We start from the raw sequence: 56,558 nt of genomic DNA on the forward strand, positions 1-56,558 counted from the left end.
AACAGTCAGGATGGCGGCCCCCGCAATCGTGATCATCGCACCGGCACCGGGCAGCACGAACAGGAAAGGCGCGGCGATCAGGTGTACCAGCGCCCCAACGCCGGAATGGAATGTGGCCACCTCCACCGGGTCCGCCACTTGCGACTGTTTGCGGATAACTACGAAATTATAGGCGTATAGCATCGCTGAGACGAAGAGGGACGCAAGGCCCAGCAGAACGCCTTCCTCAGCCTCCACCTGGCCCAGCCTTGCGCTGATAATCACCAGCGTGCCCACCAGGCCGAGGACCGAGGCACCGATGGCGCGGCGGCGGATCTGCTCGCCCAGGAAGATATGCGCGAAATACAGCGCTACCAGCGGTGCGATGAAGCTGATGGCGATCGCTTCGGCCAGCGGCAGCTTGGTGAGCGCGTAGAAGAATGTGAGCGCCATCAGCGCGGAAATCACGCCCCGCTCCACGTGCAGCCGCATGACGGGGCGCTGCGGCCAGGCTTTCTTGCGCGCCAGCCACACTGGGCCGATCAGGCAGGCGGCCAGTGCGGAACGCAGCAGGGAGGCGGTGAATACGCCTGTTGCCAGCGATGCGCTTTTCATCTGCGCATCCATCAACGCCAGTATGCCAACGCCTACAAAGGCGGCGAAAAGCGGCAGCAGATAGTGGCGGGGCGGCTCCATTCCACGGTGCCTACTGCGCAGTTCAGGCCGCGTCACCAAATGTTCGCCCGCGCAGACTTATGCCCTTCATTCAGCGATGCGAAAGCGCCGATGCTTGATCCTTGCTACGCCAAGCGGCAGAATTGAAAAGGTTAACATGGTAATCGGGAAAACGAATCAGATGCGAATGGCGCAAATTTGCGGGCTTGGATTGGTTGCGGCGCTCTCTTCGGCGTCGGTTTCCGCGCCTGCTTCCGCTCAAGTGCTGTTCGCTCAGGATCCGCTGCAGGACGAGGATGCCGCAGAGGTAACCGCGCCGCCCGTTTTCGAATCGCAGGAAGTCGTCCAGGAAGATCCGCGAATTCCCGCAGTGCAAAGCTGGAGCCTGGCCAACGCCCGCGCCCTGGCCGCCGTTATTGCAGATATCGGCACGGAAGGGCTGGAGCCTGCCGATTACCGGCCGGACCTGTTGCTGGAAGAAATCGCCCGTGGCGAGAGTGAAGCGCTGAATCAGCGCGCCAGCGGGGCGTTCACCTGGCTGGTGGAAGATCTTCGCGATGGCCGCACGCCAATGGATTCGCGCCGTCAGTGGTTCGTGGTGGATCCCGATGCGGATTTAATCCCCACGGGCGATTTGATGACGCAGGTTCTGGCATCGGGCGATATCGCCAGCATCACGCAAACGCTTGCCCCAGTACATGCGGATTACGCCACCTTGCGCGATGCCCTGGCAGAGACGCCAGAGAGCGACGCAGAAAAGCGCAAGATGATCCGCGCCAATATGGACCGCTGGCGCTGGCTGCCGCGCGATCTGGGCGGGCAATATCTGCTTACCAATGTGCCGGAATATCAGCTGCGCCTGATGGTGAACGGCCAGATCATCCGCACCTATCGCACCATCGTGGGCAAGCCGGGCCGCACTGCCACGCCGCAATTGGCGGAGACGGTGGAAGGCGTTGTCTTCAACCCGACATGGACGGTGCCGCAAAGCATCGTGGTGGGCGAAGGGCTTGGCAATCGCGTGCTGAACAACCCCGGCTGGGCGCGCGCCAATGGCTATCGCGCCACGCGCGGTGCCAATGGCTTTATCACCGTGGTGCAGCAGCCCGGCGCCGGCAATTCGCTGGGCCAGATGAAGCTGGACATGCCCAATCCGCACGCGATCTTCCTGCATGATACGCCAGCGCGCAACCTGTTCGACAGCGATAACCGCGCGCGCAGCCATGGCTGCATCCGCGTGGAGCGGGCGCTGGAACTGGCGATGACCGTGGCGATCCTTGGCGGCGGTGCCTCGCGTGATGAGGCCGTGGCCGTATCGCAAAGCGGCGATTACACGCGCGTTCCCGTTGAACGCACGATGCCTGTCTACATCACCTACTTCACCTATGGCGTGGATGTTGACGGAAACCTGCGCGAATTTGAGGATCTCTACAGCCGGGATGCGCCCGTGCTGGCCGCACTGGATGCTCCGCGCGTGGGCAACCGCGCCAGCGTGAGTGCAGAGGAAGTGGTGCCGATTGAGGCGCCGGGCGCCTAATCCCGGCCTGCATTCGCCGCAGCGATAGCGCGAAAATCGACGGGGTTCTGCGGCGGCATTCTGACCGTGCCGCCATCGGCAGCTATGCCCAGCGTATCGGCATAGATCAGCCGTCCGCCCATCAGCCGCGTCAGCGCCTGCGGGAAGACTTCTGGTCCAAAGGCAAAGCAACCGTTCGATCGGCCCAGCCTTCCCCAGCGGGCCACGTGTTCCGGCGTTGAATAGGATGCGGCATGCATCACGATGGCGCGAGGGAAAGCGTTGGAATTGCTTTCATCAAGACCGCCCAGCCGCACGGAGGTGCCATAGCGTCCCTTGTACCATTCCCAGGTGATGTATGCGCCGCGACTGGTGGCCCAGCTGTTCTCCAGGTTGGAATAATCGTTCAGCCAGCCATCATGCTCCGGATCGGAGCCGCTGCCGTGGCTGACCAATGCGCTGTCCGCCGTGCCTGCCTCCAGATTGACGAAATGAAAGCGCGGCTGGCTGGAATGCAGCCCGAAATCGGCAATGCCGACAACATCCTGACGCCACAGCCTTGATCCCGCGCGCGAAACCTCCCGGCGGGCAACATCAAGCAGGCGGCGGGTGCGCAAATCGGGGGCTGCCTGCGCGAAAACGCGGGCCGGCGATGCTGCAAGCGCCGCACCGGCGGCCAGTGTGGTGGTCAGAAGTTCGCGCCTGTTCATTGCGCCCTTGTTGCAGGATGAAGGTGAACATTGTCCATACCGCGTGCTGCCAAGGCGCAAAATGCGATCAGTTTTCCAGCCGGTCGATCGCCTTCAGGCTCGCTTCGATATAAGCGTTGTTCTCGTGCCGATGGGTGCCCACGAAATGCACGAAGCGGGTATCCTCGCCCCACTCCTCGTTCCAGTAGTTCATGTACCGATCATAGGGCAGCACCACGGGTTCTGCCTCGTTGGAGAGGTGGAAGTTTGAGGTGACCTGCTCTGTTCCCCAGATGGTGACATCCTCCTCTCCGATCATCCGCTTCATTTCTGTCAGAAAGGCAGAGGCGAGAGGGCGGCCATTGCCTGTTGCGGCAAAGCCCGCAAAGCCGGAACAGCCGCGGGTATATTTCCATTCGCGCTCTGCCGGGATGGTGTCCAGACGGGATTCGATGCGTGATTGCACATGGCCTTCCGCCGGGCCATCGGGATAGAAATGGGCGCGGAATTCTGCCAGCGGCAGCGGCCCCATCGCGGCATCCTCTCCGCCCAGAAACAGGAAGCTGCGATTGCGGGCGATGGCTTCACCCAGTTCGGGCACGGGGCCCAGCGTCACCGTGTCGCTGTCCAGCTGGATCCAGTATTCGCCCGCGCGATTGTCCAGGATGGTCAGCAGGCGTTCCCATGTGCCGCCCGCCGGAAATTCACCCAGCTTTACGTCGGCAATGCGCATGATCTCCGGATCGCCGCAGTGATGGGCCAATATCGCGCGATCCTGCGCCGTCAGCGTGCCATCGTCCAGAATGGCGATGCGGCCACGGCGCAGTTCGTGCCACAGCGATTTCACCGCCACCAGATAGGGCAGCAGAACCTGCGTACCGATCATGGAAAACAGCACGACGCCATCCTGCTTCGGCTGAATCGGCGGAGTATCGAGGATGCCCGTGATCGACTCTGAATGCCGCGTGGCTTCCAGTTTCGAACGCCATCGGCGCGGCAGGAGGCTGCTCATGTTCATGGCGCCTAGTTCTCCAGCACCATGCGATCATCGGAGATGCGCACATTATCGATGGTTTCGAGGAAGGATTGGCCCAGCAAGGAAATGCCCAGCCCTTCGGGAATGATCACGGCGCGCACATTCTGCGCCTCAAAATCGCCCAGCCGCATGCGCGGAATGGTGGTGTTCACGCCGTGCACGGCGCCGCTGGCTCCTTGAGCCACGGCCGCTACGTCGGCGTCCTCCCAATAGAGGCCCATCGCCAACGCATCTTCTCCTGTCAAAGCGACCACGCTGGCCCCTGTATCCACCAGCATGCGGGAGGGCACGCCATCCACCGTCACATCGGCATAGAAATGCCCGTCACCTTCGCGTTGCAAAGCGATTTCATGGCCCCAGCCGGACCCTTGCAGATCCTGCACCGCGCCAAGGGTGACGGTGTCCTCCGCTTCTGCCGCCCCACCTTGCGATAGCTGCTTGTCCGCCTCCAGCACAGGCATGGCAAAACCGATCGCGCCGCCAACGATCAGAACACAGGCGAGGGGGAGTCGCATATCCATGGATTGGCATACTAACCGCCAAGCATTGCCACGGGGTAAAGGCGGTTTTCTTCGGCCATTGCCAGCATGGATGCCGCGTGACGGCGCGCCACGATGCGCTGATCCTCCCCATATCCGCCGCCCAGTGCGCTGGCGACAGGAAGTCCGCGACTGCGGGCCTGCGCCACGACAAAGCGATCCCGCCGCTGCAAACCATTGTCGGTCAGGGCGAGGCGGCCCAGCCTGTCATCACCGTGCGGATCGACGCCTGCCTGATACAGCACGATATCGGGCGCGAAATCCGCGATCAGCGGTGGCAGCGTCCTTTCCAGCACTTCCATATAGCCATCGTCATCCATGCCATCGGCAAGGCCGATATCCAGGCTGGAGCGCGCCTTGCGGGCGGGAAAGTTCTTCTCTGCATGGATGGAGAGGGTGAAGATATCGTCGCGCAGGGCGGTGAGGCTGGCGGTGCCGTCGCCCTGGTGCACATCCAGGTCCACGATCAGGATGCGGCGCGCATGGCCTTGCGCAATCAGGCGGTTTGAAACGACCGCAAGATCGTTGAACACGCAATATCCCGCGCCCGTTTCATGCAGCGCATGATGGCTGCCCGCGGCGGAATTGGCAGCATAGCCATGTTCCATCGCCAATTGCGCTGCCAGCCAGGTGCCACCGTTGGTATGGCGAACGCGGCTGGCAATGCGCTGGGTGACGGGAAAGCCGATGCGCCGCTCTTTCTCTCGCGGGACGCTGGCGGAGAACACCTGCTCCACGTAATCGGGGCAATGCATGGCCTCCAGCCATTCACGCGGCATGGGATCGGGCGCGTGTTCGGTGATCGGAGTGCCGCCAGTGTTCGCCTGCGCGCGCAATTCCTCCATCACGAGATAATATTTGTCGAATTTGAAAGTGCCGCGATCAGGGCGCGGGGCCATGTAATCGGCGTGGTGGACGACGTGGAGCAAACCTGTTCAGCCGTTCAAATTGTCCTTGGCGCGGATGGCCTTTTCCGCAAGTTGAGCCGCTTCTGTCTCGTCACCGGGATCGAGGATATTGACCTTGCGATCGATCAGCTCGTTATAGGTGCGGAAGAATACGCCCAGTTCCCACATCATCGTGTCGCGCAGCTGGTCCAGCTTCTCGATTGCGCCGAACGTCTGGCTGAGCGGCGGCACACCGACGAGCCGGTCGTTGCGGACCATTTCGCCGTCCTCCTCCTGCTCCATGCGCAGGATCGCCACGGGCCTAACGGCAACGAGCGTGCCCGATGGCAAGGCACCGCCGGTCAGCACCAGCACGTCCAGCGCGTCTCCATCCTCTGCCATGGTGGCGGGGATGAAGCCGAAATTGGCGGGGAAGGTCAGCCCTTCGGGAAGTTCGATAGCCCAGCGAAAGATGCCCAGCTTCTTGTCGAGGTCGATCTTGTGGGTGTTGCCCTTGGGGCATTCGATGAAGGCATGCAGAAGCCCGTCATCATCGCGCGCAGGCAGGCGGGCGAGATGTTCGGCGTCAATCACTTGGCAGACCAGCCTTGCAGCACTTCCAGCACATCGGCGGACGTTCGGCTGGCGGAATTGCGCCAGCTTACGGCGTTGTCCTGAGAGTTCAGCAATTCACCTTCGCTGTTGAGCAGCAGGACATTGGGCGTGCCTTCGGGCGAGACGCCGAAACGCTCCGCAATGTCCAGATTGTAGCCATCGCCAGTCTGCGGCAGGCCAACGTTCACGAAAACCGTCTCGAAATTCGCATCGAGTTCTGCGGCAAGCGCAGGCTCCATCAGGTAACTCGCCAACGCGCGGCTATCTTGGCACCAGTTGGCGCCCATCACCAGCAGCACGCGCTTATCGTCCGCCGCCGCCTGCGCCAGTGCGGCGTCCACGGCGGCAGAGGCATCGATGCTGGGATCGTAAATCGCGCCCTCGGCATGGGGCACAGCGTCAGGCGCGTGGCTCTGTGGGGCAGTGGTGGTGGCGCATGCTGACAGCATGGCCAGCCCGATGGCCGCGCCAAGCACCCGGCGCAGGGTCATTCAGCCGCCTCTGCGTGCGGATCGAAGGCGGTGGCGGTGCCAGCGTCGATCTCTGCAGCCTTTTTCTCCACCAGAGCGACGATATGATCGAGCATCGCATCGCTTTCCACATGGTGATCGGTCACGCCGGACAGATACACCATGTGCTTGCCCGCGCCGCCGCCGGTGATACCGATATCGGTTTCACGCGCTTCGCCGGGGCCGTTCACCACGCATCCCAGCACCGAAAGGCTCATCGGCGTCTTGATGTGTTCAAGCCGTGCTTCCAGCGCTTCCACCGTGCGGATTACGTCGAAACCCTGGCGAGAGCATGATGGGCAGGACACCACGCGAACGCCGCGCGTGCGCAGGCCCAGCGCCTTTAGCATCTCGAAGCCCACTTTCACTTCCTGCTCCGGCTCTGCCGAAAGCGAAACGCGGATCGTGTCACCAATGCCTGCCCAAAGCAGGCTGCCGATACCGATGGAGCTTTTCACCGTGCCGCCAATCAGGCCGCCGGCCTCCGTAATGCCAAGGTGCAGCGGGCAATCGACGGTTTCCGCCAGCCCGTGATAGGCGGCCACGGCCAGGAACACGTCGCTCGCCTTCACCGCCACCTTGTATTCGTGAAAGTCGTGATCTTGCAGCAACTTGATATGATCCAGCGCGCTTTCGATCAGGGCTTCGGGGCAGGGCTCTCCGTATTTTTCCAGCAGGTCTTTCTCAAGACTGCCCGCGTTTACGCCGATACGGATCGCGCAGCCATTGGCCTTGGCCGCGCGCACCACTTCTGCCACCCGCTCTGACGAGCCGATATTGCCGGGATTGATGCGCAGGCACGCCGCGCCCTTGTCCGCCGCTTCCAGCGCGCGTTTGTAGTGGAAGTGAATGTCCGCCACGATGGGGACATTGGCCGCTTTCGTGATCTGATCGAAATTCGCCGTCGATTCCGCCGTGGGGCAGGAGACGCGGATGATATCCGCGCCCACATCCTCGCACCGGCGGATCTGGTCTATGGTGGCGCCCACATCCTCTGTCGGTGTGTTGGTCATCGTCTGGACGGAGATGGGCGCATCGCCGCCGACAGGGACGTTGCCGACCATGATCTGGCGGGACTGACGGCGCTCTATATCGCGCCAGGGGCGTATCGAAGACATATTCACTCTATAGGCGTTAGCGATGACAGGTTAAAGGCATGGTTTTGCAGCGGCGGCATCACGCGGCATATTGCCGGATGGCCTGCAATGCTCTTTGGTTGCTTGCCAATGACTGAAACCGAATCCAAACCGACCGAGGAAATCGACGGGCCGATGCTTTTCGGCCGCGTGCTGGATGGCAATGGCGCCGGGCGCCCCATCGCGTGGGAGGAGGCAAAGGACTGGTCACCGCAGGCACCGGGAGAGGTGCTGTGGGTGCATGTCTGCCGCAATCGCCCCGGCGTGGAGGAGTGGCTGGAACAGCTCTCCATCCCCGAACCCACCAGAGAGCTGCTGGTCAGCGATCGCACGCGGCCTCGCGCCTTTCGTGAAAACAACACGCTGGTGGCAACCTTGCGCGGCATCAACTTCAATGCCGGGGCAGAGCCGGAGGACATGCTCTCCATGCAGCTGTGGTGCGATGGGGACAGGCTGATCACCCTGCGCCGCCTGCCGTTGCAAACGCCGCGGCGCGTGCTTGCCATGATCGACCGGCGCGAACGGGGGCCGAGCGATGCGGGCGCCCTGATCACCGAACTGACAGAGGCGATGATCACCCGGATGAACCGGTCCATCGTCGACATGAACGATCATATCGATGCGCTGGAAGATCGGGAGCCGGATGACGATGCGGAGGAGATGCTGGACAAGATCGCCTTGATCCGCCGCAATTGCCTTGCGCTGAAACGCCATATGGGCCCGATGCACGAGGCACTGGAGGCGATATCCCGCTATGCGCCGGACTGGTTTGAACAGCACGATCGTCGCGAGATTGCCGAGAGCATCGATCGGCTTCGCCGCTATCTGGAAGATCTGGATATCAGCAAGGAAAGCGCCGTGGTGCTGATGGACGATGTGCGCGGCCGCTCCATTGCGCGCAATGAACAGGCGACCTATCTGCTCACCATCGTGGCGGGCATCTTCCTGCCGCTGGGCTTTATCACCGGCCTTCTGGGCATAAATGTTGGCGGAATGCCCGGAGTGGAAGATGGCGATGCTTTCTGGATCGTGGTGGGCGCGTGCTTTGCGATCCTGACGGTGCAGCTTGCCCTGTTCTGGAAATGGAAGTGGCTCTAGCCCGATAATGCGGAAGGAATGCGGCTGATGGAAGGGCATGGCTCAGGCTTCATGCTGCGTGATGCGCTGATCATGCTTGGCTTCGCCATGGTGGCGGTGCTGGCGTTTCGCCGCGCCGGATTGGGCGCGACGCTGGGCTATCTGGTGGCAGGGGCACTGGTGGGGCCATCGGTCTTCGGTCTTGTCGGCCAGGCAGAGCAGATGGCGGAAGTCGCCGAATTGGGCATCGTGATGCTGCTGTTCGTCGTCGGGCTGGAACTGTCACCATCGCGCCTGTGGCGTATGAAGGGCGCGATCTTCGGGCTGGGGCTGGCGCAGGTGGCGGCCTGCGGCCTGGCCGTTGCCGCCACCGTGCTGGCGCTGATGGGATATCCGCTGGCCGCCGCGCTGGCCATTGGCCTGCCGCTGGGCCTGTCCTCCACCGCGCAAGTGCTGCCGATGTTGCAATCGGGCGGCAAGCTGCGCACACCATTTGGAGAGCGCGCCTTTGCCATCCTGCTGTTCCAGGATCTCTCCATCATCCCGCTCATCACCATCATCACGGCGATGGGCGCTGGCGGGGATGAGGGGCCATCGGGCTGGATGCTGGGCCTGCTGACGATTGCCGCCGTGTTCGGCCTGATCGCGGCGGGGCGGCTGCTGATCCGCCCACTGTTCAGCCTGATCGGCGGATTGGGAGAGCGCGAGCTGTTTATCGTCGCCGCCCTGTTCACCGTGCTGGCCAGCGCCGTGGTGATGGAAATGCTGGGCCTATCGGCGGCGCTGGGCGCATTCGTTGCCGGCGTGATGCTGGCCGATACGCCCTATCGGCATGAGCTGGAGGCCGATATCGAGCCGTTCCGCGCCATCCTGCTGGGCCTGTTCTTCGTGGCCGTGGGCATGATGCTGGATCTGGGCGTGATCGCCGATAATCCGCTGTTCGTGATCGGCTTTGCCGCACTGCTGATTGCGCTGAAGGCCGGCATCATCATGGCCCTGGGCCTGCTGGTGAAGATGACCTGGCGCAGCGCGCTGGCCCTTGGCCTGTTGCTGAGCCAGGGCGGCGAATTTGCCTTCGTCCTGTACACACAGGCGGTGCAGGGCGGATTGATCACGCTGGAACAATCCAGCATCTTTGGCGCGATCGTGACCCTGTCCATGGCGGCAACGCCGTTCCTGATGATTGCCACGCGCAAGATCCGGCAGGAACCCAAGGGACAGGACGAAGGGAGAGAGGAGCCGCGCGATGAAGGCGCCAGCGCGCTGGTGGTGGGCTTTGGGCGGTTCGGGCAAACCGTGGCGCAAACGCTGCTGGCGGGCGGGCTGTCCGTCACCCTGATCGACAGGAAAACCGCGCAGATCGACCTGGCAGAGGATTTCGGCAGCAAGGTCTACTATGGCGATGGCACGCGGCTGGACATGCTGCGTCAGGCCGGCGCGCCCGAAGCGCAGCTGATCATGTTCTGCATCGATGAAACGCCGGAAGCTGATTTCCTTGCATCGGTTGCCGATGCCTTCCCCAACGCCGCGATCTACGTACGCGGTTTTGATCGGACCAGCGTGATCCAGCTGGCCCAGGCCAAGGCTGAATACGTGGTGCGCGAAGTGTTCGAGAGCGCGATTTCTGTCGCCCGCATGGCGCTGGGCAATGTTGGCCTGAACGAGCGCGAGATTGACGAGGCCGAGGCTACCTATCGCGAGAATGACAGGAAGCGCATGCATGTGCAGATCGAAGGCGGCGATATCTATGCCGCCAGGGAGATGACGCGCGAACAGCAACGCGAGTTGCGTAGCAGTGACTAGCGCGACGCGCTATTCCATCACCACGCCCAGCAGGTGCTGCTGCGCGGCCACGACGGGCAGGGGGCGTGCGAAAAGATAGCCCTGGCCGTAATCCACGCCCAGATCCTGCATCACGTCGCGTTCTGCCTCTGTCTCAATCCCCTCGGCCACCAGCTTTGCGCCGATGTCCTGAGAGAATTGCACCATTGCGGCACTGATGGCGCGGCGCGCCGGATCCTTGTCGCATTCGCGGGTCAGCAGCATATCCATTTTCAGGATATCGGGCTGCAATTCGATCAGGTGGCGCAGTCCTGCATAGCCTGTGCCGACATCGTCGATCGCGATCCGGGCAAACGGTTTCAGCGCCGCGATTTCGCGCGCGAGGGCGGGGAAATCCTGAACCTGCTGATGCTCTGTAATCTCGATCACCAGATTGGCAGGCTCTGATTGCTCCAGCGTTTCTCTCAGCTTGCCGGAAATGATCGTGGCCGGTGATGCATTGATCGCGGCATAGATGCCATCGGGCACCTGGCCCACGGTTTCCAGCGCGCAGCGTACCGCCGTCATCTCCAGCTCATTGCCAAGCCCTGTCCGCTCTGCATCGTCAAACCATGCTTCGGGTCCGCGCTTGTTGAGATCGGGGAAACGGGCGAGGCATTCCACGCCCACCGGCTTCCCAGTCTTCAGATCGTGGATCGGCTGTTGAAACATGGTGACGGCATGGCCATCCAGCATGGCCAGCACCCGCTCCCGCGCGTGGCGCAGACCCACGTCTTTTTCCAGCGATGCCTCTATCCGTTCGCCCACAAGGCCGGCGAAGCTTTTCAGGATTTCTAGATCGCGCGGGTTCATCGTGCGATCGGGCTTGCGCCCCAGCGCGCAGAAACTGCCCCACACGGTGCCGTCTTTCAGACGCAATGGCGTGTTGACGTGGCAGCCCACGGGCAGGAAATCGGTGATCGCCATCGTCTTGGTGATCGGATAATCGGCGGGATCCTGGATCAGTTCCGGCAGGCGGCCCTGCAGGATCTGCCAGCAATAGGTCTCTTCCCGGTTCTCCCGGAAGCCGGGACCCATCGGCAGGTCCAGATCGGTGCTCACATGGGTCAGCTCGCGCTGATCGTGCTCGATATACCGGGACACAAAGGCGATCTCCACGCCCAGGTGCCCGCGCACGCTTTGCAGGATGCGGTCGATCCCCGGATCGCTGATCAGTTCATCGGCGAGGAGCGATGCGGGCGCCACATCGAAGGTGGCCATATGCGGTGCAAGATTTCCCATCGCCATCTCTCTGGCGCAAAAGCCCTAAAGTCATCTTAACCGAATTCTCTGGAAGGCCGGAATTTTTGCGAAATTTACGTAAATTGGCAGGCTTGCTGCGATCATAGCCATAGTTCGTAAAGATATTCATCGTCGCACTGCTGGCCCACCCAGAAACCGATATCGGCAATCTTTCCAAAGCCATAGCGCTGGTAAAACCGCTGCGCTCCGGGATTGTCGCTATAGACCGAAAGCTGGATGGCATCGCAGGCCTTGTCCTTCGCATGGGCAAGGCACCACTTCATCAGCGCCGCGCCGATGCCTTCCCCGGTGCGGTGGGGATCGGTGTAGAGCTGGCTGAGGCACAGCGGGCGGTTGGCATCCGAATATTCGGAGTAGGGGCTGGGCTGGCGGACCTTGATAAAACCTGTGAGGCTGCCGGCTGCATCATCCTGCGCCAGGCAATGCGTGATGGCAGGATCGGCAATCTCCGCGGCCACCGCGCGGGGCGAATACACCTCATCCAGAAAGGGTGCCAGGTCCTCCTGCCGGTAAAGATGCTCAAAGGCGTGGCAAAAGCTTTCACGGCCCAGGCGGGCAAGATTTTCGGCATCGGCCAAAGAAGCGGGGCGCAGGATCATGACCCTGCGCCCCGTAATATATCGGACACTGATGTAAAGTTTATGCGCCCGGCGGAAGATCGGCGGGATCATCCTTCATGCCGGGGTTGCTGGCGGTGGAGGAGTTCTTCTCCAGAAAGCGATCCGCCTGTTCCAGCTTGCGCCCGGCCCATTCGCGCCCGCCCAGGCCAAAGGCCAGGGCTGCGGCAACGGCGCCGCCGATAACTAGCGCGCTGAACGCCGTCTGCACGATATTCTCGCCAACGCCCATGAATTGCAGGCCCATGAAGGTGAACAGCACCATGGCCGCCCATTTCACGATGGTGCCTGCAATGCCGCCGATCAGGCGTGACAGCATGCCCGCGATCATGAAGCCTGCGGCAATCACAACCCCGCCAAACACCACGCGGCCGCCCAGTTCCAGCACCCGATCAAGGATCATGGTGAGTTCCGGAAAGCCCAGCAGCCGGGTGGCGGCAATGGCGAAGAACAGGATGATGGCGATCTGCGCCACGCGTGCCACGATGGACGAAACGCTGCTGCCGGCAGGCAGCAGGTCCGTTTCGGTAAAGGCCCGGTCCACGCCAAGGCCCGGCAGCACTTCGCGCGCCAGCTGCGCCACGAAGCGGGCCACCAGATAGCCAATGCCCATAAGCAGGGCCGCGCCGATGATGCGCGGAATGGCGTTGAGGATCAGGCTCAGCATGTTGCTGGCCGGTTCGGAAACGCTTTCAAGGCTAAGAGCCTCCAGCGCCATGATCGAAACGAAGATCACGATGATGGCATAAAGGATGGTGCCGATGGTCTTGGAAAGGTGGGTGTTGCCCGTCAGCGTATCCGCGCCGCCGCGGTTCACCCACTTGTCAAAATCCACGGTTTCCAGCGTGGTGACGGTGAGATCGCGCACGATCTTGGCCACCATCAGCCCGATGAAGAAGATCAGCGCTGCACCGATCATGTTGGGAATGAAGCCCATGATATCGTCCAGCAGGGTGGTAACCGGCCGCATCACGCCGCCAAGGTTGAACACCTGCAATATGGCAAGCAGGCCCAGCAGCCAGATCAGCAGCGCAACGATCTTGCCCAGTTGCAGGCCGATACTCTCCCCAGAAGACGTGCTGCGTTGCAGGAAACCCACATTGTCCACCAGCTTCGCAAAGGCCCATTTGGCCCCCTTGGCCAACAGCCAGGTGACGACAAGTATGACGACGGCAATTCCGACTTTTTCCAGAATCTCGATAAAAAGACCCTGATCGAAACGGTAGTTTCCGATGCTCATGGCTAATACACTCCCTGTTGTGTGCAGGCCGTAATAGCATGATTATTCAACGTGACCCAAATCGACCGTTTTGAGTGCTCTGAATTTTCAGGGAATTTCAGGAAAACTTGTCTCGCTTGCGCTTGCCGAAGCGCATGTTTCCTTCAAGGTGGCCGCGCAATGCTGCGTAGAATGCCTCCAGGAATTCGCGTTCGTCGCCGCGGCCCAATTGCCAGCCGATCTTGCCGGTGATGGCCTCTGCCACTTCGCGCAATGCGTCCTTCCGGTCCTGCCGCAGCACGCTTTCCAGCACCTGCAATTCATGCTCTCCGTAAACGGAAAGCTCGGCCTCTCCGAACCGGTATTGTTCCTTGCGGTCAGGCGCGACGGACATTGCTTCTTTCAGCTTGGCCCGCTTCGCCTCTACAACCCATGTGCCCGCCACGATGTCCCCTGCACGCAGGGCATCCTTGTTGAAGAAGGGAAACAAGACGAAGATCGCCAGCCACACGAAGGCAGCGATACCGAACACGCCTGCGTCCTGCCCGCCGCTCAGCAGGAAGAAGGCAGGCACGAACACTTCGATATCGCGCACCAGATTGCGGGCGATCACCATTTCTGCGGTCAGCCGTCCGCCATCGCGCGCTGCCACGCGCAGGCCCACGATGCGCTTGCCCGGTGTGGCCGCGCGGGGGCCAAGCTCGAACCACAGGAAATAGCCATAGCGCGAAAGGAAGAAAGTCAGGATCACCAGCACCAGGATGCCCTGCACCACGGGACTGGCATTTGGCGTGGACGTTATGTCCGGCATGCCCAGCCCCACGAAAAAGAACCCCAGTATGAGGGCGATGAAACTGGAAACCAGAATAACCAGGTCCAGCAGCAAGGCACCGGCGCGGGCCCCTCTGCTGCCAACCGTCAGTGGAAGGGAAAGCCCCTCCGGCGTCACCAGCATGCGCGCACGTTTGGAACGTTCTGCTTGCATGGCGGCATAGGCGTTGGTGCTGGTGCCGCTCATGTATCGCGCTCCCGCGGGGCGGGGACCAGCGCAAAATACAGCACCCAGATCAGCAGCATCGTGCCGCCGATGGCAAAGCGGGCAGGCGTGTCGCCCACCAATTGCCGAACGTAGCCTTCCAGCAGACCGGCCACGATCAGCATGATGGAGCATCCGGCCATCACCTGCGCCGCGCGCACACCCGCTGTGCGCATGGCTGCAAGGATGGAGCGATCACCCGGAAACGCCATGGTGCGCCCGACATGCAGACCGGCCGCGCCCGACAGCAGGATTGCGCCAAGCTCCGTCGTGCCATGCACGCTGAGCCACGCGGCAAAATCCACGCCAAGACCGGCTTCGGCAAACACCCAGTACATCGCGCCCAGCAGGGACAGGTTGTAAACCAGCAGCAACAGCGTGGGCACGCCAAAGGCAAAGCCCAGTGCAAATGCCATGATGCAAACGCCGGTGTTGTTGGAAAACAGATAGGCAGCAAAGATGCCCAGCCCATCGGCGCTTTCGGCTGTGCCGAGGCTTTCGCGAAGCATTTCGGGATCCGCGCCGGGCGTGCGGCCACCGGCCATGCCGCCGGACACCAGCGAATAATACCACCGCTCATCAGAATCGACCAGCAGCCAGCCAACCAGCGTGCCTGCCACCATCACAGCCAGCGCGATGCAGATATCCAGCCAGATCGCGCGCACCGATGCGCTCCACCCGCCGCCAAGGAACCGCCGCAGCCAGCCGAACAGGCCCATGCGCGGCCCGTAGATCTGGAACCACGCTCGGCGCACCAATGCCTCAAGATAATCCAGCGTTGCCGAATCCAGCGATGTTTCCCGCGCCACGGCAAGGCTGGACGCGGTCTTGCGATAGAGCACGGGCAGCTCCAGCAGATCCTCGTCACTGATGCGGCGCGGGCGATTTTTCTCCAGCGCGGTGACGATGCTGTCCAGCCTCTGCCAGTCCACCTCGCGTTCGAGGCGGAAGCGGTCTGATCGCAGGGACGCTGCCTCTATATCGGCTGGCGGCTCGATCGTGGATTTCCTGAAGAGGGCGAGGACCATCAGCCGATTGCCTCCGCCCGCTTGGTTTCCAGATAGAGGTCCAGCAGGCGATAGCCGATGGCATCGTGCCGCGCCTCTATCACGTTCACGCCCAGGCGGCGCAGGCGGGACAAGACCAGTTCACGCTGACGGGCAAGACTATCCGCCCCAACGGCAACCGCGATATGGCCCATCGTTTCAGGCTCGGCAGAGGTCAGCTCCTCCAGCTCGGTGTCGATCATGGTGACGAAGATCACGAGGTGGTGGCGCACCAGCCGCTCCACGCTCTCCACCATCAGTTCCGCCGATGTGGGATCGGAAAAATCGGAAAACAGCACGATCAGGCTGCGCCGCTTCAACCGCGCTGTCAGCGTGGCGAGAGCCAGCGTAAAATTGGGTTCACGCGGGGTGTAATCCAGCTCTGCCGCCGCGCTTTGCAGGCGGTGGAATGCGCGGGTGGCGGTGACGAAGGGCGTCATCATCTGTGGCTGGTCGGCAAAACCGAACAGGCTGACCCTGTCGCCCCCCTTCAACGCCACATAGGCCGCCATCAACGCAGCGGAAATTGCGCGGTCGATACGCGGCAGGCCATCCATGGGTTCGCACATCGACTGGCCGCAATCGAATGCGAACACGATCTGGTTGTCACGTTCCGCCTCGTTCTCGCGGGCATAAAGGGCAGTGTGGCGGGCGCTGGCCTTCCAGTCGATCCGGCGGCGATCCATGCCCGGTTCGTACTCGCTCAACGCCTCGAACTGGGTGCCTTCACCGCGGATACGGCGCGCCACCAGCCCAAACTGGCTATCGCGCAGGAAATTTTGCAACACGGGCGATCGAACCGGCGAAAGGTCTGGCCAAACGCGCATTCCTGCATCCAGCGCAACATGCCGTTGCCGCACCGCCAGGCCCAGCGGCCCCGGCCAGCGCAGCCACAGATCGTGCACATCACCCGGCCCGCGGCGCACCGGCTTCACCGTGGCCTCTCCGGCGAATTTGCCCGTCTCGCCCGTAGGCTGCAGATCGAACTGCACCGTGCCGCCTTCGCCCAGTCGCGCGTCGAAACCTAGGGCGGCCTCTGGCAGGCTGGCATCGCTGTCCCGATCGATCTCCGCCGCCACCGTGATGAAGGCGGCCTGATCCACCTCCGCATCGCGCGGCACATGGTAGCTGAAGGATTGCAGCGATCCCGCCAGCCAGCCGTCCAGCATGGACACCAGCAGCAGCGCCAGCCCGGCGCAGGGCGCAACGATCCACGCCGCCGGCGCAGTCGCCGCGATCACCACGGCCAGCGGCACCAGCAACGCCAGCAGAACCAGCGCGCGCGGCGTTGGCACGATGGGGATCGCTGGCAATATGGCAAGAAGGGCGCGAATGCGGTTCACGAGGTCAGCGCGGTGCCTCGGTCTGGTCGATGAGGTCTTCCACCAGTTCTTCCACCTGCTTGCCCTCGATCTCCGCCGCAGGGGACAGCAGCAGGCGGTGGCGCAGGCATGCCGTGGCGAGGGCCTTTACATCGTCGGGAATAACATAGCCGCGCCCGTCCAGCGCGGCGCGAGCGCGGGCGGCATTGGCCAGCAGCACGGCAGCACGTGGGCTGGCGCCGCTGGCGATATCGGCATTGTCACGCGTGGCCCGCACCAGCGCCACGGTGTAATCGATAACCTCCCGCGACAAGGTCACGCTTTTTACCGCAGCCTGCGCGCGGGCGATCAGGCCTGCATCGGCGATCTGCGCGATGCCGAAATCGGTGGGAGACTGCGGCCCGCTCCGCTCCCCAAAGCGGTGGACGATGCGTGCTTCCTCTTCCGCGCTGGGATATGGCACCAGCAGCTTGAAGGCGAAGCGATCCAGCTGCGCTTCGGGCAGGGGGTAAACGCCCTGGTTCTCGATAGGGTTCTGGGTGGCGACCACCATGAAATTGTCGGACAGGGAGTGCGTTTCCCCGTCCAGTGTCACGCGCCGTTCCTGCATCGCTTCCAGCAGGGCGGCCTGCGTCTTGGGCGGCGTGCGGTTAATCTCGTCCGCCAGCAGCAGTTCGCGGAAGATCGGCCCACGCGTCAGGGTGAACTGGCTGGTCTGGAAGTTGAAGAGGTTGGACCCCAGGATATCGCCCGGCAGCAGGTCCGGCGTGAACTGGATGCGGCCAAATTCCATGCCGGTGGCATGGGCAAAGCATTGCGCCAGGAAAGTCTTGGCCGTGCCCGGCGGGCCTTCCAGCAAAACGTGTCCCTGCGCGGTGAGCGCGATCAGCAGGTGATCGACGATATCGTCCATGCCGACAATCGCCTTGGCCACTTCGGCGCGGATGGCATTGGCCAGCTGCGCCGTCTGTTCCAGCGTCATGGAAGACCGGTCTTGGGGTGCTGGCGTTTCACTGCCGTAGGTCTCGGTCATTGTGTCAGCGTCCTTTCGAATGTGCGCAGGGCTTGCGCCGCGCGGATAATGTCTTTGGGGCGTTCGGCTGCGCGCAGGTCAGCCGCAAGGCGGGAAAAGCTGGGGCCATCGTGGCCGCGCCGGGCCACGGCGCTGTCTATCGCCGTCTCGCGTGCCTGCGTATCGGCCGGGCGCAGGCCCAGCGCCTTTGCCACGCGCCGCCCTATCATGTCTTCATAGGGTTTTTTCAGCAGGTGCCAGCGCCTCACCCTTTCCACCAGCGCAGCGCCATTGCGGGCCAGCTGACGCTTGCCCTGCGCCATCGCAGGGGCCTCCGCAATCGGCGGGCCAAAGCGGCGGAAGGCGCGCCAGCCGATGACGATGGAAGCCAGCAGCATGCACAGCGTGGCGGCAAGGAAGGGTGGGCGAAACGCCAGCGTCAGCAGGTTTTCCGCCCCGGCCAGGCCATTCAGCGTAAGGTCGAAACGGATGGGCATCTCGTCACCGAACGAGGCCTCGTCAATCAGTTGCAGCGCCACGTCGGCGCGCTTTTCATCGCCCATGCCGTAATTGTTCATCAGGTCCGGTTCGAACACCACGATCACCGGCCAGTGTTCGTAATCATCATAATCCGATGACTGGATAAGCTCAGCCGCCAGCACATCGCCCTCGTCATCCACCAGCATGGCGCGCATGCTGTTTTCGGAGTCCGACACCAGCGCCTGCACCTGCTGCGGAGCGGGCAAGTCACCCGCCTCGCCAAGGCCCTGCCAGCCACCGGTCTGGCCGATGGCCAGCCTGGTGCCATTGCCGATGGTCAGTTCATCAAACCAGCCGGGAGAATTCGCGCCGGCCAGCACCACCCATCCATCCCCGCTTTCAACGTCGGCATTGGCGGGAACCTGCGCGGCGATCCATTTCGGCAAGATCAGCAGGGTTGGACCCGATGCATAATCGATGCGCCGCTGGATAATCTCGTCGATCTCTTCGGCGTCGCTGTACAGGGGCGGGGTGATGATGGTGAGGCCGTATTCTTCCATATCGGCACGGTTGCGAGAGACGGTCACGTTCTCGCCCGTGTTTTCCAGCAGGCTGACAAGACCGGAAAAACCGTTCAGCCCATTGGCCGCTGCGTGATTGCCGCCATCGCTTTCATCCTGCCCGGTCCAACCCTGACCCAGCGCATACAGCAGCAACAGGAAGGCCAGCGCACCCACCAGCAACAGGGCCAGGACAGCGCCCGGACTGAAGGGACTGGTGCGGCGGCTCATGCGGCGATGGCCTTCTGCGCCAGGGCAAAATCGGCATAGGCGGTGCGAGCGGCCTGCCAGTCGGTTTCCTCCAGCTTGCGCAGGGCAAACAGGCTGCGTTCTACAGGCGCCGCGATCAGGGCAAAGGCGGTGCGCGCCGCATCGGGCAGGCGCGGCTCGCTGGCCAGTTCCCTGGCCGTGCTGGACGGTTCGACAAGGTCAGGCCGCGCCGCCGCGATCTGGCCGACGGATCGTTTCAGCAGCAGGTGCGTCGCCTCGTCATATTCGCCCGCTGCGGCTAGCCGGTCCGCCTCTTCCAGCAGGGCAAGCGCCTCATGCTCTGGCGGCGCCCATTCATCGGGCTGCTCGGCCTTGCTTTTCTTGCGCATGAAATCGGGGCCGAATGTTCGAATCAGGAAATAGATGACTGCCAGCACGGCGAGCGCGATCAGCACCCATTTCAGGACCGGCCAGATTTCCACCAGGGCGTTTGCCACGGGGGCGAATGTCTTTTCCAGCCAGTTAAGCAGATCCTGCACCCAATCGGGCGGAGGTTCGGCCTCTGGCATGGTGACGGTTTCAAACTGGATATCGTCATCGGCGCGCAGCTTTCGCCATGCCCTTGCGAAATCATCCGCCCCGGCTGGCGGAGCAGCATTGCCCTGTCCCGTTGTCACCGGCCTTTCGTTGCACGGGTGCGCAGGCGACGCAACGCCGCAGTTCTCCCGTGTTAAGAAATCGGCAGGAATGGCGGCAGGTCGCGGAAATAAATCGCGAAGTCTGCGCGACTAAAGGTCCATACCCATGCACATGCTGAAATCGTCCAGCACGTAGTCGGCATAGGCGTCGCAGGGCACGAAGCCGTGCTTGGCATAAAGGCGCTGGGCGGGTTCGAAAACAGCGTGCCGCCCGGTTTCCAGGCCCAGCCATGTCAATTTCTCGGCACGCGCGGCCGCGATCAGGCGCAGCAGGATCGCCTCTCCGGCGCCGGTCCGGCGATAGCTGTCGGCCGCGCGCATGGACTTGATCTCGCCCTGTCGGTTGCCCAGCCGTTTCAGCGCACCCACTGCGGCCAGTTCGCCATCATGGCGCGCGGTAAAGAAAGTAACGCCCGGTTCCTTCAGGCGGGCGGCATCCAGCGCGTGAACCTTGCAGGCGGGGGAAGAGCGATGCATTTCTGCAAGGTGACGGTCCAGCAGGGCCAGCACGTCTGGCGATTCCAGCGGATCGGGCTCGATCACGAAGGAATGGGGCTGCGTCACGCTCAGCCCCTCTGGCGGGCCAGCGGGTAGGTGCCGAACATGCGCACGCGATTGCAGTGGAAGGCCAGTTCTTCCAGCGCACGGCCAACCGCCGGATCATCCGGGGATCCGATGATATCGGCATAGAACATGGTGATCGCGAAGCTGGCACCCTTCTGATAGCTTTCCAGCTTGGTCATGTTCACGCCATTCGTGGCGAAACCGCCCATCGCCTTGTACAAGGAGGCGGGGCTGTTCTTCACTTCGAAGACGAAGGTGGTCATCGTTTCCTGCCCGCGCAGGCTGGCGGTTTCCAGCGGTTGCTTTGCCAGCACGACGAAGCGCGTGGTGTTGTCCTCTGCATCCTCCACCCGCTCGTCCACGATTTTCAGCCCGTAAAGATCGGCGGCTAGTTTCGGGGCGATGGCGGCAAATTCGGGATCGCCCAATTCCGCCACATGCGCCGCAGCGCCCGCCGTATCGGCATGGGCCAGTGGCACGATATTGCGTGTCCGCAGGTAATGGCGCGACTGGCTGAGAGCGTGGGGATGGCTGAACGCGCCCTTGAACGGGCCACTATCCCCAATTGCCATCAGCGCGTGATGAATCGACAGGAAATGTTCGCCCACGATGGAAAGGCTGCTTTCAGGCAGCAGGAAGTGGATATCCGCCACCCGCCCGGCCTGCGAATTATCGATGGGAATCATCGCGCAACCGGCCCGGCCATCCTCAACCGCCTCGATCGCCTCGGCAAAGCTGTAGCACGGCAGGGGCAGGGCAGCAGGATCCCATTCGTTCACCGCGCGGTGGGAATTGGCGCCCGGCGCGCCCTGAAAAGCGATGGCGCGCGCAGGATCGGCCGCTGCGGCAGCGTGCATTTTTTCAACCATGGCGAGGGCGGGGGCGGGGTAAGAATCCATATGGCAAACGCCGGTAGCGAGGCGATCCGCTGGCGACAAGCTTGCATACGCCCTTGCGAAGCGCGACGCTGCGCACTAGAGCGCGACCGCGTACTTCCAAACCGGCAGATATTTTTCGATCATGAGCAACACAAACACCATTTTCGGCTGGGTTCTTGCAAGCGGCATCGTCGCACTGGGTCTCAGCTCGATCAGCGCCAAGTATTTCCACGCCGACAACCCCGAGGTTGAAGAGGGTGAATTCGGCTATGTCATTGATGCGCCGGAAGAAGGTGCCGCTGACGATGGACCATCCTTTGCTGCCTTGCTGGCGCAGGGATCTGCGTCTGCCGGTGAAGCCGTGTTCGCCAAGTGCACGGCCTGCCACTCCATCGCACAGGGCGGTGCTGCGGGTATCGGCCCGAATCTTTACGGTGTGCTGGGCACGCCGATCGGCCAGCATGCGGCCGGGTTTGCCTACTCCTCCGCGCTTTCAAGCAAGGGTGGCACGTGGGATTACGATGCCATGGACGCTTGGCTCGCCAGCCCGCGTGGCTTTGCCAATGGCACGAAAATGAGCTTTGCCGGCCTTTCCAGCGCCGAAGATCGTGCCAACGTCACGCTTTACCTGCGTGAAAATGGCGGCGGTCCTCCGCTTCCCGAAGTTCCTGCCGAAGGCGTTGATGTCGAAGGCGAACTGGACGGTGCGGGCGAAGGCCCCGGCCAGACGCAGGGTGAACCTGCCAACCCCGTGGAAGCCGCTGGCGCCATGGGTGATGAGCAGCCGGTGCCCGAACAGGTATCGGCCACCAACACCGGCGATTGATCGCCAAACAGCGATTCGCAAAGGTCGGCCTTGGACGCAATGAGTCCAGCCTGTTTAGTCCAGCCGGCCCTTGAACCCCTGCGCAATGACATACCACTCGCTTGAGCCCTTGCGGCTGGCGGGTGGTTTCGCGTGTTTCACCATCTTGAAATGCTTCTTCAGCAGGTCCAGCAGATCCTTGTCGGTGCCACCGGCAAAGCCCTTTGCAATAAAGGACCCGCCTTCTTCCAGCACCTCCACCGCAAACCATGCAGCGGCCTCTACCAGGGCCATGGTGCGCAGGTGATCGGTCTGCTTGTGGCCCACGGTGTTGGCGGCCATATCCGACATCACCAGATCGGGCGGGCCATCCAGCGCCGCGGTTAGCGCTGCCGGTGCCGCATCATCCATAAAATCCATCAGCAGGATCTCGACGCCTTCGATGGCTTCGGTTTCCAGGATATCGATACCCACGATGGCAGCGCGCGGTGCGCGGCGGCGCACAACCTGTGCCCAGCCACCCGGCGCGATGCCCAGGTCAACCACGCGCTTTGCGCCTTTCACAAGGCCGAACCTGTCATCCAGCTCGATCAGCTTGAATGCCGCGCGGCTGCGGTAATCTTCTTCCCTGGCGCGCTTGACGTAAGGATCGTTCAGTTGCCGCTCCAGCCAGCGTTGGGAGCTGGCCTTGCGTTTCTTGGCGCTTTTCAGCCGCCGGTGAGAATCTTCGCCTGCGCGTGCCATCAGTTTTTTCCTGAACCCTGTTTCAGGCGGCGTAGTGCGGCCTGTGCTTCGTGCCCATCTGCATCGGCAGACATCAGGCTGCGCAAAATGCCTTCGCGAATCCCGCGATCCGCCACGCCCAACCGCTCTGCAGGCCAGATCTCCAAGATCGCCTCCAAAATGGCGCATCCGGCCACCACCAGGTCTGCCCGGTCCGATCCGATACAATCCAGCTGGCTGCGCTCTACCGCGGAAAGGCCGGAGAGGTGTTGAGAGATATTGCGCATCGCATCGGACGGCACGATCAGCCCGTCCACCGCGTTGCGATCATATTGCGGCAGGCCCAGGTGCACGCTGGCCAGCGTGGTAACCGTGCCGCTGGTGCCCAGCAGGCGCTGATCGGGTGCCTTGTGCCTGCCGATACGCTCCGCAAAATCGGCAAAGCTATCCAGCACGCGCTGCTTCATGTCGGTATAGCGCGCCAGCCGTGCGACTTCATCCTCCGGCTCCGGCCCAACGGTTTCGGACAGGGAGACAACGCCCCAGGGCACGCTTTGCCAATCGATGATACGTGGCACGGGCGCGCCGGGTTCAATCAGCACAAGTTCGGTGGAGCCGCCGCCGATATCGAAGATGATCGCAGGGCCGATGCCATCTTCCAGCAGGATGTGGCAGCCCAGCACGGCCAGCCGCGCTTCTTCCTGCGCGCTGATGATATCCAGCGCGATACCGGTTTCCTGGCGGACGCGTTCGATAAATTCCTCGCCATTGGAGGCGCGTCGGCAAGCTTCCGTGGCAACAGACCGGGCAAGGTGCACATTGCGCTTGCGCAGCTTGTCCGAACACACTTTCAGTGCGCCCAGCGCGCGGTCCATCGCCTTGTCAGATAGCCAGCCGTTCTGCGCCAGCCCTTCACCCAGGCGGACGACGCGCGAAAAGGCATCGATCACCACGAAGTTTTCGTCAGAAGGGCGCGCGATCAGGAGCCGGCAATTGTTGGTGCCAAGATCGATGGCCGCATAGGCCTGCTTGAAGGATTTGTGCGGGGGACGGCGCCAATTGCGGGTTGCCCGCTGCGCGCTGCCGTTTTGATCGCCGGAACTGCTTGTCTGACCGTTTCTGTTCTTGTGGCGCCTTGCTTGCCCATCGGGCGGCGTCTTATTGGCCTTTTCGCGTCGGTCCGGCGGATTGATATCCGCCATTTTACTGTACTTTCGCTATTCTATAACCCGCCATATCGGCGGAACCTGCCCACAGGCTAGACGAAGCGGCGATTGCGCACAAGTCACGCACACTTCCGGGTTATGACGCGGCGCCTTTGCGCTGCCAGTTCCCTCAGCGCGGGGGAAGTGCGCGGAAGGGCGATTCCAGCGCGGGAAGCAGGCCAATATCGCGGCCTGCATCGGCATCATCCACGCCGATGGTGATGGCATCTTGCGCAATGTCGGCGCGATATGTGCCGTGCAGCCTGTCCCATATGCTGATGCCGCTGGACCAGTTGGAATCCATCTCCTCCACCCGTTCGCTGTGATGGATGCCGTGCATCTTCGGGGTCGTGATCACGCTGGACAGCGCAGCATCCACGCCGCGCGGCAGGCGCAGGTTGGAATGGTGGAACAGCACCGATCCCATGAAGAAGCCGCGCCAGATATCATGCGTTTTCGGGTCCGCGCCCGACAGGCGGACCTGCGCCATGCGCATGGGGGTGGAGATCAGCATGTCGATCGCGTGGAAGCGTACCGCCGTGCTCATATCGAGATCGGGGTCCAGATGGTGCACACGGTGAAAACGCCACAGGAAAGGCACCCTATGCGTGGCGACGTGCCACAGGTAATAGGTGTAATCCATCAGCAGGAAGGCGGCGATCCGGCCCGGCACGCCGCCGATTGCATGTTGCAGGCCGCGCCGCTCGCGTCGGTTCTGCTGCGCGATAGCCTCCGTAATCGGGGCTTCCGTCGCCATGATCACCGCCTGGCACGCCGCGCCCATCGCACCATTGCGCAGCACGCGCGGCAATTGCCTGGAGGTGCGCTGGCGCAGCGGGCGCGCGCGTTCGGCCAGCAGCAGCGCACCGATCGCGGCGCCTGCCACGGCCATGCCGGCAAATCTTGCGAGTCGGGAAGTCATGAAAGTCACACTGGCTATTCGCCATCCAACCGTCCAGCCGTTACAGCGCCATGATGACCGCCGCGCCAACCGTCGCCCTGTTTGCCAAATATCCCCGCGCGGGCCATGCCAAAACGCGCCTTGCACCCATGCTGGGCGATGCCGGGGCGGCGCAGGTTCACCGGCGGCTGGTAGAAAGAACGCTGGCGACTATCCGGGAAAGCGCCCTCCCATTCGCGGTGCATTTCACAGGTGCGCAACGAAGCGATTTCGCGGACTGGCTGGGCGAGGATATTACCCTCGTGGCGCAAGGGGAGGGCGATCTTGGCGCGCGGCTGGCGCGGGTGGCTGGCCCGGCGATAGTGCTGGGCGCGGATATTCCCGGCCTGACGTCGCAGCATCTGCTGGATGCGGCCGCTGTGCTGGATCAGCTTCCCGTAGTGATCGGCCCGGCCAGCGATGGCGGCTATTACCTGCTCGGCTTCCAAACGCAGATACCGCAGCTGTGGCGCGATATGCGCTGGGGCACCGATGCGGTGCTGGCTGAAACGCGGGCGCGCCTTACCGCGCTGGAAATCCCCTATCGCAATCTTGGCGTGCTGGACGATTGTGACCGGCCGGAAGACCTTGCCCAGTGGCCGGAACTGCTGGGATGAGCGACACGTGCCTGCTGATCCCCGTGCTGAACGAGGAAGCGGCCCTGCCAACCCTCATCGCCAATATCGCCGCGCTTGATCCGCAACCTGCGGAGATTGTGCTGGTGGACGGCGGCAGTGCGGACCGGACGGTGGAGCTGGCGCGGCAGGCGGGGTGGCGCGTGGTGTCTTCTGCCCAAGGGCGCGGAGTGCAGATTAACACGGGCGTTGCCGCAGCGCAGGCGCGCAATGTCTGCATCCTGCATGCCGATACCGTGCCGCCACTCGATATGGTGGCGGTGATAGAGGATGTGCTGGCCGATCCCAAAACCGCGCTGGCCAGCTTTACGCCCATTATCAAGGGTGAGAAAACGCGCTGGGGCACCACGGCGCACAATTGGGCCAAGACATGGTATGCACCGCTCCTGTTCCGTCCGCGCCTGTTCTTTCGCGGGGCACGCCTGCTGTTCGGCGATCACGCGATGTTTTTCCGCAAGGCGGATTTCCTGCAAACCGGCGGCTGCGATCCCTCTGCCAAGGTGATGGAGGAGGCAGACCTGTGCATCTGCATGGCGGAACTGGGGCGAGTACGGATGGTGCCGCGCTTCATCGAAACGTCCGACAGGCGGATTGCGGAGTGGGGGCCGCTGAAGGCCAACTGGATCTATCTGAAGGTTGGTCTGCTGTGGGCGATGGGGTCTAGGCAGCGGCTTGAGCGGCACTATCCCGACGTTCGCTGATACAGGGCGCGGGCAGGAATCCTGAGGCAACGCCGTAATCGATCAGCCGAGCCAGCCAGGCAATGTCCGTTTCCGGGCATTCCAGCCCGGTCAGAGCGCGAAAGGCATCGTCTTCGAAGCGAGGTTCCTGCCTGAAATAGGCGCCGTAGGTTCCCAGCATCCGAGACAGCAACATGCGTTCCGCACCCTGCAAGCTGTCGATATCGAATTGATTGGGATCGACGGTGACTGGGCTTGGCAGATGCTCCACCCGCGCCACGCCCCGCGCCAGCTCTGCTGCGGGCAGGGGGTGCTGCGTCACCAGGTGGAAATAACCGCCCTGCGCCGCTGCAAACTGCTCCGCCAGCCTGGCAATGCCTTCTGCCACATGGCTGATCGGCACGAGGTTGAGCGTTGAGGTTGCCGCCACGGGCAGCACCCCGATCTTGCCGCGCGCCATCAGGCGAAAGGCATTGCAGAGTGAAGGAAATTCTCGAATTGCGCCCGTGGCATCATCGCCCAGCACGATGGAAGGGCGCGCTATGGCGAAGGACACGCCGCTGCACGCCACCACTTCTTCTGCCAGCGCCTTGCTCTCTTCATAATTGTTAGTGAAGCGCGTGCTGGCTGGCACCGGGCCTTCCGCAATGGTGCCCTCTCGCTGGCCGCAGACATAGGCCGTGCTGACATGCAGAAAGCCCGCACCCGATGCGCGTGCGAATTCCACTGCATTGCGCGTGCCTTCCACATTCACGGCGGCCAGCACATCGCGCGGGGCATCGAATTCCAGGCTGGCGGCGCAATGGATCACCAGGTCTGGTTTCAGCGCCGCCGGGTCCAGCCCCATCAGCGGCAGGGTCACATCGCCCGAGACGATGGTGATCCCCGCAACCGGCAATCCATCATTGCCGCGCACTTCCCGCGTCTTGCGGACCATGGCGGTTACATCGGCGCCGCGCGCGGCCAGCCGGGCGCACACTTCGCCGCCGATCAGTCCGGCAGCTCCGGTAACGAGTATTTTCAGCAACAGGGCGCCTCGGCCTTGGAAGGGTTGGCGTCAGACTGGCCGAACGGCACCGCGGTGCCGCAACCGGGGAACACGCCATAATGGCGGTTGAAATCGCCGATAAATTCGAAATGCTCGGCAAAGCGGGTTTCAGCCAGCATCAGCCAGCTGTTGCCGCACACGGGGAAGACCCTGCCGGCTTCTATCGCGTGGTGAGCGTCCAGTTCGAACATCTTCGCATGTTCCGGCACACTGCCCTTGTAGATCACGGCCTGCCCGTAATCCTCGCACTGCGGCTCCAGTCCGGCGAGCTTGAACAGGCGATATGTGGCGGAAACGAAATTAATACCGGCCAGCTTTTCGGCAGCCTCTGCATCATTTATGCCCAGCGGTCGGTCCGTCACCAGTCGCGGATCGGCAAAGCCTGCCACCTTGGCCAGACGATCGAAATCGCCCCAGTACAGCGCGCCGGAAAGACATTCGCCATGCAGCACCGGATCGTTCAGCAGATGATCCGGCACGCGGCGATCGGCATAGACATCGGAGAAATACAGCTCTCCGCCCGGCTTCAGCAGCTTGTGCGCGGCGCGAAACACCGCCTCCTTGTCAGCCACCAGGTTGATAACGCAGTTCGACACGATGATGTCGAAGCTTTCCGGCTCCAGCCCAAGCTCGCCCAGCTTTTCGATATCGCCTTCCACGAAATCCACATTGGCATAGCCGAAACGTTCCGCATGCCAATCCTTGTGCGCATTGGCGATTTCCAGTTGCTCTGGCGTGGCATCCACACCGGTGACGCTGCCGTCTGGCCCCACCAGCTGCGCCAGCAGATAGGCATCCTGGCCACTGCCCGATCCCAGATCCAGCACGCGGCATCCGGCCAGCGCCTGCGGCACCACCAGCCCGCAGCCGTAATAGCGCGCCTTCACCTCCTCATGCACATTGCGCAGGGCTTCGCGCACCGACAGCGACGGCATTTCGAAGGTGCAGCAGGCATCGGTGCGCAGGTCGTCTGATCCTGCCAGCACCTTGCCGTAATAGTTCTGACTGTTCTCTAGATTCATGAAACCAACATTTCCCTTGGACCGAAACCCCGCATGGACGAGTTGGTGTTCGTCGGCCATCCCGAATTGGTTACGCGCAGGAGAATTTCTTGGAATATACGCATGATGTTATTGTTATCGGTGGCGGTGCCGCCGGGCTGACCGCTGCCGGGGGATGCGCGCTTTTCGGACTGAAGACTGCCCTGATCGAAGGGCACAAGATGGGCGGTGAATGCCTGAACAATGGCTGCGTGCCGTCAAAGGCGCTGATCGCCTCCGCCAGCCGCGCGGCAGAGGCGCGCGAGGCGAAGCGCGCAGGCGTGCAACTGGCCGCGCCCAAGGTGAAGTGGAGCGGCGTGCATGCGCATATCCATCAGGCCATTGCCGATATTGCGCCGCATGATTCAAAAGAACGCTTCGAGGAGATGGGCTGCGAGGTCATACTGGGATGGGCCAAGGTAACCGGGCCCAAATCCGTGGAGGTGGACGGCCGCACGCTGACAGCGCCGCGCATCGTGATCGCCACTGGATCGCGGCCAAGCATCCCCCCTATCAACGGGCTGGCCGATGTGCCGTATCTGACGAACGAAAACCTGTTTGACCTGAAGACGCAGCCTGAACACCTTATCATCATCGGTGGCGGCGTGATCGGCATGGAAATGGCGCAAAGCTTTTGCAGGCTGGGCAGCGAAGTCACCGTGATCGAACCGGGTGACCTGATGGGCCGCGATGATCGCGATTCGGTGTCTCTCGTCACCTCGGTGATGAAGGATGAAGGCGTTCGCTTCGTTTCTGGCAAGGCGGCGGGCGTTTCCGCCGATCATGGCATGATCAGCGTCACCACCGATGGCGGCAAGACGATAAACGGATCGCACCTGCTGGTGGCCGTGGGCAGAGAGGCCCGCATGAAGGGCTATGGCCTGGAAGCGCTGGGCATCGAACTGGGCAAGAACGGCATCAAGGTGGATGAGCGGCGGCGCACCAATCTGAAGCACATCTATGCCATCGGCGATTGCCGCGAAGGGCCGCGCCTCACCCATGTCTCGGGCTATGAAGGATCAAACGTGGTGCTGGAGATTGCGCTGGGCCTGCCCGCCAAGGTGGATTGGCGAGCCTTGCCATGGTGCACCTACACCCAGCCTGAAGTGGCCCAGATCGGCCTGACAGAATCGCAGGCGCGCGAGAAATATGGCGATAGTCTGCGCGTCGTCACCGAAGGCTTCGATCACAATGAACGCGCCATTGCAGAAGGGCGGACCAAGGGGCATTGCAAGGTGATGTTCAATGGCAAGAAGGTTGTGGGCGCCAGCATCTGCGGCGCGAATGCGGGCGAATTGCTGCTGCCCTTCACGCAAATGATCACCGGCAAGAGCGGATCCTTTGATATGGGCGGCGCGATCATCGCCTATCCCACGCGGTCTGAAATCGTGAAAGCCGCGGCCTTCAGCGTGTGGGAGCCGACCCTGTTTGGCGAGTGGCCGAAGAAATGGGTGGCCTTCCTTGCAAAGATGCGGCGGAAATTCTGATGGCAACGAGTTCAAAAGCCCGCAATGCCCCTGCCGGGGCGTCTCCCTTCGCTGTGGCGGCGCAGCGGCTGGGGCAGGGCAAGTTCACCGATCCTCAGGTGACAGCAGACGGCTCCATGCGTGCCAGCGTCGCTTTACGTGAACTGGACACGCTGTGGTTTGCCACAGGCACGCTGTGCAACCTGGCCTGCGCCAATTGCTACATCGAAAGCAGCCCCACGAATGATGCGCTGATTTACATGACGGCAGCCCATGCCTCGCGCTTTCTTGACGAGATTGCACGGCGCGGCGTGCGCGAAATTGGCTTTACTGGCGGCGAGCCGTTCATGAACCCCCAGATCATCGCCATGATCGAGAATGCCCTTTCGCGCGGGCACGAGGTGCTCGTCCTCTCCAACGCGATGAAGCCCATGCGCCGCCATGAAGAAGCGCTGCTGCGGCTGCGCGAAACCTATGGCGACAGGCTGACGATCCGCGTGTCCATCGATCACCATACAAAGGCTGTGCATGAGGCGGAGCGTGGCCCCAACAGCTGGCAACCGATGCTGGAAGGGCTGCGCTGGCTCTCGGCCAACGGCTTTTCCTTCGCGGCGGCAGGACGCAGGCTGGCGGGCGAAACCGATCAGGCCGCGCGCAACAGCTATCGCCTGTTGTTTGAAACCGAAGTGATCGCGCTGAATGTGGATGATCCTGCGCGGCTGGTGCTGTTCCCGGAAATGGATGCCAGCGCCGACGTGCCCGAAATTACCACCGATTGCTGGGGCATTCTGAACAAGTCACCTGACGATGTAATGTGCTCAAACAGCCGCATGGTGGTTCACCGTAAGGAAGAGCCCGCACCCCGCGTGGTCGCCTGCACGCTGCTGCCCTACGATCCCGGCTTCGATCTGGGGGACACCGTGGAGCAGGCGGACCGCGATGTGCCGCTGAACCATCCCCATTGCGCCCGGTTCTGCGTGCTTGGCGGGGCCAGCTGTTCGGCCTGAGGAAACAGGCTCATGAGCCATTCAGCCGTTTCATGCGTATAACCTGCCATGGGACTGAAGAAACTGGCACTGATCGCCGCCTCCGCCACCGCGCTGCTCGCCTCTCCGGCTGCGGCGCAAAGCAACATCGATGGCGTCTACAAGGATTCCGACGGCTATACGGAGATAACCGTGGCGCCATGCGGCAATGCGCGCTGCGGCGAAATAACCCGCATCCTGAAGCGCAAGCCGGGGGAGCCGACCAATGATGTGCATAATGACAATCCGGCCCTGCGCAAGCGCCCGATCCTGGGCATCACCATTCTCAAGAACCTGCGCTGGGATGATGATGTATGGCGCGGCGAGGTGTACAACCCCGAAGACGGCAACACCTACCGCACCGAAGTGCGCCCGGCTGCAAACGGCGCGCTGGAAGTGAAGGGCTGTGTTACCCTGTTCTGCCGCTCACGCATCTGGCCCGCAGCCAGATAGAGCCGGAATTGCCACAAATCCCGGTTAAGGACTTGACCGAATCCCAAGGCAGCGCTAGTGGCGCGCTCCTTATTGCCCTGTCCTCTAATGGTAAGAGAGCGGACTCTGACTCCGTCAATCAAGGTTCGAGTCCTTGCGGGGCATCCATTTCCTTATAATTTGACAGCTAAGGTTTGCCCTTTGCGGCAATAGACGCGCCGCTCGGCGCATTCGCCACTGTCAGACTGAAACGCGGTCCTTCCGCCATTCGGAAACGGAAACACCCGTCCAACCCCGGAAAGAACGGCGGAAGCTGCTGTCGTGATCGAAACCCAGTTCAAAGGCGATGCTTTTGCTGCACCGCCCCTGTTGCAGCAGGACAAGCGCGCGCCGGTGACGATAATCGTCCAGAACTCCGGTGTACCCGCTGCCCTCCATCGACAAATTGCGCTGTAGGGATCGCTGGCTCATACCCATGTGCTTGCTCGCGTCCGCAAGGGTTACCACTCCCTTCAGCCCGAACAGCGCATACAAACGCTCCGTCACGCGACTATTTTCCTGGCTCCATTCTCGCTGGCACAGATCCTCGCAGGCTTGCAACAGATCGGCATCGGCCGTCGCGATGGGCCGGTCCAGGTCTTCGCGATCGCCTTCCACGAAGGGGGCGGGGCAACCGAACGTCACCTCGGCGGCAAGCGCGAGATAGCTGTCGCTATCTTCGGGCGCGGGATTGGAAAAGCCGATGCGCCGCATGGAGATCCGATGCCCGCTGAGGTTCAACACGGATTTCGCAAATCCCGCCAGCGTTGAAGTGACGCAAAATTCCTCGGCATGGGGCGACATCGGGAAACGCGGAACGAAGGTCATGCGCCAGCGGTCTCCGGCCACTTTCAGCGAACCGACAAGAGGGTATCCGATATTGCCGGAATAGCGCACCCAGTCGGCCAGCAGTTCACCCACCGTGGCGCAATTGCTGAGCCTGTAACCCAGAGAACCCATGTATTGGAGCCGGATGGACTGGCCGCAGGACAGCGCAAAATCTGCCGGCGCCTTTGCGATAACATGCGCGTAAACGTCCGACATCGCCTCGCAAGAGATCGGGCGCTTGGCCAGTATCTCCTCATAGCTTACGCCGGAATTGCCGATCAGACTGCGCGGATCCAGGCCGTGTTCGGCCATGGTCAGCAAATCCCCTCGCAACTTGATAGGCGCCACCAGCATCGGCTTTCTCCCCGCCTCGTCTTGTCGTTATATGCACGGTTTTTGGCGTATCGCGCGCCGATTGTAAAGTTGCTTACTATTTCCGGTCCGCGCATGATCCGGCCACGGTCGACAGCGGTCATACTCGCCGGATTAGAGCGGGCGCTGCATAGCCAAGACATAAGAATGGGGTGAGGGATGAGGTATATTTTGGGTGTCAGCCTGCTGGCTCTGGCTGCGACTCCTGCGATGGCGCAGCAAACACCGAGCGACACAGAGAGCGATGTCCCCGTTGGGGAAACGATCGTTGTTACGGCGACCAAGGCGGGCCAGCCGCTGGACCAGGCGCCGGTTGCCGCCATTTCCATCGATGCGGGCCAGTTGGAGAGCCTGAACGTGGGTAGCGTGCGTGAGGCGCAGGTCCTGCTTCCGTCCGTCGTTTACAACGATAGTGGTGGGTCGGCCCAGATCTACATCCGCGGCATTGGCACCAATTCCGCCTATGCGGGCCTTGAATCCAGCGTCGCCACATATGTCGACGGTGTCTACCTGCAGCGCCAGGTCGGCGCGTCGGTCGACATCGTCGATCTCAGGAGCATCGAGGTCCTGAACGGTCCGCAAGGTTCTCTTTACGGCCGCAACGCCACGGGCGGGGTGGTCCTCGTCAACACCAATGATCCTGTGCCGTTTCTTGAAGGGAAGGTTGGCGTAGAGATCGGCAATTACGGCCGCCTTGGCGGCGAGGCGATGCTCAACGTGCCGATGAGCGATGATCTCGCCTTTCGCATCGCGGGCAAGTTCACCCATCTATCCGGCTATACCCGCAACGAGGCCAATGGTGAGCGTTTGAGCGGCTTTGATTCAGGCACCGTACGCGCAAAGCTGGGGTGGACGCCGGGCAGCCGCTTCACTGCCTTCGCTTCCGTTGAATATCATGAAGAGCGCAACGACCCGCTGGCACGCCGCACGCTGGTGAACGCGCCGCTTTGCCTGTCATGCGCGATTTACGGCACGACCCCGCCCAGCGATTTTTACAAAACGGATCAGACAAAGACCCGCAAGACCAATATCAAATACCTCGCCGGAACGCTCAACCTCAGATACGAGGCAGACGATTTTGACATCATCAGCGTAACCGGCATCAGGGATTTCAATTACGCGATCTTCGTGGACCAGGATTTCGCGCGCGGCGATCTCTATAACAGCAGGGCCGAGGAATACGGCACGACGCTGACCCAGGACACCTACGTAAAGACGCGCTTTTCCGGCCGGTTCAACCTCATCGCGGGCCTGAGCGGAGAGCTGGACACCGACAGCCTGCTGATCCGTGTGTTCGGTGATGCCTTCGGCCCGTTCCAGGATGCTGGCGGCACGACCCGCGTGAAACTGGCCTCCATCTCGCCATATGCGGAGGGCAGCTACGAGCTGACCGATACGCTCAAGCTTACCGTGGGCGGGCGCTACAACATCGATACGAAGAAGCTGCGGGCGATTAACAATGCTGGCGCGGAGGCCGCATTCGGCGCGGTGCCATTCGTGGAGCAGCAGACGACCTTCCGCAATTTCACGCCGCGCGTGGTGCTGTCACGGGAAACCGGGACGAGCACGATATACGCCAGCTACAGCAAGGGCGTTAAGAGCGGCGGTTACAACACGCCGGCGTTCAATACGCTGAATGCACTGCGGCCCGAAGAGCTCGACAGCTACGAACTGGGGTTCAAGGCGAAGGCTTTCGATGGCCGCGTCGATGTGTCGGGCGCGGGTTTCTATTACGATTACAAGGATATCCAGGTCAGCTTCGTCGATTCCCAGTCGGGCGGCATCAGCGCCGAAAATGCTGCGCGGGCCCGCATCTACGGTTTGGAGCTGAACACCTCAGCGCGCCTCACCGATGCCCTTTCGGTCTATGCAGGCGGCCTCATCGAAAGCGCCAAGTTCCGCAATTACGCCAGTGCGGCGATCTATTGCCCGGCCTCTGCGCCTTCTCCGGACTATCCTGGGTGCCCCGTTCCCACGGGCGGCCCCGGACTTGTCGCGGGCAAGGCAGACCTGTCGGGAGCGCGCATCCCCCGCGCGCCGGAATTCTCCTTCACGGTGGGTGCGTCCTACAGCGTGCCCGTTACCGCGGATTGGGATGCCGAGCTGACGGTGAACGATCGCTACACCAGCGAATACGATCTCTTGCCCGGCGCGGGCGGGCCGCTTCGCCTGAGCCGGCAGAAAGCCTATCATTACGTCACCCTTGGGCTGGCGTTCAAGAACCCTCGCGCGGGGCTGGAAGCGCGGTTCTACGTCAACAACCTCACCAATTCGCGCTACTTTCTGGATGTGCCGACATCCGTCTTCGGCGTTGCCGGGACGGCAGCACCGCCGCGCACTGTCGGCGCCTCGCTTGCCTACAGTTTCTGAAGAGGAGCAAATCATGGAAATCGTAACCTACGCAGACGAGACGGACGTTCCTCCGGTGCAGCAGGTATCTTCGGAAGAGATTCCGTGGCTCCCCTACCAGCTCATCCCCAACACGTTTTTCCGGGTGTTGCAGGTGGACGAGGTGAACAATATCGTCATCCTCAATTTCAAGATGCCGCCGTGGACCGTAACCCCCGTGCATGGCCACCATTGCACGGCCACGGCCTACACGCTGGAGGGCGAATGGTTCTATGACGACCTGTGCTTCCGCCAGGGCGACATCGCGTATGAAACCACGGTGGAGGTGCACCAGCCGATAACCAAGGACAAGGGCGCCGTGCTGCTGACCACGCTGATGGGCGGCAAGGGCAATGATAAGCTGCTGGAGGATCACAATCCGGACGGCACCAAGACCCTGCTGCGCACGCGCCTGTTCAAGGCGTGCGAACGCATCACGCCCGAAGCCTATGCCGAACTGGACTTTAATTCGCTGACCAACTGATCAGCGGTGGAAGGCTGTAAAGGCTTGCGGCAGTGAAGAGGGTGGCATCGCGCCAGAGTAAGTCCACCTTGGATGGGCGAGCACTATCGTTTTGCCTTGGCGAATAGGTCCACCAGTTCGCCGAATTTGGCGCGCTGCTCTGCCTCATCGCCCGATGCGATAGCCTCCGCCACGCAATGCGACGCGTGGGTCTTGAGAATTTCGTCCTCCGCCTTTGCCAGCGCGGCTTTCACCGCCTGGATCTGGTGGAGGATATCAATGCAGTAGCGATCCTGCTCCACCATCGCGCGTACGCCGCGGACCTGTCCTTCGATACGACCGAGGCGGTTTATCAGGGATTTCGTTTGCTGGACCACGTTCTTACGCCCCTTGTAATACCCCCCTAGGGTATGTAGCTGGCGTGCATGAAACAACCCCTGATTTCCCGGCGCGGCTTGCTGGGCTCCGGTGCACTGGCGGCCGCGGGGCTCTCCATCCCGTCATGGGCGCGGGGACAATCGCTCAGCCACGCGCGGCAGGGATTTGGCGAGCTTTCGGGCGACACCATCGATCTTTCCATCGGTAACCACCATTTCAGGACAGGTGGGCGCAGTGGCCACGCGATCGCGGTGAACGGCACGGTGCCCGGCCCGCTGATCCGTCTGCGCCAAGGGCAGGATGTGACGCTGAACGTCACCAACAATTTGGAGGAGGACAGCTCAATCCACTGGCACGGGCTGCTGCTGCCTTTCCAGTTCGACGGCGTGCCCGGCGTCAGCTTTCCCGGCATTCGTCCGGGCGAGACGTTCGAGTACACGTTCCCCATTCGGCAAACCGGCACCTACTGGTGGCACAGTCACTCCGGCCTGCAGGAACAGGCGGGTCACTACGGCCCCATCGTGATCGAGGGTGAACACGCCCACCACATGCCGGATCCGCGCTATGACCGCGACTACGTCGTGCTGCTGAGCGAATTTACCCCGCGCCATCCGCATGACATCGCGCGGATGCTGATGGTGGGGGAGCATTACTTCAACCGCCAGATGATGACCGTGGGCAATGGCGAGATGTCGCTGGAAGATCGGCTGATGTGGGGCGCGATGCGAATGAACCCGCGCGATATCTCGGACGTGACGGGCGCGACTTACACCTATCTGATGAACGGACACGGCCCGGCGGATAATCTGGAATACCTCTTCCAGCCCGGCGAACGGGTGCGGCTACGGATCATCAACGGGTCCGCCATGACATTCTTCAACATCCGCATTCCCGGCGTGAAGATGCAGGTGATTGCCGCTGACGGGCAGGAGGTGGAGCCTGTCGAGGTGGACGAATTCCAGATCGGCACTGCCGAGACTTACGACGTTATCGTCACCCCTCCCGATGGCAGCCACGCGCTCGTCGCCGAAGCGATGGACCGTTCTGGCATGGGCATCGCCAGCCTTACCTCCCACGCAGGGCACCGCGCCGAAGCGCCCCCGCTGCGAGAGCCGGTGACGCTGACGATGGCCGATATGGGTATGGGCGGCATGGGCGATATGGATGGCATGGCGGGGATGCACCATGGTTCGGGTGGCATGGTGCATCCCCAAATGGATCATCCCATGCGCGATACCTCGCTGCTGCCCGATGATGTAAAGGTCGGACCCGGCATCGACATGGTTTCGCCCATGCCGATGGACCGGATGGATTTTCCCGGCCTCGGTCTCGACAATGTCGATCACCGCGTGCTGCGCTATACGGACCTGAAGGCCGCCAAGGCCAATCCGCACCGCATGCCCACGCGCAGCATGGAAATCCACCTCACCGGCAACATGGAACGCTACATGTGGTCGTTCGACGGCAAGCAATTCAGCGCTGTCACCGACGATCCGATCCGCTTTGGCTATGACGAGCGCGTGCGGGTGAAGCTGGTGAACGACACCATGATGGCGCATCCCATCCACCTGCACGGCCATTTCTTCGAACTGGTGAACGGTGCGGGCATGATGCACCAGCCGCTGAAGCACACCGTTATCGTGCAGCCGGGCGGCACGGCCACCTTTGACCTGACGGCAAACGAGCCGGGCGACTGGGCCTTCCACTGCCACCTGCTGTATCACATGCATGCAGGCATGATGCAGACCGTGACCGTGCGCCCCTTGCGGCAAGAGGGAGAGGCATGATGCGCGCTCTGCTTTATGCCACCACCGCCCTGATCGCCGCACCCGCCGCCGCGCAGGACCATTCCGCGCACGAAGGCCGCGACGCCCCGGCACAGGAAAACCATTCAGCGCATGACCAAATGGACCACTCGTCCATGAACCATGGCGAGATGGATCACGGTGACATTGCTATTCCCGAAGGCCCGCCTCCGCCGCGCGCTTTTGAGGGGCCTGATCACGCTGCCGAACTCTATTTCGACCCGGAAAGGCTTTCCGAAGCGCGCGAATACAGCCGCATCGCCCATGGCAGGATGACCACCGGCATGGTGCTGGCCGAACGGCTGGAAGCGCGCCTGTCGGATGGCGATGATGCCTATTTGTGGGATGTCAGCGGCTGGTATGGCACCGCGACGGACAAGATCGTGTTCAAGACAGAAGGCGAGGGCGAGCTGGTTAGCGGCGCGGTTGACGATGCCGAGATGCAGCTGTTGTGGGGGCACGCTATCGGTCCGTTCGTGGACCTTCAGGCCGGGATGCGCGTGGACGTGGAACCGGAAACCACTGCGCACCTTGCTGTCGGCGTGGCGGGCCTTGCGCCCTACATGATCCATTTCGATGCCGCAGGCTTCGTTTCGGACGAGGGCGATCTTACCGCCAGGATCGAGGCCGAGCATGATATGAAGTTCACGCAGCGCCTGATCCTGCAACCGCGCATCGAGGCGGAATTGTCCGCACAGGACATTCCCGAACGCGGGGTGGGCGCTGGTCTATCGAAGATAGAGGTAGGCGCGCGCCTGCGTTACGAGATCGTCCGCGAATTCGCGCCCTATATCGGCGTGGAATATGAGGCAGCCACCGGAAAAACGGCAGACTACATCCGCGCCGCAGGGGAAGATCCCGACGGCGTGTCTGTTCTGATCGGATTGCGCTTTTGGTTCTGAAGGTCCCAAGATCTGCGGGCGGGCTTTTATGGCCACTCACAGATCGGCTGGCGCTAGAGCAGTTTTCCCTGAGCGGGACCGGCGTAGGGCGTCTGGGTCGCGCCCTCCCGGCGCGCGATCTCCTGCTGCGCTGAAAAACGGACGTCCTCGTTTCGGTCAGAGGTGTAGCGCCGCAAAAGGTCATCTTCCAGCTCATGCCAGTAGCGGCCCCGATCGTTTCCGTAGGGCACACGGGGGAGTAATCCCGGCTGCGCGCTCCAGGTCAGCAATTGCTCCAGGCCCGCTTCGTTAAGCTGATCGCGCAGGTGATGCGCCGTTACATAGGCATCCGGAAATGCCCTGTGGATGGGAAGACCTCTCTGGTGTTCCAGGCCATCGGGCATTCGCCAGTAGCGCAGCACCTGGTTGGAAAAGCTGGGACTGTCTGGCCAAATTCTCAGCGCACACTTCCATGTGCAGATCCACTGCGCCCCGCCCGAAAGCTTTGGCGTGCAAAAGCGCTGCTCGAACGATGCACGATGCGCGGCCAGCGCCGCGGTCCCGCCTTCGGGACGCAGGATTGGCGGGGCAACCTCCTGCCAGAAGGGAGAGCTTTTTACATCCTCGTCCAGTATGTGATGAACGGCCATCGTTACCGGGGGTATCGGTCTGCCCGGATCGACGAAACTGGCACCGTGATCGGCGCCAAGAGCCCATCGCCCATCCTTCCCCAGCACGACATCCTGCCAACCAATCTCGCACACGCCGTGGGCAGGCGGACTGGACCCGGTCGTCTCCAGATCGATTACGCGTACTCGGTTCGTCGGCTGCATGGGCATGAAGTAGGAACGATCGAGGCGCTCCGCACGGGTTTTGTGCCGGCTGTGCGAATGCAGGCCAAGGTCCGGCGCTATGCCGCCAGCCGCGCAACCAACATTGGTTGGTTAAGGCCCCTGCGTCCCCAGCGCCGCGTTCAACAACTTGATTCACAAAGGGGACTGCTGTTGCACATCGTTTCGCTCGCGCTTGGCGGCTGCCTGAAGGCTGAACCGGTCCGATATGGCCTGACCGAGGATACAGGTGGGCATATCACCTATATTCTTGGCGAGATGGAGGCGTTGTCCCGGCGCGAAGATATCCGTTTTGCAGAGATCGTGACCCGGCAGTTTGACGAGCCGCGCCTTGGTGCCGTCCATACGCAGCCGCAGGAATGGATCAACTCCAAACTCGTGATCACGCGGGTGGAGAGCGGCAATTCGGCCTATCTCGCCAAGGATGCCCTGAGGGACGATCGCAAGGCTTTCACCGATGCGCTGATTGCCGAATTTCGCGGGCGAGACCGGCTTCCGGATTTGATCCACGCACATTTTGCGGACGCGGCAGACGTGGCGATGGCTGTCGAGAAGGAACTGGGGATCCCCTTCATTTACACCGCCCATTCGCTGGGGATCGACAAGCGTGCCGCACTGGCGGAACGTTCCGAAACCATAGAGGCGCGAATTGCCGAGGAGGATCGCGCTATCGCGAAGGCGCGTGCGGTTATCGGATCCTCACGCGATGAGTGCGAGCGACAGTTGGCGGCCTATCCCTCTGCGCGGATTGGCAGGATAAATCGGCTTGTCCCCGGTATTGACCGTGGCCGCTCTGCCGGGTGCATTTCCGCGGCGTCCGATCTTGTGGCGCCATTCCTGCGCGATCCGGCAAAACCAATGGTGCTTGCGATTGCGCGGCCTGTTCACAAGAAGAACCTCGCCGCGCTGGTCGATGCCTTCGCCGCGTCCAGTCTTCTTCGCGACCGGTGCAATCTCGTCATCCTCGCCGGTCTGCGCGACGATCTCGATACGGGAAATGTCGAACAACAGGAAATTCAGCGAGAACTGGTCGCACGCATCGATCGGTACGATCTTTATGGCAGCGTCGCCTATCCCAAGTCGCATTCGCGCGACGATGTGCAGGGGCTTTATGCGCTGGCCGCTTCAACGCGCGGCGTGTTCGTCAATCCGGCATTGATGGAGCCTTACGGGCTGACGATTGTCGAGGCTGCGGCGCATGGCCTGCCCGTGGTGGCAACGAAGATCGGCGGCCCGCAGGATATCATCGCGGAACTGGAGCACGGTTTGTTGGTGGACCCGTGCAACACCGCCGAAATAGGCCGGGCGATAGAGCGATTGGTGACGGAGCGACCTTTGTGGGACCGCTGCTCCAAAAATGCGCAAGTGAACAGCCTGGATATGAACTGGGACAAATACGCGGCCGGTTTCACGTTGCTCGCGGAAGAAATTCTGGCTGAGCCTGAGCGGAAGAAGCGGCCTACGTATCTTCTGGTCAGCGATCTCGACAACACGCTTACCGGATGTCCGAAAGGCATCATGCGGTTCGGGCGCTTCATGCAGCGGCAGGGCGAGTTCGGCTTCGTGGTGGCGACCGGGCGATCCATCGTGGAAGCGCGGCGGCTGGTGCGCGATTGGAAGCTGCCGCTCCCGCTCGCCTGGATCACCTCTGTGGGAACGGAGGTTTATTTGCAGCACAATGGAGAGTTGGTTCTGGATCAGGCCTTTGCCCGCATCGTAGAAAGAGGCTGGGACCCGCATGCCGTCGATAGCGTGGTCGCCGGTTTTCCGGAGCTGGTGCCGCAGCCCTCCTACGAACAGCGGCCGCACAAGCGCAGCTATTTCGTGGAAGATACAGGCTGCATCGCCAAGATCGAACGGGCGCTGCGGTTAGAAGGTATCGCTGCTCGCGTGGTGTTCAGTCACGGACGTTTGCTTGACATATTGCCGCCCGCGGCGGGCAAGGCAGCTGCGATGCGATATGTGGCCGGGCAATTCGGCATCGCTTCGGCCCGTGTCTTTGCAGCCGGCGACAGTGGCAATGATGTCGATATGCTCACCGCGTGCGAAAACGCCATACTGGTCGGCAATCATGCGGAGGAAGTCGCGTCTCTGGCGGCGCGTCCGAATGTGTATCGATCACGCCGACAGAACGCATCGGGCGCTCTTGAAGGGGTTCTTGCCCACCACCGCGCCCGGCAGTTGCGATTGCGCCAGAACGGAAGGATTCCGGCATGAGTATGGATGGACCCGTCGGCTATTTCGTCCACCACCAGGGGCGCGGCCACGCCGAAAGAGCCGCCTCGATCGCCAATGCGCTGATTGATCGGCGCGGCGTGACGCTGTTCTGCGCGAAGCCGGAGATCTTTCCTGATCTTGATGCCCGGATAGAGGTGGCCCAAATCCCATCCCTGTTCGAGCCTGAGGGACATGAGGCGCCCGCCATGGCGTCGCTCGGCATGCCCGAAACGGTCCATTGCGCCCCGCTGGGGTGGCCCACGATAACCACGGCATTCGCCGCAATTGCGCAGTGGTTCGCGAAAGCCGAGCCTGCTCTTTTTGTGACCGACGTATCGGCTGAACTGGGACAGTTGGCGCGCCTTTGTTCGGTGCCGCATGTCGCCGTGCTGCAGCATGGCGAAAGGTCCGATCCGGGGCATATGGCGGCCTATGATAGCGCCGTCGGCCTGCTCGCGCCGTTCGCGCAGGATCTGGAGCAGTCGGACCGCCCCGCAAAACTTCGCAACAAAACGCATTACGCATCGGGTGTTGGCATCGATTGCGCGCAGCCGATGGACAGGGAGGCAGCACGCGAGCGGCTTGGCCTTGATCCGCAGCAGGAGCTTGTCCTGGTGATTGCCGGCGGCGGCGGGGAGGGCAGCCCGTCTGCGCCGCTGACACTGGGCGCGCGTGCAGAGCCGGAGGTGAAATGGGTGACCATCGGCACGGTCAGGACCGAATGGCATGAAACGCCGCCCGGCAACCTTGAACACAAGGGCTGGGTCGATAATCCGCGCGATTGGATCGCCGCAGCCGATCGCGTGGTGTCGTCCTGCGGAAACACCACCGTTCACATGGTTCTGGCAGCGGGAAAGCCTTGGGTCGTGGTCCCAGAGTGGCGATATTTTGATGAGCAGTTCTGCAAGGCAGAGGTGCTCGACCGTGAAGGCCTGGCGGCGGTTTCGCGCCATTGGCCGTCCCATGCGCAGGCGTGGGACAAGTTATGGACGGCAGCGCGAATGATCGATGCCGGGCGGCAGCGCGCCCTGATCGATGCAGGCTCGGCACGCAATGCGGCAATCTGGCTGGACGATCTGTGCCAGCAACTGTGGGCCGGATCCGGCCAGAAACCCTCTCTGGAGATCGTGGCATGACCATTTCCGTTTGCACCCTGGCGCATGGCAGGCAGGCGCATCTTGCCAATCTGGTGAGGGGGCTGAACCATTCCACCCGGCCTCCCGGCGAACTGGTGATCGCCGTGATGCAGGAAAGCCGGTACCACTTGCCGGCAACCAGCTTCCCCGTTCGCCAGGTCGTTCTAGGCGACAGCGGCATATGCCTTGCCGAAGCGCGCAACGCGGCAGCGGCAAGGGCGCGCGGTGATTTGCTGGTGTTTCTCGATGTCGATTGCATCCCCGCGCCGCGACTGATCGATGATTACGCCGCAGCCTCGGCCTTCAACGACGGCGTCCTGATGGGCGAAGTCGGGTATCTGCCGATGGGCGCGACCGATGGCGGCATCGATTATCGCAGGTTCGAGGAAGTGGCGGTGAAGCATTCCGAGCGCGCCGGGCCGCCACCGGGAACGGTGGGGCGGTGCGGCGATTACCGCTGTTTCTGGTCGCTCAATTTCGCTCTTACCGCGAAAACCTTTGACGAGATCGGCGGGTTCGATCCGCGCTATGTCGGGTATGGCGGGGAGGACACCGATTTTGGCCGCACGCTGGTGACGAAGAACGTGCCGCTCTGGTGGGCGCGCGGTGCCAAGGCGTATCACCAATATCACAAGCACCATATGCCGCCCGTCCATCACCTCGACAGCGTGGTGCAGAACGCGAAAGTCTTTGCCGAAAAGTGGGGCGAGCCGACCATGCAGCATTGGCTGCGCGCGTTTCGGCTGATGGGCCTGATCGAGCCGGACGGTCAGGGCGGCTGGATCAAGCTGAAGGAACCCGAAGAGGCCGATCTTGCGCTTACCCGGCAACAGGAGGACCAGCCCTACGCAAGCAGCGCACTGGTGCTGGAGAAATTGGAAGAACAGGCCAGGCTTGGCACAGGGGCAAGCCGCGATGCGGAAATCACCTTTGCATAGCAGCCTTCATAACCCCTGATCATCGCCTCGATGGAAAGATGATCAATGGCGCGCTGTCGGCAAGCTGCGCGGCTGATCTGACCGGCATTGGCGATAGCCATGGCGAGCGCATCGACATCTGCGCCATCAACCAGACAGCCGCAATCTCCCACCACTTCGGCCAGCGCGCCGCGATTGAAGCCTATTACCGGTGTGCCGCAAGAAAGCGCCTCTGCAGCGACGAGGCCGAATGGCTCATCCCAAAGGGGTGTCACCAGCGCGCCGCGTGCGCTGGCAACCGCCTTGCGCAATATATCGGCTGAGCGATGTCCGTGATATTCAATGCCATTGGTAAGGAATGGCTCGACTTCCTCTGCGAAATAGGCGGCGTCTTCAACCGGGCCGAAGATCTTCAGGCGGGTGCCCGCCTTGCCGGCCGCACGAACGGCATGGCCAAGACCCTTGTTGGGGGTGATGCGGCCCACCCAGGTAAAATAGTCGCCGGTTACCTCGACTGGCGTCCATGATGCTGTGTCCACGCCGTTGTGAACAACCTCCAGCGCATCGCACCCCTTGCGGGTCCACAGCGACAGCTGATCTCGCGATGTCACGGTCGCGCCGATATGGGGATACTCGCACCCGGCCAACACCGCATCGAACATCGTGCCGAACGGGGGAACATGCTGCGACGTCACGCAGGCTATGCCCGCATTGGCGCACCATTCGATAATGTCCGGGAACAGCGAATTGTTGTGCACCACGTCGTACCCGCCCCCTTCGACGCGCGACAGGGCAAGTGCGAAGGCATCGCGCTGATAGGCGGCGAGTTCGCGCGTGCCGCGATAGACATGCCAGGGCAGAACATGATCATAGGGTGCATCGCAGATCGGAATCAGGCCGGGATCGTTTGAACCACTGGCGGCAAACAGATCAACATCATGGCCGGCGGCGCGCAACCCGCGGCACAGCATGTCGCAATGCGCTTCCATGCCGCCGCTGAAAGGCTCTGCGATGGCGTGGCGGATATGGGCGAGAACGGCGATCTTCATCGCTTACTTTCAGGGCAGATGGTCATAACCGTTCAAACGATTGAAATTGCAGTGCTAGGACAAAGCTAACATTCATTCCGCGGGTTGACCGGAGCCGGGGTTACTGCATTTGATGATTGCGCAAGGAGAAGCGATGAACGCCCGAAGCGAACTCGAAAGATATCCAAAGACCGGGCTCTTCCTGACCGGACGTCTCAGGCATGACATGAGCGAGGCGGAAAAGGACGAGCTTGAGGCTCTGGCCGGCGATGTACAGTCATTCAAAGACGGGCATCGCCTGATTTCGCGAGGCGACATGTGCGATTCATCCACCATGCTTGTGGATGGGTTCATGCTGCGAACTCTGGAAAGCGGTGGCCGCCGCTATGGCGTGAGTTTTCACGTGCCGGGGGACTTTGTGGACCTGCACTGTTTCGCGCTGAAGCGCCTAGATCACAACATCGATTGTGTCGGACCCGCAAAGATTGCCCAGGTCCCCCACACCGCGATCAACACTGTCATGCATGAAAAACCGCATCTTGCGCGGCTGTTCTGGTTTTCCACCCTGCTGGATGCAGCGATGCACCGCGAATGGATCATGAAGCTGGAACAGCTGACCGCGCCCAAGAGGATCGGCCATATCTTTGCAGAAATTTGGGCACGGCTTGAAATGGTTGGCCTTGCCTTTCCCGACGGGTTCGAAACCCCGCTGACACAGGCCGATATCGCGGACATGTGCGGGGCCACCCCCATCCATGCCAATCGCGCTCTTGCCGATCTGCGCAAGCAAGGCCTGGCCGATTTCCAGCGTGGGGAGGTGCGAATACCCGATCGCCAGAAGCTCGAAGCTTACGCCAACTTTACACCGGATTACCTGTACGGCGAAGGCAAGCTTTCCTTGCGAAACCTTTGATGAACCCTCGATCAAACAGGTTCGTGTTCATTGCCGGTCTGCATCGCACCGGAACCAGCCTGCTTTCACGAATACTGGCGGCGCACCCGCATGTTTCGGCGATAGAGGGTTCACCCGTACCGGAAAACGAGGGATGCTATTTGCAAGGCGCGATCGCGCATACCGCGCTCCACGGCCAGCCGGGCCAGTTCGCGACCGATCCCGATCAGCATCATACCGAGTTGTCTGCGTACAACACCCTGGAAACAAGGATGCGCCTTCTCGCTGATTGGGAGCCTTGGTTCGCGCAGGACAAACCATGGTGGATCGAGAAATCGCCCGTCAATCTCACCAGGATGCGGCTGTATCAGCAGCTATTCCCCACATCGCAGTTCATCGTGATCCTGCGCCATCCGCAGATCATGGCCGCTGCGCTTGCCAAGTGGGTTGATACAGATCCGCAGGACCTCGTCCGTTATGCGCTTGATGCCTATGACATCATGGCCGCTGACCTGCCCTATCTGCATTCGGCCCTTGTGCTGAGATACGAGGATCTGGTCGCGAACGCCGATGCGGTGCGACGCGGGGTGTTCGGCTTTCTATCGCTGCCCGATCAGGCGGCGGATATTGAGATCATCGATGGAAATGGGCGCTACAGCGTCCCCACAGGGATCGACGCGCATTTAAGCAGGCGCATGACGCGGTGGGGTTACATGCCGGGCGGGACTTGTAATGCCTTCCAGCCTGTCTGCCAGCACCCGTTGCGGAGCGTGCGCGACACGGTCAAAAATGCCCTGCCAGCCATAGATTCCAGAAATATCGATCCGGGGCCCCAAAAAGAACAGAAAGCTAACATCCGTCAATAGACGCGGCTTGATGGCTTTGCTTAATCGCCTGTCATGGACGCAAAGACAGGAGACGTCAGGCTCGGTCGCTTCCCTCTTACCGGCGATTTTCTGGCCGGAAGACTGCGACGCAATCTCAGCCTTGATGACCTTACTTACATAGAAGAACTCGTCGAAAACGTGGAAACGCACGAGGATGGCGCGCGTCTTCTTGCCCGCGGCACGAAAACGGATCGCAGCACGATCCTGATCGAAGGTTATATTTTTCGCACCATTGAGATCAGGAACAAGCGCTTCATCACCGGCGTGCACGTGCCGGGAGATTTCGTCGATCTGCACGGGTTTGCCCTGAAACGCCTGGACCACAATATCGATGCCGCAGGCCAGGTGAAGGTTGGCTGCGTGAGCCATGAAACCTTGCGCACGGTGATGCGGGATCGGCCCGGCGTGGCGCGGGCGATGTGGTTTGCCACGTTGCTGGACGCTGCGATCCATCGCAAGTGGATCCAGACGCTGGAACAGCTCGACGCGCCGCGCCGGATCGCGCATCTCTATTCGGAATTATACACGCGTCTGAACCTTGTCGGCCGGGAAGTTACTCGCGCGCTGCGCACACCCTTCACGCAGTTCGACATGGCCGATATGTGCGGGGTAAGCGCGATCCATGCCAACCGCGCCGTGGGGAAGCTGCGCGATCTCGGCATTGCGGAAATTCGCCGGGGCGACCTTTATACGAACGATTGGGACGCATTGAAGGAATACGCCCAATTCGATCCGGATTACCTCTACGGTGACGGCCCGCTAAAGGTGAAAGAGGACTGGGACTAGGCTTTCCAGGCAGAAGGCCCCTGTGCGATCACTCCGCGACGAGGGCGAGAACGCGCAAGGGACTGCCCGATCCATCACGAATCTTCAGCGGCGCGGCAAAGATCACGGCGCCGGTTGGCGGCAATTTGTCGAGGTTTTCCATGCACTGCAGGCCATAGCGGCCCTCCTGATGCAACAGGGTGTGCGCGGGATAGGCGGGTTCCAGCAAATGCGCCTGGCCTGCATCGGTGCCGATCGTCTCCACCCCGAAGCCCAGCACATCGCGCGCGTTCATCAGTTCTACCGCATCGGTAGCCGGGCCGGGTGTGTGGGCGCCATCCTCGTCACGATTACAATAGGCCTGCGTGTCGCGCTTGGACCAGTCGCTGCGCAGGAACACCCAGCATCCGGCCGGGATCGTCCCATGCTCAGTTTCCCAGTCGCGAATATGCTGCGCGGTCAGCAGGAAATCGGGATTTTCGGCGCATTCGCGGCTGAAATCCAGAACGACGGCAGGTGCGATGAAATGCTTTGCCGGCAGAACATCAACGGTGTTGTCGTCCAGATCCTTACCGGTGACCCAATGGACGGGGGCATCGAAATGCGTGCCCGTGTGTTCGCACACGCTGAAGTTGTTCCAATACCAGGCAACGCCGCGCTCGTCATAGCGAGAGATTTCTTCGCGGGTGAACCCGGCGGCCTGCCCGAATTCCGGCGGAAGCTGCAGGGTTGGCGTGTCTTCACACAACACCTGCGTCAGGTCGATCACCTGCACCTGGCCGCCCTGAATGGTGCGGGCGAGTTCTGAAAGGATGGTGGTTTCGGGCATTTCCGGTCTCCTTCAAACAGGTGCATTGCGGAAGTTTCACTTACTTGCGTGTGCAAGTTATAACGCTTGCATATGCAAGTTGTTTTGGTTACGCAAGCGGCAATTCTGGAGAGATGAGCGCCATGGCAACGCCCCTGAAAGATCGCGGTGATCCGGCCTCTGAATTGTTCGAGGTGGAGAATTATCCCTTCTACCGGCTCAACCGCACGGCCAGCCGATACAATCGTCTGATCGAGGCGGAATTGCGCAAAATCGACCTTGAGGTTCTTGCCTGGCGCGTGCTGCTGATCCTTGGCGAAACATCGCCGCTTCCAGCGGCCAAGGTGGCCGAATTGTGCTTTATCAATCTCTCCACGCTGACCCGGCTGATAGAGCGTATGAAGCGTGCGGGCCTTGTCCTCACCTTTACCAGCGAGAGCGACCGGCGCGTCACGCAGATCGGCATGACCGATGCTGGCCTGGCAAAGTTGAAGGAGGCGCGCGTGATCACTGCGCCGTTCTATCAGCAGGCGATCAAGGGCTTCAGCGAAAGAGAACTCTCATCGCTTCTGAGGTTGCTCGATCAGCTTCATGACAACCTTGAGGAACCTGCGGTTCAAGGCATGCCGAGGAAAACCAAGCTAACCAGCCCAGCATAAATCGCGGCCCTGTAAAGGCCAGAAACAGTGCCGGTCTGTCTATATATTTTAAGCATGAAGTAATTTTGAAAGAGGATACGCGAAATGCGCATTGCATGTCTGGGAGGGGGGCCGGCCGGCCTCTATTTCGCCATATCGATGAAGCTTCGTGCGCCTTCGCACGATATTCACGTGTTCGAACGCAACAAGGCCGGAGACACCTTCGGTTGGGGCGTTGTCTTCTCTGACCAGACGCTGGAAAACCTCACCAGGAACGATGCCGTCAGCGCCAAGACAATTATCGATCGCTTCGCGCATTGGGACGATATCGAGGTTACAGTGGGCGATCGCTCCATGACATCGGGCGGCCATGGCTTCATCGGCATCGGTCGCAAGCAACTGCTGGTGATCCTGCAGGAACGCGCCCGTGAACTGGGTATCCACCTGCATTTCGAATATCAGTTCGATGGCGATCTGGAGCCATGGTCTGATTACGATCTGGTGGTCGCCGCCGATGGTGTGAACAGCCAGATCCGCAACCGCTATGAAGACAGGTTCGACACCGATATCCAGGTGCGTGCCAACAAGTTCATGTGGCTGGGCACCACGCGGATGTTCGATGCCTTTGCCTTCATTTTCGAAAAGACCGAACACGGCTGGATCTGGGCGCATGCTTACAGGTTCGACGATACGCACTCCACGTTCATCGTCGAATGTTCGCAGGAAACCTGGGACGCCTTCGGCTTTGAGCTCATGAGCCAGCAGGAATCGATTGCCGTGTGCGAGAAGGTGTTCGCCCGGCACCTTGATGGCCATGCCTTGCTCACCAACGCCAGCCACCTGCGCGGATCGGCGGCGTGGATCAATTTCACGCGCGTGCTCTGCAATACATGGTCGTTCGACAATGTCGTGTTGCTTGGCGATGCCGCCCACACGGCGCATTTCTCCATCGGTTCGGGCACGAAGCTGGCGCTGGAAGATGCCATGAAACTGGCAGAGGTTCTGGATCGGCCGGGCCTGGACAACCGCGCCACAATGGCCGCCGCGCTGGAAGAATATCAGGAGGTGCGCCAGCTGGAAGTGCTGAAAATCCAGAACAGCGCCCGCAACTCCACCGAGTGGTTCGAGACTCTCGATCGTTACCTCGGTTTCGATTTGCCGCAGTTCACCTATTCCCTGATGACGCGCAGCCAGAGGATCAGCCACGATAATCTGCGCCAGCGCGACGGCGCATGGCTGGCCGAGGTTGAACGCTGGTTTGCAGAAGAGGAGGCGGGCGAGCGGCCTACCGAACCCATGTTCCTGCCCTATAAACTGGGCAAGCTGCAGCTGGATAACCGGATCGTGGTCGCCCCGATGCTGACCTACAATTGCGATCCGCAGGGGCGGACCACCGATTTCCACACCGCGCATTACATCGCGCGCGGGCTGGGCGGTGCTGGCCTTGTGATGAGCGAAATGGTGGCCGTCTCGCCAGAGGGGCGCCCGACTCCCGCTTGCCCCGGCCTGTGGGACGATGACCAGATAGAGGGCTGGGCACGGATCAACCGCACTATCCATGAACAGGGCGGCGCGAAAACCTGTGTCCAGCTGGGCCATGCAGGACCGAGGGCGGCCTGCAAGGTGCCGGACTGGAACAACCCGCAGTACGACGTGCCGATGCACGATCCGTGGGACATCCTATCTGCCAGTGCAACGCCATGGAGCCGCGCTGGCATCGTTCCGCGGGCCATGTCGCAGGCCGAAATCGATACTGTGGTGACAGCTTTCGCCGATGCCACACGCCGCGCCGATCACGCGGGCTTCGACATGGTGGAGATACAGGCGGGCCACGGCTTCCTGCTGTCCAGCTTCATCACGCCGGTGCTAAACCAGCGTGACGATGACTATGGCGGCTCTCTGGAAAACCGGATGCGCCTTACCCTGCGCATCATCGCGGCGGTGCGTGAAGCCTTGCCCGCGTCAAAGCCCATCGCCGTGCGCATTTCTGCAACAGACTGGATGGGCGAGGCTGGTGTCCAGCCGCAAGACGCGGTGGAAATCGCCACCATGCTGAAGGCGGCAGGCGTCGATATCGTTGACGTTTCGAGCGGGGAAATCTCTCCCGATGCAACGCCGGTCTACGGCCGCATGTATCAAACGCCCTTTGCTGACCGTATCCGCAACGAAGTGCAAATCCCCACCATCGCTGTTGGCAATATCACGGAGCGCGATCAGGCCAATTCGATCCTTATCGCGGGCCGCGCCGATCTGGTGGCCATCGGGCGGCCGCATCTCAGTGATGCATCATGGACAGCGCGCGCCGCGGCGGAGGCGCAGAGCAAGGCGTTCCGAGTGCCCTTCGCATATGCGCCGGGCCAGGCGCAGATGCGGCAACTGGCGCGTCGCCGTCAGGAGATGGAAGAGAGCATGCGAGCGTAGGCGGGCGCTTTCGTAAGAACTTGAGCGGTTATTCTACCGACAGCAAGTCATCACGATATGCCGGAACCCAGCGCCGCCTTGCAATGGCGTTCTCCCAGCCATCGGCAGGGGGCGTCGCGCCCAGGTCACGTTCTGCCACCTTGCAGACGGACAAAGCGACGGTGTTCGCCACGTCGGCCAGCTGCTCGCTGGGCGGGAACAGCGCATCGCTGCCCCCTTCGGATCTGAGGGAGGCCAGCGCCTTGGCGGCTTCGGCAAACATCGCCTCTGTAATGCGCGTGGCGCCTGAAACCAGCGCGCCAAGGCCGATGCCGGGAAAGATGTAAACGTTGTTGACCTGCGTCACGGCGCCGTCCCCGCCTTCCGAGGGGCTGCCTGTGCCGATGATGGCCCGGCCATCGGACCATGCCTGAACATCGCCCGCGGTCGCTTCTGACCGTGTGCCGGGGTTCGACAGCGGCAGGATGATGGGGCGTTCATGATGCTGCGCCATGGCGCGCACTACGGGTTCATCAAATGCGCCGAACTGGCCGGATGTGCCGATCAGGACGGCGGGCTGCGCGCGCTCGATCGTCTCGATCAAACCGGGGGCCTTGCCGGATGCCAGCCATTCAGCGGCCTCCGCTTCGGGCCGGGCGATCAGCGCCTGGCCCGGTATGGCAACGTTGACGCCTTCGATGATCAGGCCGTCGCGGTCCACGCCGTAGATGCAGCCACGCGCCGCGTCATGGGAAAGGCCGCGCGCTTCCAGTTCTCCCACCAGCAGGCTGGCGATGCCGCAGCCCGCTGCGCCCGCGCCGAAAAGCAGGATCTTGTGCTGGCTGAGGTTAATTCCGGCCAGCCGCTCTGCCGAAAGGATGGCTGCCAGCGCGGTTGCGGCGGTGCCTTGGATATCGTCATTGAAGGATGGAAGCCGATCACGATAACGGCTCAGCAGGGCAACCGCATTTGGCCCCGCGAAATCCTCCCATTGCAGCAGCGCGCCGGGCCAGCGTTCTTGCACGGCTTCCACGAATTCCTCGATAAAGGCATCATAGTCCGCCCCGCGCACGCGCCGGTTACGCCAGCCAACATAAAGCGGGTTTTCCAGCCGCGCCTGGTTGTCGGTGCCCGTGTCCAGCAGGATGGGCAGCGTCCGCGCGGGATCGATACCGGCGCAATCGGTGTAGAGCGACAGCTTGCCGATCGGTATGCCCATGCCGCCTGCGCCCTGATCGCCAAGGCCCAGTATCCGCTCCCCATCGGTAACGCAGATGACCTCCACATCCTCGAACGGCAAATCGGCCAGGATCTGGCGCAGCCGCCCTTTCAGCGGATAGGACAGGAACAGTCCGCGCGGCCTGCGATAGATTTCGCTGAAGCGGACGCAGGCCTCCCCCACCGTGGGCGTATAGACCAGCGGCAGCAGCTCTGCCCGGTGCTGCGCCAAGAGGGCGTAGAACAGCGTTTCATTGGTGTCCTGCAGATCGCGCAGGAAGGCGTATTTCTCGAACGGGGTGGAAAAGGCGCGCAGCACGGCGATGCGGCGATCTATCTGCCCTGAAATCGTGGAGACATGGCTGGGCAAGAGGCCGTGCAGGCCCAGCCGGTCCCGCTCTGCCTGCGTGAACGCCGTGCCCTTGTTCAGCAGCGGATCGGACAGGATCGCGCGCGGGTCTGCGGGGTTCTTGGTCAAGCTTGCCTCGTGCATCGGCGTTTGGTCCATTTATGTAAAAATCGGGCCGGGAGTGGGAAGAAGGGAAGCACTCCCGGCCCGAAGGCCGGCGATAACGCCGGATCAGCGGATGACGGTTTCCGGTCCCATCATCATCGTGGGCAGCCAGGTTGAAAGGATCGGGATGTAGGTGACCATGATCAGGAAGATCACCAGCACGCCCAGCCACGGCAGCGCGGCCTTCACCACCGCCAGCATCGACATATTGGCGACGCCCGACGTCACGAACAGGTTCAGCCCCACCGGCGGCGTTATCATTCCGATCTCCATGTTCACCACCATGATGATGCCCAGGTGGATGGGATCGATGCCCAGTTGCATGGCAATGGGGAACACTAGTGGCGCCACGATCACGATCAGGCCCGATGGTTCCATGAACTGTCCGCCGATCAGAAGGATCAGGTTCACCACCACCAGGAACATCAGCGGGCCAAGGCCCCAGGCCAGCATGGCCTGCGTGATGTGCTGCGGCAGCTGTTCTTCGGTCAGCACGTGCTTCAGGATCAGCGCGTTGGCGATGATGAACATCAGCGTGATGGTGATCTTGCCCGCATCATACAGCACTTCCTGCGTGTCCTTGTGGAACCACGCGGTGAAAAGCGCCTGCGGCCTGCGCAGCAGGGAGATCGGGCGATCCGGATCGTCAGCAACGGGGGCAGCAGTCCCACCACCCAAGTTCGGCCCACCAAGCACGGCAGCACCGCCACTCATGGCCAGCGTATCGGAATGCTCAGCGCGTTCCTTGATCATTGCCGGCTTGCCGTGTGCGGAAGGTGCCTTCAGCGGGCCCATGTCCCGGTAGATGAAATTGGCGACCACGAAGGCGTAGACGGCGGCCATTGCAGCAGCCTCTGTCGGGGTGAATACGCCGCCCCAGATGCCGCCCAGCACCACCACGACCAGCATCAGGCCCCAGAACGCATCCGCGCCCGATTTGCCGATCTCGCGCCAGCCGGCCCATTCACCGCGTGCCAGCTTCTTCCAGCGGGCATAGGCGTAAATCGCCACCATCAGCATGCCGCCTGCGATAAGGCCGGGGATGACCCCTGCCAGGAACATGCGGCCCACCGACACATCGACAGTGGCGGCATAGACCACCATCACGATGGAAGGCGGCAGCAGGATGCCCAGCGTGCCTGCGTTACACACCACGCCGGCGCCGAATTCCTTCGGATAGCCAACCTGCGTCATGCCCGCGATCACGATGGAGCCGACGGCCACCACGGTGGCGGGGGAGGAGCCGGAAAGCGCGGCGAACAGCATGCAGGCAAACACGCCTGCGATGGCTAGGCCGCCGGGCAGATGCCCCACGCAGGCCACGGCAAACCGGATGATCCGCTGCGCCACCCCGCCTGTCGACATGAATGCCGCGGCTAGGATGAAGAAGGGGATCGCCAGCAGGGTGTAGTGCCCGTGGAAGGCATCGAACAAGGTGTTGGCGACAGATGTCAGCGATCCGTTGGAATAGATCAGCAGGAAGACGATTGAGCTCAGGCCAATCGAGACACCCACCGGTGCGCCCAGCACCAGCAGGGCGATGACCATGGCGAACAGTATAAGGACTTCAGCCATTGGTAGTCTCCTTCGCCGTATTGGCGGTGCCTTCGACATGCGCGTCACGATCTTCGAGTTCCTCGACGACTTCGTGGCTGGCGATGATCGAAGTGCGCTTGCCCTTCAGGATCTCGATGGCCGAGATCGTCCAGCGGATGGTGAGCAGCACCATCGACAGGGGAAGCACGAAATAGGGGATGAAGCGTGGCAGCTTCTCGTAAGGTTCTCCGCCGTTCATGAACGCCAGCCAGCCAAAGCCGGGCATCATCGGAACATCCTCCGTCGTAAGGAACGACAGGTCTGTTACGAAGGGATACCAGTAGTTCCACGATCCGATCAGCAGCAGGATCGTATAGGCAAGGCACGCGGCGACTGCGAGCAGGGCGGCAATGCTTTTGGCCCTTTTGCCCAGCAGGTTGACCGCGGCATCCACGCCCAGATGCGCGGTAATCGCCACGCAGTGCGCGGCACCGATCAGCACCAGCCAGGCAAACAGGTACACCGTGGCTTCCACCGCCCACAGGACGTTGGAATTGAAGACGTACCTGGCTATCACATTGGCGAAGGTGATGACGGTCATCAGGCCCAGTACCACCGCGATGAACAGGCGCTCGATGCGCCCGATCAGGCTTGGCGATTCACCCATTTCATAGAACATCGGACATTATCCTCTCGTAAGGACGTTGTGCTTGCGAAGAGGCCGGGGCGGCGTGATTTCGCGCGCCCCGGCGCCTCAGGCGATTGCAGGGATGGTTACCCCTGGTTCGCGGCCTGTGCGGCCTTCACCGTGTCGGCACCCACATCGGGGGTGAAACGCTTCCACACGGGACGCAGTGCATCCACCCACGCCTGGCGCTGTTCGGGCGTCAGCTCGCGGATTTCGGTGCCGGCATCGGCGACGGCCTGGCGGGCTTCCTCTTCCAGCTGGTTCACGGCCTGGTTGCGCTCGGTCGAAACCTCGGCAAGGACGCGTGCCAGATCGTTGCGATCGTTCTCGTCCAGGCCTTCCCACCAGCGCGTGCTGGTGACGACCATGTAATCAAGCACGCCGTGATCGGTGTTGGTGATGCCGTCCTGCACTTCGAAGAACTTCTGGCCATAGATGTTGGACCAGCTATTCTCCTGCCCGTCCACCACGCCTGTCTGCAGCGCGCCGTAAACCTCGCTGAAGGACATTTTTTGCGGATTGGCACCAAGCTGATCGAACACGGCAACCAGCACATCCGAGTTCTCGACGCGGAATTTCAGGCCCCGGGCATCGGTCGGCTCTATCAGCGGGCGGTCGGCGGAAAGCTGCTTCATGCCGGAATGCCAGAAGGAAAGACCTTGCAGTCCCTTGTCTTCCATCGAATTCAGCAGCGACTGGCCGGCTGACGATGCCTGGAAACGGTCAACCGCGTCGATATTGTCGAACAGGAAGGGGAAGTTGAAGATGCGAAGCTTGGTGGTGTAATTCTCGAACTTCGACAGCGAGGGCGCGGCCATCTGCACGTCGCCCAGCAGCATCGCTTCCAGCACCTTGTCATCATCATACAGCATGGAATTCGGATAGACTTCCATGCACATGCGGCCGTCCATCTCGGTGTTGATGCGTTCCTGCAGCAGGCTGGCGGCAATGCCCTTGGGATGCTTGTCGGTGTTGGTAACGTGGCTGAACTTGATCACCTGCTCACCCGGATCGCAGCCGTCGTTCGCGGCAACCTCATCCCCGCCAGCGGTGCCGGAGGATTCTGCGTTGTCGTTCGAGGATACGTTGCACGCGGCCAGCGCCAGGCTGACCATGCTGACGAGCGGAATGGTATAGAGTTTGCGCATTTCAGGATCTCCCAATTTTTATGTTTTCGCATTTGAGTGCGTGAGGCCAATCAAGAGAACGGATGGCATCAAGGCAATCGGCCAAGGGGGCTGCGCTGGCGATTTTCTGCGAAATATTGGCGGCGTGTAACGCTGGCTTCCCAGCAGGCATGCCAGCGCGGGCGAAAAGCGTAACACCGGGCCTCCGCCGTGTGGTTCACTCGGCCTCATCCGTGAAATCGACCCGCTGAAGCTTGTGGCGAATCATCTTCTCGTAAAGCGTCTTTCGTGACACGCCCAGCTCCTCATAGCTGGCTTTCAGATTGCCGCGGTGGCGGATCAGCGTATCGACAATGGCATCGCGCTCCGCCGCTTCCATGCGCGCCTGCAGGCTTTCGC

The 56,558-nt window shown here is 61.8% G+C and carries 55 protein-coding genes and 1 tRNA gene (2 of these 56 running past the window's edge); 22 read left to right on the forward strand and 34 right to left on the reverse strand.

Features of this window, described 5'->3' with window-relative positions:
• Positions 1-675: the 5' portion of a DMT family transporter gene (locus tag GRF63_RS04020; RefSeq protein WP_160484681.1), read on the reverse strand. Its footprint begins 225 nt before the window's first position; 675 of the gene's 900 nt are visible here — the first part of the coding sequence; the start codon lies at positions 673-675; its stop codon lies beyond the left edge, outside the window.
• A gap of 241 nt (positions 676-916) precedes the next feature.
• Between GRF63_RS04020 and GRF63_RS04025 the strand changes: the two genes are divergently transcribed.
• Positions 917-2,191 carry a L,D-transpeptidase family protein gene (locus GRF63_RS04025; RefSeq protein WP_337189605.1) on the forward strand — a complete coding sequence of 425 codons (1,275 nt, stop codon included), beginning with the start codon at positions 917-919 and terminating at the stop codon, positions 2,189-2,191.
• Here the strand turns inward: GRF63_RS04025 and GRF63_RS04030 are convergent.
• The 7 genes from GRF63_RS04030 to ispG form a co-directional block, all read right to left on the reverse strand.
• Complete coding sequence (locus GRF63_RS04030) at positions 2,188-2,880, reverse strand: murein L,D-transpeptidase catalytic domain-containing protein (RefSeq protein ID WP_160484683.1); 693 nt, start codon at positions 2,878-2,880, stop codon at positions 2,188-2,190. The two genes, GRF63_RS04025 and GRF63_RS04030, sit on opposite strands and share 4 nt — an antisense overlap.
• A 67-nt stretch (positions 2,881-2,947) precedes the next feature.
• Complete coding sequence (locus GRF63_RS04035) at positions 2,948-3,871, reverse strand: hypothetical protein (RefSeq protein WP_160484684.1); 924 nt, start codon at positions 3,869-3,871, stop codon at positions 2,948-2,950.
• 11 nt (positions 3,872-3,882) lie between these two features.
• A complete protein-coding gene (locus GRF63_RS04040; protein ID WP_160484685.1) occupies positions 3,883-4,416 on the reverse strand; it encodes a retropepsin-like aspartic protease family protein in 534 nt (177 codons plus the stop codon).
• 11 nt (positions 4,417-4,427) lie between these two features.
• The gene (locus GRF63_RS04045) at positions 4,428-5,333 is read right to left on the reverse strand and encodes a histone deacetylase family protein (RefSeq protein WP_202131618.1); all 906 of its coding nucleotides are present in this window, start codon (positions 5,331-5,333) and stop codon (positions 4,428-4,430) included.
• A 36-nt stretch (positions 5,334-5,369) separates the two neighbouring features.
• Positions 5,370-5,915 carry an inorganic diphosphatase gene (locus tag GRF63_RS04050; protein ID WP_160484687.1) on the reverse strand — a complete coding sequence of 182 codons (546 nt, stop codon included), beginning with the start codon at positions 5,913-5,915 and terminating at the stop codon, positions 5,370-5,372.
• Positions 5,912-6,427 (reverse strand): thioredoxin family protein, encoded by a 516-nt coding sequence (locus GRF63_RS04055; RefSeq protein ID WP_237392271.1) that lies wholly within the window; start codon positions 6,425-6,427, stop codon positions 5,912-5,914. The genes GRF63_RS04050 and GRF63_RS04055 overlap by 4 nt, the downstream gene beginning before the upstream one ends.
• Positions 6,424-7,563 carry a flavodoxin-dependent (E)-4-hydroxy-3-methylbut-2-enyl-diphosphate synthase gene (gene ispG, locus GRF63_RS04060; RefSeq protein ID WP_160484688.1) on the reverse strand — a complete coding sequence of 380 codons (1,140 nt, stop codon included), beginning with the start codon at positions 7,561-7,563 and terminating at the stop codon, positions 6,424-6,426. Before ispG ends, GRF63_RS04055 begins: the two co-directional genes overlap by 4 nt.
• Positions 7,564-7,671: 108 nt before the next feature.
• On the opposite strand from ispG, the gene GRF63_RS04065 reads away from it, so the two are divergent.
• Both GRF63_RS04065 and GRF63_RS04070 read left to right on the forward strand, forming a co-directional pair.
• A complete protein-coding gene (locus tag GRF63_RS04065) occupies positions 7,672-8,679 on the forward strand; it encodes a zinc transporter ZntB (RefSeq protein ID WP_160484689.1) in 1,008 nt (335 codons plus the stop codon).
• Positions 8,680-8,706: 27 nt separating this feature from the next.
• Entirely contained in the window at positions 8,707-10,461 is a 1,755-nt protein-coding gene (locus GRF63_RS04070; RefSeq protein ID WP_160484690.1) for a cation:proton antiporter domain-containing protein, read from the forward strand.
• 9 nt (positions 10,462-10,470) lie between these two features.
• On the opposite strand, the gene GRF63_RS04075 is transcribed toward GRF63_RS04070, so the two are convergent.
• The 11 genes from GRF63_RS04075 to GRF63_RS04125 all read right to left on the reverse strand — a co-directional run bounded on the left by GRF63_RS04075 (position 10,471) and on the right by GRF63_RS04125 (position 21,405).
• Positions 10,471-11,700 carry a sensor domain-containing phosphodiesterase gene (locus GRF63_RS04075; protein ID WP_160484691.1) on the reverse strand — a complete coding sequence of 410 codons (1,230 nt, stop codon included), beginning with the start codon at positions 11,698-11,700 and terminating at the stop codon, positions 10,471-10,473.
• Between the two features lie 122 nt (positions 11,701-11,822).
• Positions 11,823-12,341 (reverse strand): GNAT family N-acetyltransferase, encoded by a 519-nt coding sequence (locus GRF63_RS04080; protein ID WP_160484692.1) that lies wholly within the window; start codon positions 12,339-12,341, stop codon positions 11,823-11,825.
• Between the two features lie 40 nt (positions 12,342-12,381).
• Complete coding sequence (locus tag GRF63_RS04085; RefSeq protein WP_160484693.1) at positions 12,382-13,599, reverse strand: mechanosensitive ion channel; 1,218 nt, start codon at positions 13,597-13,599, stop codon at positions 12,382-12,384.
• 97 nt (positions 13,600-13,696) lie between these two features.
• On the reverse strand, positions 13,697-14,596 hold the full coding sequence (locus tag GRF63_RS04090) for an RDD family protein (RefSeq protein WP_160484694.1): 900 nt from the start codon (positions 14,594-14,596) through the stop codon (positions 13,697-13,699).
• Positions 14,593-15,642: a stage II sporulation protein M gene (locus tag GRF63_RS04095; RefSeq protein ID WP_160484695.1), complete on the reverse strand. Its 1,050-nt coding sequence runs from the start codon at positions 15,640-15,642 to the stop codon at positions 14,593-14,595. Before GRF63_RS04095 ends, GRF63_RS04090 begins: the two co-directional genes overlap by 4 nt.
• Positions 15,642-16,976 carry a DUF58 domain-containing protein gene (locus GRF63_RS04100; protein WP_160485371.1) on the reverse strand — a complete coding sequence of 445 codons (1,335 nt, stop codon included), beginning with the start codon at positions 16,974-16,976 and terminating at the stop codon, positions 15,642-15,644. The genes GRF63_RS04095 and GRF63_RS04100 overlap by 1 nt, the downstream gene beginning before the upstream one ends.
• Before the next feature lie 31 nt (positions 16,977-17,007).
• Complete coding sequence (locus GRF63_RS04105) at positions 17,008-17,964, reverse strand: AAA family ATPase (RefSeq protein ID WP_160485372.1); 957 nt, start codon at positions 17,962-17,964, stop codon at positions 17,008-17,010.
• A gap of 47 nt (positions 17,965-18,011) precedes the next feature.
• A complete protein-coding gene (locus GRF63_RS04110; RefSeq protein WP_160484696.1) occupies positions 18,012-19,265 on the reverse strand; it encodes a DUF4350 domain-containing protein in 1,254 nt (417 codons plus the stop codon).
• A complete protein-coding gene (locus GRF63_RS04115) occupies positions 19,262-19,921 on the reverse strand; it encodes a hypothetical protein (RefSeq protein ID WP_337189606.1) in 660 nt (219 codons plus the stop codon). Before GRF63_RS04115 ends, GRF63_RS04110 begins: the two co-directional genes overlap by 4 nt.
• A gap of 111 nt (positions 19,922-20,032) precedes the next feature.
• Entirely contained in the window at positions 20,033-20,506 is a 474-nt protein-coding gene (locus GRF63_RS04120) for a GNAT family N-acetyltransferase (protein WP_337189607.1), read from the reverse strand.
• 2 nt (positions 20,507-20,508) lie between these two features.
• Positions 20,509-21,405, reverse strand: coding sequence for a prephenate dehydratase (locus GRF63_RS04125; RefSeq protein WP_160484697.1), 897 nt, complete (start codon positions 21,403-21,405; stop codon positions 20,509-20,511).
• Positions 21,406-21,526: 121 nt separating this feature from the next.
• On the opposite strand from GRF63_RS04125, the gene GRF63_RS04130 reads away from it, so the two are divergent.
• Positions 21,527-22,210 carry a c-type cytochrome gene (locus tag GRF63_RS04130; RefSeq protein WP_202131559.1) on the forward strand — a complete coding sequence of 228 codons (684 nt, stop codon included), beginning with the start codon at positions 21,527-21,529 and terminating at the stop codon, positions 22,208-22,210.
• A 54-nt stretch (positions 22,211-22,264) separates the two neighbouring features.
• Here GRF63_RS04130 and GRF63_RS04135 read toward each other — a convergent pair whose 3' ends face one another.
• From GRF63_RS04135 to GRF63_RS04145, 3 genes are all read right to left on the reverse strand, one after another.
• On the reverse strand, positions 22,265-22,933 hold the full coding sequence (locus GRF63_RS04135; protein ID WP_160484698.1) for an RlmE family RNA methyltransferase: 669 nt from the start codon (positions 22,931-22,933) through the stop codon (positions 22,265-22,267).
• Positions 22,933-24,114, reverse strand: coding sequence for a Ppx/GppA phosphatase family protein (locus tag GRF63_RS04140; protein WP_202131560.1), 1,182 nt, complete (start codon positions 24,112-24,114; stop codon positions 22,933-22,935). Before GRF63_RS04140 ends, GRF63_RS04135 begins: the two co-directional genes overlap by 1 nt.
• A 133-nt stretch (positions 24,115-24,247) precedes the next feature.
• Positions 24,248-25,039 carry a sterol desaturase family protein gene (locus GRF63_RS04145; protein ID WP_160484699.1) on the reverse strand — a complete coding sequence of 264 codons (792 nt, stop codon included), beginning with the start codon at positions 25,037-25,039 and terminating at the stop codon, positions 24,248-24,250.
• A gap of 50 nt (positions 25,040-25,089) precedes the next feature.
• Between GRF63_RS04145 and GRF63_RS04150 the strand changes: the two genes are divergently transcribed.
• Positions 25,090-25,674: a TIGR04282 family arsenosugar biosynthesis glycosyltransferase gene (locus GRF63_RS04150; protein ID WP_202131561.1), complete on the forward strand. Its 585-nt coding sequence runs from the start codon at positions 25,090-25,092 to the stop codon at positions 25,672-25,674.
• The gene (locus tag GRF63_RS04155) at positions 25,671-26,393 is read left to right on the forward strand and encodes a glycosyltransferase (protein ID WP_160484700.1); all 723 of its coding nucleotides are present in this window, start codon (positions 25,671-25,673) and stop codon (positions 26,391-26,393) included. The genes GRF63_RS04150 and GRF63_RS04155 overlap by 4 nt, the downstream gene beginning before the upstream one ends.
• Here the strand turns inward: GRF63_RS04155 and GRF63_RS04160 are convergent.
• The gene (locus GRF63_RS04160) at positions 26,353-27,399 is read right to left on the reverse strand and encodes an SDR family oxidoreductase (protein ID WP_160484701.1); all 1,047 of its coding nucleotides are present in this window, start codon (positions 27,397-27,399) and stop codon (positions 26,353-26,355) included. The two genes, GRF63_RS04155 and GRF63_RS04160, sit on opposite strands and share 41 nt — an antisense overlap.
• Complete coding sequence (locus tag GRF63_RS04165) at positions 27,393-28,442, reverse strand: methyltransferase domain-containing protein (protein WP_160484702.1); 1,050 nt, start codon at positions 28,440-28,442, stop codon at positions 27,393-27,395. Before GRF63_RS04165 ends, GRF63_RS04160 begins: the two co-directional genes overlap by 7 nt.
• A gap of 89 nt (positions 28,443-28,531) precedes the next feature.
• Here GRF63_RS04165 and GRF63_RS04170 point away from each other — a divergent pair, with 89 nt between their 5' ends.
• The 4 genes from GRF63_RS04170 to GRF63_RS04185 all read left to right on the forward strand — a co-directional run bounded on the left by GRF63_RS04170 (position 28,532) and on the right by GRF63_RS04185 (position 31,551).
• Complete coding sequence (locus GRF63_RS04170) at positions 28,532-29,947, forward strand: dihydrolipoyl dehydrogenase family protein (RefSeq protein WP_160484703.1); 1,416 nt, start codon at positions 28,532-28,534, stop codon at positions 29,945-29,947.
• The gene (locus GRF63_RS04175; protein ID WP_160484704.1) at positions 29,947-30,933 is read left to right on the forward strand and encodes a radical SAM protein; all 987 of its coding nucleotides are present in this window, start codon (positions 29,947-29,949) and stop codon (positions 30,931-30,933) included. Before GRF63_RS04170 ends, GRF63_RS04175 begins: the two co-directional genes overlap by 1 nt.
• 48 nt (positions 30,934-30,981) lie before the next feature.
• On the forward strand, positions 30,982-31,404 hold the full coding sequence (locus GRF63_RS04180) for a DUF2147 domain-containing protein (RefSeq protein ID WP_160484705.1): 423 nt from the start codon (positions 30,982-30,984) through the stop codon (positions 31,402-31,404).
• A gap of 73 nt (positions 31,405-31,477) precedes the next feature.
• Positions 31,478-31,551 (forward strand) — tRNA-Gln (locus tag GRF63_RS04185).
• Between the two features lie 72 nt (positions 31,552-31,623).
• Here the strand turns inward: GRF63_RS04185 and GRF63_RS04190 are convergent.
• Positions 31,624-32,562: an AraC family transcriptional regulator gene (locus GRF63_RS04190; RefSeq protein ID WP_160484706.1), complete on the reverse strand. Its 939-nt coding sequence runs from the start codon at positions 32,560-32,562 to the stop codon at positions 31,624-31,626.
• Positions 32,563-32,781: 219 nt separating this feature from the next.
• On the opposite strand from GRF63_RS04190, the gene GRF63_RS04195 reads away from it, so the two are divergent.
• Together GRF63_RS04195 and GRF63_RS04200 are read left to right on the forward strand one after the other, a co-directional pair.
• Positions 32,782-34,992 (forward strand): TonB-dependent receptor, encoded by a 2,211-nt coding sequence (locus GRF63_RS04195; protein ID WP_160484707.1) that lies wholly within the window; start codon positions 32,782-32,784, stop codon positions 34,990-34,992.
• 13 nt (positions 34,993-35,005) lie between these two features.
• Complete coding sequence (locus tag GRF63_RS04200; protein ID WP_160484708.1) at positions 35,006-35,494, forward strand: cupin domain-containing protein; 489 nt, start codon at positions 35,006-35,008, stop codon at positions 35,492-35,494.
• A gap of 83 nt (positions 35,495-35,577) precedes the next feature.
• On the opposite strand, the gene GRF63_RS04205 is transcribed toward GRF63_RS04200, so the two are convergent.
• On the reverse strand, positions 35,578-35,850 hold the full coding sequence (locus tag GRF63_RS04205) for a metal-sensing transcriptional repressor (protein WP_160484709.1): 273 nt from the start codon (positions 35,848-35,850) through the stop codon (positions 35,578-35,580).
• 48 nt (positions 35,851-35,898) lie between these two features.
• Here GRF63_RS04205 and GRF63_RS04210 point away from each other — a divergent pair, with 48 nt between their 5' ends.
• Complete coding sequence (locus GRF63_RS04210) at positions 35,899-37,638, forward strand: copper resistance system multicopper oxidase (RefSeq protein WP_160484710.1); 1,740 nt, start codon at positions 35,899-35,901, stop codon at positions 37,636-37,638.
• Positions 37,635-38,558 carry a copper resistance protein B gene (locus tag GRF63_RS04215; RefSeq protein ID WP_160484711.1) on the forward strand — a complete coding sequence of 308 codons (924 nt, stop codon included), beginning with the start codon at positions 37,635-37,637 and terminating at the stop codon, positions 38,556-38,558. The genes GRF63_RS04210 and GRF63_RS04215 overlap by 4 nt, the downstream gene beginning before the upstream one ends.
• A gap of 53 nt (positions 38,559-38,611) precedes the next feature.
• Here GRF63_RS04215 and GRF63_RS04220 read toward each other — a convergent pair whose 3' ends face one another.
• Positions 38,612-39,376, reverse strand: coding sequence for an exonuclease domain-containing protein (locus GRF63_RS04220; protein WP_160484712.1), 765 nt, complete (start codon positions 39,374-39,376; stop codon positions 38,612-38,614).
• A gap of 165 nt (positions 39,377-39,541) precedes the next feature.
• Here GRF63_RS04220 and GRF63_RS04225 point away from each other — a divergent pair, with 165 nt between their 5' ends.
• From GRF63_RS04225 to GRF63_RS04235, 3 genes are read left to right on the forward strand one after another with little or no spacing between them, the layout of a single operon-like run.
• Entirely contained in the window at positions 39,542-41,605 is a 2,064-nt protein-coding gene (locus tag GRF63_RS04225) for an HAD-IIB family hydrolase (protein WP_160484713.1), read from the forward strand.
• Positions 41,602-42,741 carry a glycosyltransferase family protein gene (locus GRF63_RS04230; protein ID WP_160484714.1) on the forward strand — a complete coding sequence of 380 codons (1,140 nt, stop codon included), beginning with the start codon at positions 41,602-41,604 and terminating at the stop codon, positions 42,739-42,741. The genes GRF63_RS04225 and GRF63_RS04230 overlap by 4 nt, the downstream gene beginning before the upstream one ends.
• Entirely contained in the window at positions 42,738-43,679 is a 942-nt protein-coding gene (locus GRF63_RS04235) for a glycosyltransferase family 2 protein (protein ID WP_160484715.1), read from the forward strand. The genes GRF63_RS04230 and GRF63_RS04235 overlap by 4 nt, the downstream gene beginning before the upstream one ends.
• Here the strand turns inward: GRF63_RS04235 and GRF63_RS04240 are convergent.
• The gene (locus tag GRF63_RS04240) at positions 43,586-44,707 is read right to left on the reverse strand and encodes a glycosyltransferase (RefSeq protein ID WP_160484716.1); all 1,122 of its coding nucleotides are present in this window, start codon (positions 44,705-44,707) and stop codon (positions 43,586-43,588) included. The two genes, GRF63_RS04235 and GRF63_RS04240, sit on opposite strands and share 94 nt — an antisense overlap.
• Before the next feature lie 133 nt (positions 44,708-44,840).
• Between GRF63_RS04240 and GRF63_RS04245 the strand changes: the two genes are divergently transcribed.
• Genes GRF63_RS04245 through GRF63_RS04255 form a run of 3 tightly spaced genes read left to right on the forward strand, consistent with a single transcriptional unit; the run spans position 44,841 to position 47,251 of the window.
• Complete coding sequence (locus tag GRF63_RS04245; RefSeq protein ID WP_160484717.1) at positions 44,841-45,599, forward strand: Crp/Fnr family transcriptional regulator; 759 nt, start codon at positions 44,841-44,843, stop codon at positions 45,597-45,599.
• Positions 45,599-46,444 carry a sulfotransferase family protein gene (locus tag GRF63_RS04250; RefSeq protein WP_160485377.1) on the forward strand — a complete coding sequence of 282 codons (846 nt, stop codon included), beginning with the start codon at positions 45,599-45,601 and terminating at the stop codon, positions 46,442-46,444. Before GRF63_RS04245 ends, GRF63_RS04250 begins: the two co-directional genes overlap by 1 nt.
• Positions 46,445-46,477: 33 nt before the next feature.
• Entirely contained in the window at positions 46,478-47,251 is a 774-nt protein-coding gene (locus GRF63_RS04255; protein WP_160484718.1) for a Crp/Fnr family transcriptional regulator, read from the forward strand.
• A gap of 28 nt (positions 47,252-47,279) precedes the next feature.
• On the opposite strand, the gene GRF63_RS04260 is transcribed toward GRF63_RS04255, so the two are convergent.
• Positions 47,280-48,059 carry a cyclase family protein gene (locus GRF63_RS04260; RefSeq protein ID WP_160484719.1) on the reverse strand — a complete coding sequence of 260 codons (780 nt, stop codon included), beginning with the start codon at positions 48,057-48,059 and terminating at the stop codon, positions 47,280-47,282.
• A gap of 122 nt (positions 48,060-48,181) precedes the next feature.
• Between GRF63_RS04260 and GRF63_RS04265 the strand changes: the two genes are divergently transcribed.
• Both GRF63_RS04265 and GRF63_RS04270 read left to right on the forward strand, forming a co-directional pair.
• The gene (locus tag GRF63_RS04265; protein WP_160484720.1) at positions 48,182-48,697 is read left to right on the forward strand and encodes a MarR family winged helix-turn-helix transcriptional regulator; all 516 of its coding nucleotides are present in this window, start codon (positions 48,182-48,184) and stop codon (positions 48,695-48,697) included.
• Between the two features lie 84 nt (positions 48,698-48,781).
• Positions 48,782-51,097 (forward strand): bifunctional salicylyl-CoA 5-hydroxylase/oxidoreductase, encoded by a 2,316-nt coding sequence (locus GRF63_RS04270; protein WP_160484721.1) that lies wholly within the window; start codon positions 48,782-48,784, stop codon positions 51,095-51,097.
• 28 nt (positions 51,098-51,125) lie between these two features.
• Here GRF63_RS04270 and GRF63_RS04275 read toward each other — a convergent pair whose 3' ends face one another.
• From GRF63_RS04275 to GRF63_RS04295, 5 genes are all read right to left on the reverse strand, one after another.
• Entirely contained in the window at positions 51,126-52,802 is a 1,677-nt protein-coding gene (locus GRF63_RS04275; protein WP_160484722.1) for an NAD-dependent malic enzyme, read from the reverse strand.
• A gap of 72 nt (positions 52,803-52,874) precedes the next feature.
• Positions 52,875-54,383, reverse strand: a complete 1,509-nt coding sequence (locus GRF63_RS16505) for a TRAP transporter large permease (RefSeq protein ID WP_237392273.1) — start codon at positions 54,381-54,383, stop codon at positions 52,875-52,877.
• Positions 54,376-55,023: a TRAP transporter small permease gene (locus GRF63_RS04285; protein ID WP_160484723.1), complete on the reverse strand. Its 648-nt coding sequence runs from the start codon at positions 55,021-55,023 to the stop codon at positions 54,376-54,378. Before GRF63_RS04285 ends, GRF63_RS16505 begins: the two co-directional genes overlap by 8 nt.
• A gap of 95 nt (positions 55,024-55,118) precedes the next feature.
• Positions 55,119-56,180 (reverse strand): DctP family TRAP transporter solute-binding subunit, encoded by a 1,062-nt coding sequence (locus GRF63_RS04290; RefSeq protein ID WP_272914644.1) that lies wholly within the window; start codon positions 56,178-56,180, stop codon positions 55,119-55,121.
• Between the two features lie 196 nt (positions 56,181-56,376).
• On the reverse strand, positions 56,377-56,558 hold the end of the coding sequence (locus GRF63_RS04295; protein WP_160484724.1) for a sigma-54-dependent transcriptional regulator. The gene runs 1,174 nt beyond the window's last position; only the last 182 of its 1,356 coding nucleotides appear in the window; its start codon lies off the right edge, out of view; it ends in the stop codon at positions 56,377-56,379.

It is taken from the genome of Aurantiacibacter rhizosphaerae (genome assembly GCF_009807005.1).
Classification (GTDB): Bacteria; Pseudomonadota; Alphaproteobacteria; order Sphingomonadales; family Sphingomonadaceae; genus Alteraurantiacibacter; species Alteraurantiacibacter rhizosphaerae.

Bases quoted from the DNA above. Each gene is read 5' to 3' on its own strand.
- GRF63_RS04030 (WP_160484683.1), bottom strand. From the start codon at position 2,880: ATGAACAGGCGCGAACTTCTGACCACCACACTGGCCGCCGGTGCGGCG.
- GRF63_RS04035 (WP_160484684.1), bottom strand. From the start codon at position 3,871: ATGAGCAGCCTCCTGCCGCGCCGATGGCGTTCGAAACTGGAAGCCACG.
- GRF63_RS04040 (WP_160484685.1), bottom strand. From the start codon at position 4,416: ATGGATATGCGACTCCCCCTCGCCTGTGTTCTGATCGTTGGCGGCGCG.
- GRF63_RS04045 (WP_202131618.1), bottom strand. From the start codon at position 5,333: ATGGCCCCGCGCCCTGATCGCGGCACTTTCAAATTCGACAAATATTAT.
- GRF63_RS04055 (WP_237392271.1), bottom strand. From the start codon at position 6,427: ATGACCCTGCGCCGGGTGCTTGGCGCGGCCATCGGGCTGGCCATGCTG.
- ispG (WP_160484688.1), bottom strand. From the start codon at position 7,563: ATGTCTTCGATACGCCCCTGGCGCGATATAGAGCGCCGTCAGTCCCGC.
- GRF63_RS04065 (WP_160484689.1), top strand. From the start codon at position 7,672: ATGACTGAAACCGAATCCAAACCGACCGAGGAAATCGACGGGCCGATG.
- GRF63_RS04070 (WP_160484690.1), top strand. From the start codon at position 8,707: ATGGAAGGGCATGGCTCAGGCTTCATGCTGCGTGATGCGCTGATCATG.
- GRF63_RS04075 (WP_160484691.1), bottom strand. From the start codon at position 11,700: ATGGCCACCTTCGATGTGGCGCCCGCATCGCTCCTCGCCGATGAACTG.
- GRF63_RS04080 (WP_160484692.1), bottom strand. From the start codon at position 12,341: ATGATCCTGCGCCCCGCTTCTTTGGCCGATGCCGAAAATCTTGCCCGC.
- GRF63_RS04085 (WP_160484693.1), bottom strand. From the start codon at position 13,599: ATGAGCATCGGAAACTACCGTTTCGATCAGGGTCTTTTTATCGAGATT.
- GRF63_RS04090 (WP_160484694.1), bottom strand. From the start codon at position 14,596: ATGAGCGGCACCAGCACCAACGCCTATGCCGCCATGCAAGCAGAACGT.
- GRF63_RS04095 (WP_160484695.1), bottom strand. From the start codon at position 15,642: ATGGTCCTCGCCCTCTTCAGGAAATCCACGATCGAGCCGCCAGCCGAT.
- GRF63_RS04105 (WP_160485372.1), bottom strand. From the start codon at position 17,964: ATGACGCTGGAACAGACGGCGCAGCTGGCCAATGCCATCCGCGCCGAA.
- GRF63_RS04110 (WP_160484696.1), bottom strand. From the start codon at position 19,265: ATGAGCCGCCGCACCAGTCCCTTCAGTCCGGGCGCTGTCCTGGCCCTG.
- GRF63_RS04125 (WP_160484697.1), bottom strand. From the start codon at position 21,405: ATGGATTCTTACCCCGCCCCCGCCCTCGCCATGGTTGAAAAAATGCAC.
- GRF63_RS04130 (WP_202131559.1), top strand. From the start codon at position 21,527: ATGAGCAACACAAACACCATTTTCGGCTGGGTTCTTGCAAGCGGCATC.
- GRF63_RS04135 (WP_160484698.1), bottom strand. From the start codon at position 22,933: ATGGCACGCGCAGGCGAAGATTCTCACCGGCGGCTGAAAAGCGCCAAG.
- GRF63_RS04140 (WP_202131560.1), bottom strand. From the start codon at position 24,114: ATGGCGGATATCAATCCGCCGGACCGACGCGAAAAGGCCAATAAGACG.
- GRF63_RS04145 (WP_160484699.1), bottom strand. From the start codon at position 25,039: ATGACTTCCCGACTCGCAAGATTTGCCGGCATGGCCGTGGCAGGCGCC.
- GRF63_RS04150 (WP_202131561.1), top strand. From the start codon at position 25,090: ATGATGACCGCCGCGCCAACCGTCGCCCTGTTTGCCAAATATCCCCGC.
- GRF63_RS04155 (WP_160484700.1), top strand. From the start codon at position 25,671: ATGAGCGACACGTGCCTGCTGATCCCCGTGCTGAACGAGGAAGCGGCC.
- GRF63_RS04165 (WP_160484702.1), bottom strand. From the start codon at position 28,442: ATGAATCTAGAGAACAGTCAGAACTATTACGGCAAGGTGCTGGCAGGA.
- GRF63_RS04175 (WP_160484704.1), top strand. From the start codon at position 29,947: ATGGCAACGAGTTCAAAAGCCCGCAATGCCCCTGCCGGGGCGTCTCCC.
- GRF63_RS04180 (WP_160484705.1), top strand. From the start codon at position 30,982: ATGGGACTGAAGAAACTGGCACTGATCGCCGCCTCCGCCACCGCGCTG.
- GRF63_RS04190 (WP_160484706.1), bottom strand. From the start codon at position 32,562: ATGGCCGAACACGGCCTGGATCCGCGCAGTCTGATCGGCAATTCCGGC.
- GRF63_RS04195 (WP_160484707.1), top strand. From the start codon at position 32,782: ATGAGGTATATTTTGGGTGTCAGCCTGCTGGCTCTGGCTGCGACTCCT.
- GRF63_RS04200 (WP_160484708.1), top strand. From the start codon at position 35,006: ATGGAAATCGTAACCTACGCAGACGAGACGGACGTTCCTCCGGTGCAG.
- GRF63_RS04210 (WP_160484710.1), top strand. From the start codon at position 35,899: ATGAAACAACCCCTGATTTCCCGGCGCGGCTTGCTGGGCTCCGGTGCA.
- GRF63_RS04215 (WP_160484711.1), top strand. From the start codon at position 37,635: ATGATGCGCGCTCTGCTTTATGCCACCACCGCCCTGATCGCCGCACCC.
- GRF63_RS04220 (WP_160484712.1), bottom strand. From the start codon at position 39,376: ATGCCCATGCAGCCGACGAACCGAGTACGCGTAATCGATCTGGAGACG.
- GRF63_RS04230 (WP_160484714.1), top strand. From the start codon at position 41,602: ATGAGTATGGATGGACCCGTCGGCTATTTCGTCCACCACCAGGGGCGC.
- GRF63_RS04235 (WP_160484715.1), top strand. From the start codon at position 42,738: ATGACCATTTCCGTTTGCACCCTGGCGCATGGCAGGCAGGCGCATCTT.
- GRF63_RS04240 (WP_160484716.1), bottom strand. From the start codon at position 44,707: ATGAAGATCGCCGTTCTCGCCCATATCCGCCACGCCATCGCAGAGCCT.
- GRF63_RS04245 (WP_160484717.1), top strand. From the start codon at position 44,841: ATGAACGCCCGAAGCGAACTCGAAAGATATCCAAAGACCGGGCTCTTC.
- GRF63_RS04250 (WP_160485377.1), top strand. From the start codon at position 45,599: ATGAACCCTCGATCAAACAGGTTCGTGTTCATTGCCGGTCTGCATCGC.
- GRF63_RS04255 (WP_160484718.1), top strand. From the start codon at position 46,478: ATGGACGCAAAGACAGGAGACGTCAGGCTCGGTCGCTTCCCTCTTACC.
- GRF63_RS04260 (WP_160484719.1), bottom strand. From the start codon at position 48,059: ATGCCCGAAACCACCATCCTTTCAGAACTCGCCCGCACCATTCAGGGC.
- GRF63_RS04265 (WP_160484720.1), top strand. From the start codon at position 48,182: ATGGCAACGCCCCTGAAAGATCGCGGTGATCCGGCCTCTGAATTGTTC.
- GRF63_RS04270 (WP_160484721.1), top strand. From the start codon at position 48,782: ATGCGCATTGCATGTCTGGGAGGGGGGCCGGCCGGCCTCTATTTCGCC.
- GRF63_RS04275 (WP_160484722.1), bottom strand. From the start codon at position 52,802: ATGGACCAAACGCCGATGCACGAGGCAAGCTTGACCAAGAACCCCGCA.
- GRF63_RS16505 (WP_237392273.1), bottom strand. From the start codon at position 54,383: ATGGCTGAAGTCCTTATACTGTTCGCCATGGTCATCGCCCTGCTGGTG.
- GRF63_RS04285 (WP_160484723.1), bottom strand. From the start codon at position 55,023: ATGTTCTATGAAATGGGTGAATCGCCAAGCCTGATCGGGCGCATCGAG.
- GRF63_RS04290 (WP_272914644.1), bottom strand. From the start codon at position 56,180: ATGCGCAAACTCTATACCATTCCGCTCGTCAGCATGGTCAGCCTGGCG.